59 protein-coding genes, 1 tRNA gene and 1 pseudogene (1 of these 61 running past the window's edge) are annotated in these 54,257 nt (G+C 71.1%); 32 read left to right on the forward strand and 29 right to left on the reverse strand.

Annotated elements, in window-relative coordinates:
• Window positions 1-199: 199 nt before the first annotated feature.
• The 3 genes from ABD236_RS32555 to tatA all read right to left on the reverse strand — a co-directional run bounded on the left by ABD236_RS32555 (window position 200) and on the right by tatA (window position 3,215).
• Window positions 200-964: an SURF1 family protein gene (locus ABD236_RS32555; protein WP_344080451.1), complete on the reverse strand. Its 765-nt coding sequence runs from the start codon at window positions 962-964 to the stop codon at window positions 200-202.
• Window positions 965-1,051: 87 nt separating this feature from the next.
• A complete protein-coding gene (locus tag ABD236_RS32560) occupies window positions 1,052-2,836 on the reverse strand; it encodes a S9 family peptidase (RefSeq protein WP_425544006.1) in 1,785 nt (594 codons plus the stop codon).
• Window positions 2,837-2,927: 91 nt separating this feature from the next.
• A complete protein-coding gene (gene tatA, locus ABD236_RS32565; protein ID WP_344080455.1) occupies window positions 2,928-3,215 on the reverse strand; it encodes a Sec-independent protein translocase subunit TatA in 288 nt (95 codons plus the stop codon).
• Window positions 3,216-3,306: 91 nt separating this feature from the next.
• Between tatA and ABD236_RS32570 the strand changes: the two genes are divergently transcribed.
• The 3 genes from ABD236_RS32570 to ABD236_RS32580 all read left to right on the forward strand — a co-directional run bounded on the left by ABD236_RS32570 (window position 3,307) and on the right by ABD236_RS32580 (window position 7,232).
• Window positions 3,307-4,824: an LCP family protein gene (locus ABD236_RS32570; RefSeq protein ID WP_344080458.1), complete on the forward strand. Its 1,518-nt coding sequence runs from the start codon at window positions 3,307-3,309 to the stop codon at window positions 4,822-4,824.
• Window positions 4,825-4,963: 139 nt separating this feature from the next.
• The gene (locus ABD236_RS32575; RefSeq protein WP_344080461.1) at window positions 4,964-6,502 is read left to right on the forward strand and encodes an alkaline phosphatase; all 1,539 of its coding nucleotides are present in this window, start codon (window positions 4,964-4,966) and stop codon (window positions 6,500-6,502) included.
• Between the two features lie 172 nt (window positions 6,503-6,674).
• Window positions 6,675-7,232, forward strand: a complete 558-nt coding sequence (locus tag ABD236_RS32580; protein ID WP_344080464.1) for a hypothetical protein — start codon at window positions 6,675-6,677, stop codon at window positions 7,230-7,232.
• 35 nt (window positions 7,233-7,267) lie between these two features.
• On the opposite strand, the gene ABD236_RS32585 is transcribed toward ABD236_RS32580, so the two are convergent.
• Both ABD236_RS32585 and ABD236_RS32590 read right to left on the reverse strand, forming a co-directional pair.
• Window positions 7,268-8,929: an FAD-binding dehydrogenase gene (locus ABD236_RS32585; RefSeq protein ID WP_344080467.1), complete on the reverse strand. Its 1,662-nt coding sequence runs from the start codon at window positions 8,927-8,929 to the stop codon at window positions 7,268-7,270.
• 37 nt (window positions 8,930-8,966) lie between these two features.
• Window positions 8,967-9,695, reverse strand: coding sequence for a TetR/AcrR family transcriptional regulator (locus ABD236_RS32590; RefSeq protein ID WP_344080471.1), 729 nt, complete (start codon window positions 9,693-9,695; stop codon window positions 8,967-8,969).
• Window positions 9,696-9,944: 249 nt separating this feature from the next.
• On the opposite strand from ABD236_RS32590, the gene ABD236_RS32595 reads away from it, so the two are divergent.
• On the forward strand, window positions 9,945-11,726 hold the full coding sequence (locus tag ABD236_RS32595; protein ID WP_344080474.1) for a S8 family serine peptidase: 1,782 nt from the start codon (window positions 9,945-9,947) through the stop codon (window positions 11,724-11,726).
• Between the two features lie 71 nt (window positions 11,727-11,797).
• Window positions 11,798-12,412 carry a hypothetical protein gene (locus tag ABD236_RS32600; RefSeq protein WP_344080478.1) on the forward strand — a complete coding sequence of 205 codons (615 nt, stop codon included), beginning with the start codon at window positions 11,798-11,800 and terminating at the stop codon, window positions 12,410-12,412.
• Between the two features lie 100 nt (window positions 12,413-12,512).
• On the opposite strand, the gene ABD236_RS32605 is transcribed toward ABD236_RS32600, so the two are convergent.
• The 3 genes and pseudogenes from ABD236_RS32605 to ABD236_RS32615 all read right to left on the reverse strand — a co-directional run.
• The gene (locus ABD236_RS32605; protein WP_344080481.1) at window positions 12,513-13,169 is read right to left on the reverse strand and encodes a disulfide bond formation protein B; all 657 of its coding nucleotides are present in this window, start codon (window positions 13,167-13,169) and stop codon (window positions 12,513-12,515) included.
• Between the two features lies 1 nt (window position 13,170).
• A complete protein-coding gene (locus ABD236_RS32610) occupies window positions 13,171-13,329 on the reverse strand; it encodes a DUF5993 family protein (RefSeq protein WP_344080485.1) in 159 nt (52 codons plus the stop codon).
• A gap of 94 nt (window positions 13,330-13,423) precedes the next feature.
• Window positions 13,424-13,603 (reverse strand): annotated as a pseudogene (locus ABD236_RS32615) (hypothetical protein); the annotation flags it as partial.
• Between the two features lie 460 nt (window positions 13,604-14,063).
• Between ABD236_RS32615 and ABD236_RS32620 the strand changes: the two are divergent.
• Entirely contained in the window at window positions 14,064-14,276 is a 213-nt protein-coding gene (locus ABD236_RS32620) for a hypothetical protein (protein ID WP_425544009.1), read from the forward strand.
• Here the strand turns inward: ABD236_RS32620 and ABD236_RS32625 are convergent.
• The 11 genes from ABD236_RS32625 to ABD236_RS32675 all read right to left on the reverse strand — a co-directional run bounded on the left by ABD236_RS32625 (window position 14,273) and on the right by ABD236_RS32675 (window position 23,364).
• Window positions 14,273-15,226: an aKG-HExxH-type peptide beta-hydroxylase gene (locus ABD236_RS32625; protein ID WP_344080488.1), complete on the reverse strand. Its 954-nt coding sequence runs from the start codon at window positions 15,224-15,226 to the stop codon at window positions 14,273-14,275. The genes ABD236_RS32620 and ABD236_RS32625 overlap by 4 nt on opposite strands.
• Window positions 15,227-15,283: 57 nt before the next feature.
• Window positions 15,284-15,445: a hypothetical protein gene (locus tag ABD236_RS32630; RefSeq protein WP_344080491.1), complete on the reverse strand. Its 162-nt coding sequence runs from the start codon at window positions 15,443-15,445 to the stop codon at window positions 15,284-15,286.
• 91 nt (window positions 15,446-15,536) lie between these two features.
• Window positions 15,537-16,256: a hypothetical protein gene (locus ABD236_RS32635; RefSeq protein ID WP_344080494.1), complete on the reverse strand. Its 720-nt coding sequence runs from the start codon at window positions 16,254-16,256 to the stop codon at window positions 15,537-15,539.
• Window positions 16,253-18,112: a radical SAM protein gene (locus ABD236_RS32640; protein WP_344080497.1), complete on the reverse strand. Its 1,860-nt coding sequence runs from the start codon at window positions 18,110-18,112 to the stop codon at window positions 16,253-16,255. The genes ABD236_RS32635 and ABD236_RS32640 overlap by 4 nt, the downstream gene beginning before the upstream one ends.
• A gap of 30 nt (window positions 18,113-18,142) precedes the next feature.
• Complete coding sequence (locus tag ABD236_RS32645; protein WP_344080500.1) at window positions 18,143-19,009, reverse strand: hypothetical protein; 867 nt, start codon at window positions 19,007-19,009, stop codon at window positions 18,143-18,145.
• Complete coding sequence (locus tag ABD236_RS32650; RefSeq protein WP_344080503.1) at window positions 19,006-19,929, reverse strand: NAD(P)-dependent oxidoreductase; 924 nt, start codon at window positions 19,927-19,929, stop codon at window positions 19,006-19,008. The genes ABD236_RS32645 and ABD236_RS32650 overlap by 4 nt, the downstream gene beginning before the upstream one ends.
• Complete coding sequence (locus tag ABD236_RS32655; protein ID WP_344080506.1) at window positions 19,926-20,591, reverse strand: TylF/MycF/NovP-related O-methyltransferase; 666 nt, start codon at window positions 20,589-20,591, stop codon at window positions 19,926-19,928. The genes ABD236_RS32650 and ABD236_RS32655 overlap by 4 nt, the downstream gene beginning before the upstream one ends.
• Window positions 20,592-20,596: 5 nt before the next feature.
• Window positions 20,597-21,067, reverse strand: a complete 471-nt coding sequence (locus ABD236_RS32660) for an NUDIX domain-containing protein (protein ID WP_344080509.1) — start codon at window positions 21,065-21,067, stop codon at window positions 20,597-20,599.
• On the reverse strand, window positions 21,058-21,927 hold the full coding sequence (locus tag ABD236_RS32665) for an isocitrate lyase/phosphoenolpyruvate mutase family protein (RefSeq protein WP_344080513.1): 870 nt from the start codon (window positions 21,925-21,927) through the stop codon (window positions 21,058-21,060). The genes ABD236_RS32660 and ABD236_RS32665 overlap by 10 nt, the downstream gene beginning before the upstream one ends.
• Entirely contained in the window at window positions 21,920-22,606 is a 687-nt protein-coding gene (locus ABD236_RS32670; protein ID WP_344080516.1) for a dTMP kinase, read from the reverse strand. The genes ABD236_RS32665 and ABD236_RS32670 overlap by 8 nt, the downstream gene beginning before the upstream one ends.
• On the reverse strand, window positions 22,603-23,364 hold the full coding sequence (locus tag ABD236_RS32675; protein ID WP_344080520.1) for a hypothetical protein: 762 nt from the start codon (window positions 23,362-23,364) through the stop codon (window positions 22,603-22,605). The genes ABD236_RS32670 and ABD236_RS32675 overlap by 4 nt, the downstream gene beginning before the upstream one ends.
• A gap of 306 nt (window positions 23,365-23,670) precedes the next feature.
• Between ABD236_RS32675 and ABD236_RS32680 the strand changes: the two genes are divergently transcribed.
• From ABD236_RS32680 to ABD236_RS32690, 3 genes are read left to right on the forward strand one after another with little or no spacing between them, the layout of a single operon-like run.
• A complete protein-coding gene (locus ABD236_RS32680; RefSeq protein WP_344080523.1) occupies window positions 23,671-25,083 on the forward strand; it encodes a helix-turn-helix domain-containing protein in 1,413 nt (470 codons plus the stop codon).
• A 57-nt stretch (window positions 25,084-25,140) separates the two neighbouring features.
• A complete protein-coding gene (locus tag ABD236_RS32685; RefSeq protein WP_344080526.1) occupies window positions 25,141-26,145 on the forward strand; it encodes an asparaginase in 1,005 nt (334 codons plus the stop codon).
• Window positions 26,146-26,172: 27 nt separating this feature from the next.
• Window positions 26,173-26,679, forward strand: a complete 507-nt coding sequence (locus tag ABD236_RS32690) for a PPC domain-containing DNA-binding protein (protein WP_344080529.1) — start codon at window positions 26,173-26,175, stop codon at window positions 26,677-26,679.
• Here the strand turns inward: ABD236_RS32690 and ABD236_RS32695 are convergent.
• The 3 genes from ABD236_RS32695 to ABD236_RS32705 form a co-directional block, all read right to left on the reverse strand.
• Window positions 26,618-27,193, reverse strand: a complete 576-nt coding sequence (locus ABD236_RS32695) for a nucleotidyltransferase domain-containing protein (protein ID WP_344080992.1) — start codon at window positions 27,191-27,193, stop codon at window positions 26,618-26,620. The genes ABD236_RS32690 and ABD236_RS32695 overlap by 62 nt on opposite strands.
• 478 nt (window positions 27,194-27,671) lie before the next feature.
• Window positions 27,672-27,745: transfer RNA gene (locus tag ABD236_RS32700), tRNA-Pro, on the reverse strand.
• A gap of 180 nt (window positions 27,746-27,925) precedes the next feature.
• Window positions 27,926-28,864, reverse strand: a complete 939-nt coding sequence (locus tag ABD236_RS32705; RefSeq protein WP_344080532.1) for a metallophosphoesterase — start codon at window positions 28,862-28,864, stop codon at window positions 27,926-27,928.
• A 156-nt stretch (window positions 28,865-29,020) separates the two neighbouring features.
• Between ABD236_RS32705 and ABD236_RS32710 the strand changes: the two genes are divergently transcribed.
• The gene (locus tag ABD236_RS32710) at window positions 29,021-29,485 is read left to right on the forward strand and encodes a GatB/YqeY domain-containing protein (protein ID WP_344080534.1); all 465 of its coding nucleotides are present in this window, start codon (window positions 29,021-29,023) and stop codon (window positions 29,483-29,485) included.
• Window positions 29,486-29,839: 354 nt separating this feature from the next.
• On the opposite strand, the gene ABD236_RS32715 is transcribed toward ABD236_RS32710, so the two are convergent.
• The gene (locus tag ABD236_RS32715) at window positions 29,840-32,119 is read right to left on the reverse strand and encodes a transglycosylase domain-containing protein (protein ID WP_344080536.1); all 2,280 of its coding nucleotides are present in this window, start codon (window positions 32,117-32,119) and stop codon (window positions 29,840-29,842) included.
• A 395-nt stretch (window positions 32,120-32,514) separates the two neighbouring features.
• Here ABD236_RS32715 and ABD236_RS32720 point away from each other — a divergent pair, with 395 nt between their 5' ends.
• A complete protein-coding gene (locus ABD236_RS32720) occupies window positions 32,515-32,880 on the forward strand; it encodes a WhiB family transcriptional regulator (protein WP_344080539.1) in 366 nt (121 codons plus the stop codon).
• A gap of 49 nt (window positions 32,881-32,929) precedes the next feature.
• On the opposite strand, the gene bagB is transcribed toward ABD236_RS32720, so the two are convergent.
• On the reverse strand, window positions 32,930-34,243 hold the full coding sequence (bagB, locus tag ABD236_RS32725; RefSeq protein ID WP_344080995.1) for an ATPase BagB: 1,314 nt from the start codon (window positions 34,241-34,243) through the stop codon (window positions 32,930-32,932).
• Window positions 34,244-34,245: 2 nt separating this feature from the next.
• Window positions 34,246-35,208 carry an ATPase BagA gene (bagA, locus tag ABD236_RS32730; protein WP_344080542.1) on the reverse strand — a complete coding sequence of 321 codons (963 nt, stop codon included), beginning with the start codon at window positions 35,206-35,208 and terminating at the stop codon, window positions 34,246-34,248.
• A 72-nt stretch (window positions 35,209-35,280) separates the two neighbouring features.
• Here bagA and sp36 point away from each other — a divergent pair, with 72 nt between their 5' ends.
• Together sp36 and ABD236_RS32740 are read left to right on the forward strand one after the other, a co-directional pair.
• Entirely contained in the window at window positions 35,281-35,442 is a 162-nt protein-coding gene (gene sp36 / locus ABD236_RS32735; RefSeq protein WP_003975360.1) for a Sp36 family protein, read from the forward strand.
• Complete coding sequence (locus ABD236_RS32740) at window positions 35,439-35,918, forward strand: RidA family protein (RefSeq protein ID WP_344080546.1); 480 nt, start codon at window positions 35,439-35,441, stop codon at window positions 35,916-35,918. Before sp36 ends, ABD236_RS32740 begins: the two co-directional genes overlap by 4 nt.
• Window positions 35,919-36,393: 475 nt before the next feature.
• On the opposite strand, the gene ABD236_RS32745 is transcribed toward ABD236_RS32740, so the two are convergent.
• Window positions 36,394-37,416 (reverse strand): LacI family DNA-binding transcriptional regulator, encoded by a 1,023-nt coding sequence (locus ABD236_RS32745; RefSeq protein ID WP_344080549.1) that lies wholly within the window; start codon window positions 37,414-37,416, stop codon window positions 36,394-36,396.
• A gap of 24 nt (window positions 37,417-37,440) precedes the next feature.
• Complete coding sequence (locus tag ABD236_RS32750) at window positions 37,441-38,253, reverse strand: response regulator transcription factor (RefSeq protein WP_344080552.1); 813 nt, start codon at window positions 38,251-38,253, stop codon at window positions 37,441-37,443.
• Between the two features lie 275 nt (window positions 38,254-38,528).
• Between ABD236_RS32750 and ABD236_RS32755 the strand changes: the two genes are divergently transcribed.
• The 8 genes from ABD236_RS32755 to ABD236_RS32785 all read left to right on the forward strand — a co-directional run bounded on the left by ABD236_RS32755 (window position 38,529) and on the right by ABD236_RS32785 (window position 43,837).
• Complete coding sequence (locus ABD236_RS32755; RefSeq protein ID WP_344080555.1) at window positions 38,529-39,332, forward strand: alpha/beta hydrolase family protein; 804 nt, start codon at window positions 38,529-38,531, stop codon at window positions 39,330-39,332.
• Window positions 39,333-39,365: 33 nt separating this feature from the next.
• Window positions 39,366-39,620: a MoaD/ThiS family protein gene (locus ABD236_RS32760; protein WP_190087954.1), complete on the forward strand. Its 255-nt coding sequence runs from the start codon at window positions 39,366-39,368 to the stop codon at window positions 39,618-39,620.
• Between the two features lie 10 nt (window positions 39,621-39,630).
• Window positions 39,631-40,911, forward strand: a complete 1,281-nt coding sequence (locus ABD236_RS32765; protein ID WP_344080561.1) for a hypothetical protein — start codon at window positions 39,631-39,633, stop codon at window positions 40,909-40,911.
• A 55-nt stretch (window positions 40,912-40,966) separates the two neighbouring features.
• Window positions 40,967-41,716, forward strand: a complete 750-nt coding sequence (locus tag ABD236_RS32770; protein WP_344080564.1) for an LmeA family phospholipid-binding protein — start codon at window positions 40,967-40,969, stop codon at window positions 41,714-41,716.
• A 329-nt stretch (window positions 41,717-42,045) separates the two neighbouring features.
• Window positions 42,046-42,126, forward strand: coding sequence for a putative leader peptide (locus ABD236_RS35130; protein ID WP_359104787.1), 81 nt, complete (start codon window positions 42,046-42,048; stop codon window positions 42,124-42,126).
• A 166-nt stretch (window positions 42,127-42,292) separates the two neighbouring features.
• The gene (locus ABD236_RS32775) at window positions 42,293-43,138 is read left to right on the forward strand and encodes a sulfurtransferase (protein WP_344080567.1); all 846 of its coding nucleotides are present in this window, start codon (window positions 42,293-42,295) and stop codon (window positions 43,136-43,138) included.
• Window positions 43,139-43,177: 39 nt separating this feature from the next.
• Window positions 43,178-43,465, forward strand: coding sequence for a DUF1416 domain-containing protein (locus tag ABD236_RS32780; RefSeq protein WP_010985465.1), 288 nt, complete (start codon window positions 43,178-43,180; stop codon window positions 43,463-43,465).
• A 114-nt stretch (window positions 43,466-43,579) separates the two neighbouring features.
• Entirely contained in the window at window positions 43,580-43,837 is a 258-nt protein-coding gene (locus ABD236_RS32785) for a DUF3099 domain-containing protein (RefSeq protein ID WP_344080574.1), read from the forward strand.
• Window positions 43,838-43,892: 55 nt separating this feature from the next.
• Here ABD236_RS32785 and ABD236_RS32790 read toward each other — a convergent pair whose 3' ends face one another.
• Entirely contained in the window at window positions 43,893-44,258 is a 366-nt protein-coding gene (locus ABD236_RS32790) for a DsrE family protein (RefSeq protein ID WP_344080577.1), read from the reverse strand.
• 104 nt (window positions 44,259-44,362) lie between these two features.
• Between ABD236_RS32790 and ABD236_RS32795 the strand changes: the two genes are divergently transcribed.
• The 6 genes from ABD236_RS32795 to ygfZ all read left to right on the forward strand — a co-directional run bounded on the left by ABD236_RS32795 (window position 44,363) and on the right by ygfZ (window position 49,078).
• Window positions 44,363-45,130 carry a hypothetical protein gene (locus ABD236_RS32795; RefSeq protein WP_344080580.1) on the forward strand — a complete coding sequence of 256 codons (768 nt, stop codon included), beginning with the start codon at window positions 44,363-44,365 and terminating at the stop codon, window positions 45,128-45,130.
• On the forward strand, window positions 45,127-45,897 hold the full coding sequence (locus tag ABD236_RS32800) for a hypothetical protein (protein ID WP_344080583.1): 771 nt from the start codon (window positions 45,127-45,129) through the stop codon (window positions 45,895-45,897). Before ABD236_RS32795 ends, ABD236_RS32800 begins: the two co-directional genes overlap by 4 nt.
• Entirely contained in the window at window positions 45,894-46,718 is an 825-nt protein-coding gene (locus ABD236_RS32805; protein ID WP_344080586.1) for a hypothetical protein, read from the forward strand. Before ABD236_RS32800 ends, ABD236_RS32805 begins: the two co-directional genes overlap by 4 nt.
• Before the next feature lie 272 nt (window positions 46,719-46,990).
• Complete coding sequence (locus ABD236_RS32810) at window positions 46,991-47,563, forward strand: heme-binding beta-barrel domain-containing protein (RefSeq protein WP_344080589.1); 573 nt, start codon at window positions 46,991-46,993, stop codon at window positions 47,561-47,563.
• Window positions 47,564-47,637: 74 nt separating this feature from the next.
• Window positions 47,638-48,087: a Fur family transcriptional regulator gene (locus ABD236_RS32815; RefSeq protein WP_344080592.1), complete on the forward strand. Its 450-nt coding sequence runs from the start codon at window positions 47,638-47,640 to the stop codon at window positions 48,085-48,087.
• Window positions 48,088-48,097: 10 nt separating this feature from the next.
• Entirely contained in the window at window positions 48,098-49,078 is a 981-nt protein-coding gene (ygfZ, locus tag ABD236_RS32820; RefSeq protein WP_344080595.1) for a CAF17-like 4Fe-4S cluster assembly/insertion protein YgfZ, read from the forward strand.
• 94 nt (window positions 49,079-49,172) lie between these two features.
• Here ygfZ and dtd read toward each other — a convergent pair whose 3' ends face one another.
• Window positions 49,173-49,598, reverse strand: a complete 426-nt coding sequence (dtd, locus tag ABD236_RS32825) for a D-aminoacyl-tRNA deacylase (RefSeq protein ID WP_344080598.1) — start codon at window positions 49,596-49,598, stop codon at window positions 49,173-49,175.
• Between the two features lie 143 nt (window positions 49,599-49,741).
• Between dtd and ABD236_RS32830 the strand changes: the two genes are divergently transcribed.
• From ABD236_RS32830 to ABD236_RS32850, 5 genes are all read left to right on the forward strand, one after another.
• Entirely contained in the window at window positions 49,742-50,350 is a 609-nt protein-coding gene (locus tag ABD236_RS32830; RefSeq protein WP_344080601.1) for an RsiG family protein, read from the forward strand.
• Window positions 50,351-50,398: 48 nt separating this feature from the next.
• Window positions 50,399-51,349, forward strand: coding sequence for an asparaginase (locus ABD236_RS32835; RefSeq protein WP_344080604.1), 951 nt, complete (start codon window positions 50,399-50,401; stop codon window positions 51,347-51,349).
• Between the two features lie 91 nt (window positions 51,350-51,440).
• Window positions 51,441-52,730 carry a GNAT family N-acetyltransferase gene (locus ABD236_RS32840; RefSeq protein WP_344080607.1) on the forward strand — a complete coding sequence of 430 codons (1,290 nt, stop codon included), beginning with the start codon at window positions 51,441-51,443 and terminating at the stop codon, window positions 52,728-52,730.
• An 88-nt stretch (window positions 52,731-52,818) separates the two neighbouring features.
• Window positions 52,819-53,130, forward strand: coding sequence for a hypothetical protein (locus tag ABD236_RS32845; protein ID WP_344080610.1), 312 nt, complete (start codon window positions 52,819-52,821; stop codon window positions 53,128-53,130).
• Window positions 53,131-53,392: 262 nt separating this feature from the next.
• Window positions 53,393-54,257: the 5' portion of a GntR family transcriptional regulator gene (locus tag ABD236_RS32850; RefSeq protein ID WP_344080613.1), read on the forward strand. The gene runs 53 nt beyond the window's last position; only the first 865 of its 918 coding nucleotides appear in the window; it begins with the start codon at window positions 53,393-53,395; the stop codon falls past the right edge of the window.

Raw genomic sequence — 54,257 nt, forward strand, 5'->3', positions numbered from 1 at the left:
CGAAGAACTCAGCTCAGCCGCAGGCTTTGAGGGGCGCGGGGAACTGCGCGAGCAACCGTCCACCGGCTCGCAGCCGACGAACGACCCAGGGGCGCGGGGAACTGCGCGAGAAGCGGCCACTTACCCGCAGACGAAGGCCGGGCGCAAGAAGGGGCGCGGGCAACCCACCACTCAGCCGCAGACAAAACCCGGGCCAAACTCAGCCCGTACCGGTGGGCTCGGGCGTCAGACCCAGCTCCGCGTCCTCCACCGCCTCCGCTTCACGCCGAAGCAACCGGAACCACATGAACACCACGAACCCGGCGAAGACGAACCACTCCCCGGTGTAACCGAGGTTCTGGAAGGCCTTCAGATCAAGGCCCGTGTTCTGCGGCTTGACGGCCGGCACAGCTGTCATCCCCGAATCCGCCACCGACAGCGTCACCCACGCGTCGTACACGTCATACGGCACCAGATTCACCAGCGACGCCGCACTGATCATCCCGAGCTGTCCCCGCGGCAGCCCGCCCGAGGCGTTCACCCCGTCCGTCCCGGGCGTCTCGGACGCCTGGAGCGCCCCGGCCACGGTGACCTCGCCGGCCGGCGGCGCGGGCGCCGGGCGCCCGGAGGGCAGCCAGCCGCGCACCACGGGCAGCGCCTTGCCCCCGTCGGTACGCAGCAGCGTCAGGACGTAACTGCCGCTGCGCCCGTCCACCCGGCGGTCCGGCACCAGGAACTGCTCCCCGTACCGCCCGGACGCGCTCGCCGTACGGCCCGAGGTCTTCTGGTCGACCGGCAGCAGCTCGCGCAGCGGCGCCGCCTTCTGCTCGGCCGGGTCGGGCCGCTCGTCGGCCGCATTGTGCGACTTCACGCGGTCCTCGAAGCGGCCGAGCTGCCAGGACCCCATGAACACACAGAAGGGGATGGCCAGCACGACGAAGACGTTGATCCCCCACCAGCGGGGCGTCAGCAGGAACCGGTACACACCACCACGGTACGGAATCCCTTCGGGGTCCCGGGGCGCGGGGTGCCCCGGTCGGCGGCCCGGCCCGCCGCCGCGCCCCGCACCGCGTCAGCCCCCCAGATGCCTCCCCGCGAACTCCAGCTCCAGCCGCACCTGCTTGATCCGCTCCTCCACCACCAGCGACCCGTGCCCCGCGTCGTACCGGTACACCTCGTGCACCGCGCCCCGCGCGGCCAGCCGGTCCACGTAGTTCTCGACCTGGTGGATCGGGCAGCGCGGGTCGTTGACGCCCGCCGAGATGTAGACCGGCGCCTTCACCGCGTCCACGTACGTCAGCGGCGACGACGCCTCGAAGCGCTCCGGCACCTCCTCCGGAGTGCCGCCGAGCAGCGTGCGGTCCATCGCCTTCAGGGCTTCCATCTCGTCGTGGTACGCCGTGACATAGTCCGCGACCGGCACCACCGCGAGCCCCAGCGACCAGGCCTCGGGCTGGGTGCCGAGGCCGAGCAGGGTCAGATAGCCGCCCCAGGACGCGCCCGCGAGGACGAGCCGGGACGGGTCGGCGAGGCCGGACGACACGGCCCACTCCCGGACCGCCGCCACGTCCTCCAGCTCGATGAGCCCGACCCGGTGCTTGAGCGCGTCCGTCCACTCCCGGCCGTATCCCGTGGAGCCCCGGTAGTTGACGCGCACCACCGCGTACCCGTGGTCGACCCAGGCCGCCGGGCCCGCCGCGAACGCGTCGCTGTCGTGCCAGGTCGGGCCGCCGTGCAGCTCGAAGACCGTCGGGAACGGGCCCGCCCCGGCCGGCTTCTGCACCAGCGCGTGGATCCGGCCGCCGGGCCCCTCCACCCACGCGTCCTCCACCGGGACCGAGCCCGGCGCCTTCATCCCGGGCGGGTCCAGGACGACCGCGCCGGTGGTGGAGCGCACCTCGGAGGGGCGCGCCGCCGACGACCACAGGTATTCCACGGTCCCGTCGGGCCGGGCCGTGGCGCCCGAGACGGAGCCCGCCGGGGTCTCCACCTCGACCAGCTCGGCCGCCGCCAGGTCGTAGCGGAACAGCTCGCTGCGGGCCTCGAAGCTGTGGACGACGAGCAGCGCCGAGCCGTCCGGGTACCACTCCGCCACCACGTCGCCGGGCAGTTCGAGCGCGAGGTCGGTCTCCTCGCCGGAGGCCACGTCCCACACCATGGGCTCCCAGCGGCCCCGGCGCTGGTGGGCGACGAGCAGCCGGGTGTCGCCGGGCAGCGGCGCGAAGCCGAGCACCTCCAGGCCGAGCTCCTCGGTGCCGCCCTCGCTGTCGTCGAGCTCGGCGACGGTGGACCCGTCGAGGCGCACCACGCGCAGCGCCGAGTGCATCGCGTCGCCGTGCTCGGTGTGCTCAAGGGCGATCAGCGTGCCGTCGTACGACAGGTCGCCGACGCCCGCCGACTCGCGGTGCCGGTAGATCTCCACGGGGGCGGATCCGGGCCGCACCACGTGGACGGTGGTGCCGTCCTCGTCGGTGGAGCGGCCGACCACCGCCGTGCCGTCCCGGCCGAGCGCGAGGCCCGCCGGGTAGGACGGCTCCAGACCGGGCACGGCGGGCTCGTCGTCGCCCCCGCCGAACGGCTGGCGCATCCACACGCCGAACTCGTCCCCGTCCGTGTCGCTGAACCACCAGATCCACTCGCCGTCCGGCGTCAGCACCCCGTCCGTCGTCCCGTTCGGCCGGTCCGTCGCCTGGCGCTGGGCGCCGGTGGCGCGGTCCCATGCGTACAGCTCGTACGTCCCTGTCGCGTTCGACACGAACAGCGAGCGGTCCGGGGCGTCCTCCGCCCAGTCGGGGAGCCCCACCCTGGGCGCCCTGAACCGCTTCTCCCACTCCGGCATCTCGTTCATGGACCCCATCATGCGCCGCCGCGCCGACAACCCGCCCCCGCCGTCCGCAGCCTGTGGACAACTCTGTGCATGAACATGCAGAGCGCCTCGGGCGGCGCGGCTACGGGCGCGGGGCGTCCGAGGAGTGCGGGGCGTCTGAGACGTGCGCGGCGTCCGAGGCGTGCGGGGCCGGGGCCCGGTCGACCGCCGTCGGCGTCGCGGCCGGACCGTCGCCCGCCCCGCCCGCCGCCGCGTCCTCCTTCATCGCCCGCGTCTCGCTCTTCAGGATCCGCAGCGACTTGCCCAGGGCCCGGGCCGTGTCGGGCAGTTTCTTGGAGCCGAACAGCAGGATCAGCACCACGGCGACGATCAGCAGATGCCAGGGCTCCAGCCCATTGCGCAGGAACATCCCGTCGTCCTTCCACTCCTGGCGGCTCTCTCAGCAAGACTTGCTACATTGCGCAACTGTACAACCAAACGGACACGGATGGGGCGTACGGATGGCAGGGAGCCACAAAGCGGGAAGCGCGCGCGGCGGGAGCCGGAAAGGCGCCGTCGGCGTGCCCCGGCGGCGCAGACGCGGCAAGGTGCGCCTGGTGCTGGCCCTGCTGGCGGCCCTGCTCGTGCTCGCCGTGGCCGGGGTCGGCTGGCTCTACTTCGAGCTCAACGGCGACATCCGCACCTTCGACGACGGCGGGGTCTCCGGCGACCGCCCGGCAGCCTCCGCCAAGGGCCAGAACGTGCTGGTCATCGGCTCGGACTCGCGCGCGGGCGACAACGTCCAGTACGGCCACGGCAGCGGTGACATCGGCCGCTCGGACACCGCCTTCCTGATGCATGTGCACGCCGACCACAAACACGCCACGGCCATCTCCATCCCCCGCGACACGCTGGTCGACGTGCCGCCCTGCAAGCTGCCCAGCGGCGAGTGGACCCGGACCCGGCACAACGTGATGTTCAACTCGGCGTTCTCCGTGGGCGACACCGCCAAGGGCAACCCGGCCTGCACCCAGAACACCGTCGAGAAGCTCACCGGGCTGCGCGTGGACCACACCGTCGTCGTGGACTTCGCGGGCTTCGCCAAGATGACCGAGGCCGTCGGCGGCGTCCGGGTCTGTGTGCCCAAGGACATCTACGAGGGCGACCTCAACCCCAACCGCCACGCGCGCGGGGAGCGGCTGTTCACCAAGGGCGTCCAGGACGTCTCGGGTCAGAAGGCGCTCGACTACGTACGCATCCGGCACGGCATAGGCGACGGCTCGGACATCGGCCGCATCCAGCGCCAACAGGCCTTCATCGCCAGCCTGATGAAGAAGGTCAAGGGCCAGGGCCTCAACCCGACCACCCTGTTCCCGCTCGCCAAGGCCGCGACCGGCTCCCTCACCGTCGACCCGGGCCTCGGCTCGGCCGACAAGCTGATCTCCTTCGCCATGTCGATGAAGAGCATCGACCTGCACAACACCAAGTTCGTCACCCTGCCCTGGCGGTACGAGGGCGCGCGCGTGGCCATCGTGCGCCCGCAGGCCGACGCGCTCTTCGCGGCCCTGCGCGCGGACCGCACGGTCGACGGCAAGGACGCGGGCGGCGAGCAGAAGTCCCCTTCCGTGAAGCCCGACCCGGCCCCGAGCGCCCCTGCCTCCGGCGCCGGGGTCTCTGTCGCCGTCCACAACGGCACCACCACCAAGGGTCTGGCCGCCCGCGCCGCCGACATGCTGAAGGCGGGCGGCTACACGGTGACCGGCACGGCGACCGCCGCCACCCAGGACTTCGTCCACACCGTCATCGAGTACGGGCCCGGCGACCGCGCCCACGCCGACGCACTCGCCCAGCGCTTCCCCGGCGCGCTGCTGCGCCCGGCGAAGGCACCGGGACTCACCGTCGTCCTCGGCTCGACGTACGCGGCCGACCCCGCACAGGCCGCCACTCCTGCCGCCACCCCCTCCGAGGTCCCCTCCGAGGTCGCGGACAAGGCCCGCTCGGCAGACGACGACATCTGCTCAGGACTCTCGTACGGATAGTGCTTGAAGGAAGCGCACACTGGTCAGAGATCACGGCCGGGCCCCGGCCCACGGCCTCACCACGGAAGCGCAAAGCCGTTCGTCCGCCGTACGCCCGCGCCTCACAACTCGTTCATTTTCGGCTCATAGCTTCGCCGCCATGAGATCCATGGGACACAAGCGCCGCAAGGCGCTGACGGTGGTGGCGCTGGCCTCCGCCGTCGCGGCGGGCAGTGCCGTCACGGCCAACTCCGCCCCGCAGCAGGACGCCCGCCCGTTCCGGGGCCACGGCCAGGAGATACACAACGTCATCTACCTGCTGGGCGACGGCATGGGCCGCACCCATGTCACCGCCGGCCGTGAGCGCTACTACGGCGCCCAGGGCAAGCTGAACATGGAGCGCCTGCCCTTCACCGGCGCGGTCGCCACGTACGCCGTGGAGAAGGGCACCGACCAGCCCGCGCTGGTCACCGACTCCGCGAGCTCCGCGACCGCCTGGTCCTCCGGTGTGAAGACGTACAACGCCGCGCTCGGCGTGGACGCGTACGAGAAGCGCCGTGCGACGCTGATGGAGCAGGCCAAGAAGGCCGGCTTCGCCACCGGCAACGTCTCCACCGCCGAGGTCACCGACGCCACCCCGGGCGCCCAGTTCAGCCATGTGCTGCTGCGTGGCTGCCAGGGCCCGGTCTACTCGGACGCGGCCTGCCTGCCGAAGAACGCCGACGGCTCGTACGAGAAGGCTCCCGAGGACAAGACCCTCATCACCCCGGTCGCCGAGCAGATCGCCCGCAACGGCACCGCCGACGTCGTCCTCGGCGGCGGCCTCGCCCGCTTCGAGCCGGACGACCAGAAGGCCCTCCAGGCCCAGGGTTACCAGGTGCTCGGCAGCTTCGGCGACCCGAGCCTGCCCGCCCAGACGGCCGCCAGCCAGAAGGTCGCCACCAAGTCCGACCTGGCCGGCTTCAAGGGCAAGAAGGTCGTCGGCCTCTTCAACCGAGGCAACCTGACCGTCGAGCAGGCCAAGGCCGGGCTCCCGGCGGACGCCCCGCAGAAGCAGGAGCCGACCCTCGCCGAGATGGCGAAGAAGTCGATCGACCTGCTCGACGGCCGCTCCAAGAAGGGCTTCTTCCTCCAGATCGAGGGCGCCCAGATCGACAAGCGCTCGCACGCCAACGACGCCGCCCAGACGCTGGCCGAGGTCAAGGCGTTCGACGACGCGGTCAAGGCCGCGTACGACTTCGCGCGCAAGGACGGGCACACGCTGGTCGTCGTCACCGCCGACCACGAGTGCGCGGGCTTCAACATCATCGAGAAGGGCACCTACACCAACGCCGAGTCGGTGGCGCCCCCCGCCAACACGGACGCGGGCAACCCGGCCAACAACTCGACGCCCTCGCGCGAGAAGTCGGGTGCCAAGGACCCGTTCCGCTCCTCCGGCATCCTCAACGGCGCCGGCTCCGGCGACGCCAAGAACTTCGCCCCGGCGACATTCCGTACGCCGGACGACCCGGCGGGCGTCAAGGACGGCAGCCCCGACGCGAGCCTGTGGCTGACCTACCTCTCCGGCAACCACACTGGCGCCGACGTCCCGATCTACGCCTACGGGCCGGGCGCCGAGCGCTTCGCGGCGAGCCAGATCAACACCGAGCTGTACGGCAAGATGTACCGCTCGCTGTTCGGCCGGGCGCCGCGCGGCTGACACGGCAGGGCCGCCGGGCGTGGATGTTTCACGTGAAACGGGACGCACTGTTTCACGTGAAACACCGCCCAACAGCCCGCATCCCACGGGCGGTTGACCTACCGCTGCCGCCCCGCCAGGGGCCGGGGGACCACCCTCTCCCGGCCCCGCCCCGCCGACCCAGGAGTACCCAGTGAACCGCTCGACCCGTCTGGCCGCCCTCGCCCTGACCGTCCTGGCCCTCACCACGGCCTGCGGGGGTTCCGGCGGCGACCAGGCCGACGCCGGGCAGCGGCCCGCCCGGGCCGAACAGGCGGCGGCCCCGGCCGTCACCTTCCCGGCGCCGAGCGGTGCCCCCGCCCCCGCAGCGACCCTCGCCAAGGTCCCGACCAAGGGCGAAGTGCGGGTCGAGCAGGGCCCGTTCACCGACCGGGTGCGGATCACCAAGCTCGCGCTCGCGACGCGGAAGCCCTCCGTCACCGGCCACTTCGCCATCACCTCCGACGTGAGCGACGTCCTCGCGCTGGAGCTGCGCGCCGCGTTCTACGACGAGCGCGGCCGGCTGGTCGGCACCGGCTCCTTCCAGTACGCGGAGGAGGGCGAGGCGGGCGAGGCCGCGCACGGCACCGCCGGACACGCCAAGCCCCGGGCGGAGGGCGCGGGCGTCGACTTCACCGCCGTACCGAAGGGCGCGCTCACCGGCACCCCCGCGAGCGCGGTCCTCTCCGTCCCGGTGCTCGTCAACGAGTAGCCGTCAGGGGCGAGTTCACGTGGCGGTCGCGCCGCTCACGCCAGCCTCCGCGCCAGCGCCCGCCCGGCCGCGCGCCCCGAGAAGACGCAGCCGCCGAGGAACGTCCCCTCCAGCGCGTTGTAGCCGTGCACCCCGCCGCCGCCGAACCCGGCGACCTCGCCGGCCGCGTACAGCCCGTCGAACGGGGTGCCGTCCGGCCGTACGACCTGGGACTCCAGCGTCGTCTCCAGACCGCCGAGCGTCTTGCGCGTGAGCACATGCAGCCGTACGGCGATGAGCGGCCCGTGCGCCGGGTCGAGCAGCCGGTGCGGTTTGGCCACCCGGGTGATGCGGTCCGGCCAGTACGCGCGCGCGTTGCGCATCGACATGACCTGGAAGTCCTTGCCGTAGCCGTTGTCGATCTCGCGGTCGCGCGCCAGGATCTCCCTCTCCACCTGGTCGAGTTCGAGCTTGGGGCCGGGGGAGATCGCGTTCATCCCGTCGACCAGCTCGCGCAGATTGCGGCGCACGACGAAGTCCTCGCCGTGGTCGAGGAAGGCCTGGACGGGGCCGGGCGCCCCCTTGCGTACGCGGGAGAGGACCAGCTTCAGGTCCTTGCCGGTGATGTCGGGGTTCTGCTCCGAGCCGGAGAGCGCGAACTCCTTCTCCACGATGGACCGCGTCAGCACGAACCAGGTGTGGTCGTGCCCGGTCGCCACGATGTGCTTCAGGGTGCCGAGGGTGTCGTGGCCGGGGAAGAGCGGCGCGGGCAGCCGCCGTCCGGTCGCGTCCAGCCAGAGCGAGGAGGGCCCGGGAATGATCCGGATGCCGTGGCCGGGCCAGATCGGGTCCCAGTTCTTGAGGCCCTCGGTGTAGTGCCACATCCGGTCGCGGTTGACGATCGAGCCGCCCGCCTCCTCGGTGATCCCCAGCATCCGCCCGTCGACGTACGCGGGCACCCCGGTCACCATCGAGCGCGGCGCGGGCCCCATCCGCTCGACCGGCCAGTTCTTGCGGACCAGGTCGTGGTCGCCGCCGATGCCACCGGAGGTGACCACGACGGCCTGGGCGCGCAGCTCGAACTCGCCGGACTCCTCCCGTGAGGAGGCGACGCCGCGCGGCTCGGCCGAGGGCACCAGGACGCTGCCACGCACCCCGACGGCCGCCCCGCCCTCGACGATCAGCCCGTCCACGCGGTGGCGGTACTTGAAGGTCACCAGGCCGCGCTCGGCGGCCGCGAGCACCGGTTCGCGGAAGACCCGGACGACCTCGGGCCCGGTCCCCCAGGTCAGATGGAAGCGCGGCACCGAGTTGCCGTGCCCGCCCGCCGTGCCCGAGCCGCGCTCGGCCCACCCGACGGTCGGCGTCACGCGCAGCCCCAGCCCGTACAGATAGCTCCGCTTCTCCCCGGCGGCGAAGTTGACGTACGCCTTCGCCCACTGGCGCGGCCAGTGGTCCTCGCGGTCGCGGTCGAAGGCGGCCGAGCCCATCCAGTCGGCGAGCGCCAGGTCGTAGCTGTCCTTGACGCCCATCCGGCGCTGCTCGGGGCTGTCGACGAGGAACAGCCCGCCCAGCGACCAGAAGGCCTGGCCGCCGAGGTTGGCCTCGTTCTCCTGGTCGACGACGAGCACCTTGCGGCCCGCGCGGACGAGTTCGTACGTGGCGACGAGCCCGGCGAGGCCGGCTCCCACGACGATGACATCGGCGTCGTCACTCACGGCGGTCTCCTGGGGGTAGACGGGGGCGCGGAGGGGGTTAGGAGGTGGCGGTGCTGGTGGTGCCTTCGGTGCCTTCGGTGCCTTCAGTGCCTGCGGTGCCTGCGGTGCCTTGAGTGCCTTCGGCGCTCGGGGTGCTGTACGCGTGGAGCACATGCAGGAAGAGCTGCTCGCGGCGGGCGCGGACGGCCTCGCTCCCGGGGTCGAGCAGGACCTGGACGGCGGTGCCGTCGTGGACCGCGACGAGCGCCTGCCCGAGCGCGTCCTCGTCGGCCACCCGGTGCCCGGTGCGCCCGAGCGCCGCCACGACCACCGGCAGCACGGCGTCATGGATCGCCCGCTCCCGCGCGGCCATCACCCGCCGCAGAGCCGGGTTGCGCAGGGCGTGGGCGGTGAACTCGGCGGTGACCCGGTACCAGGCGTCGTCCACCGGGATGGCCCGCAGCGCGGCCCGTACGGCGTCCTCGGGCGCCGCCGCCGACACCTCGGCGAGCGCGGCACGCACATCCGTGAGCAGCTGGTCCGAGCGCCCCTCCCACATGGCGAGGAACAGCTCGTCGAGCGAGGTGAAGTTCGAGTAGAAGGCGCCGCGGGTGTATCCGGCCCGCTCGCAGATCTGCTCGACGGTGGAGCGGCCGAAGCCCTCCTCGGCGAACACCTCGAGGGCCGAGTCGAGCAGCCGCCGCCGGGTGCGGGCGCGGCGCGTGGTGACGCGCCCGGGCGCGGGCGGGGGCGCGGACGGCTGGGTCCGCGCGGTCGGTGCGGCCATGGGTTCCTCCTCCTGGATACGCGAACGTATCGGATACGTGAACGTATCGACAAGGGGTCTGAGCAGGCACTCCCGGAACTTCCTGGTCGTGTGCCCCGTCGGCCGGGGTGTCTCATATCCGGCCCCCTCGATTCGGCCGCCCCGCCCTTTGTCGAGATTGCGTCCTGTACAGGTCCTGATCCCCGCAGCAGGGTTCTCCCCGGCGGCAGGGCCGCGGCGCCGGGGGACGCCCACCGAGGACGGCGACGGATGGGAGTGGCAACGATGGGCGACTCGCTCGGTTCGGCCGGCGCGGCCGGGGCGCAGGACCCCGGGCCCGAGGGCGCGGGCTTCGCGTACCACCCCGTCGAGCGCGAGCTCATCGTGGTCGTGCGCCCGGAGCTCGCCGCGAGCGGCTCGGCCGACGGCTCGCCGCTCGGCGAGGAGACCCCGGGCTCGTCCGCCCTGGACATGTTCCTGATGGACCAACAGCTGGCCCTGGAGCCGCTGTTCGGCAGTGAGGCCCGGGTGCGTGAGGCGCTGGCGCTGCTCCCCCGGCGCGGCGCCGGCGTACCCGACCTCACGCTCTTTCACCGTGTGCGCGGCGGCGAGGACCGCCTGGAGGAGCTCGCCTCCCGGCTCGCGGGACTGCCGGGGATCGACACGGCGTATGTGAAGCCGAGCGCGCTCCCGGCGACCGGCCCGTTCGGCGCCGAGGACGAGCGCCCCGACGAGGGGCGGCGCGAGAAGGAAGGAGCCGCCACTCCCGACTTCAGCGGCCGCCAGGGCTACTTGGGCCCCGCGCCCGAGGGCGTGGACGCGGCCTGGGCGTGGCTCCAGGCGGGCGGCTCCGGCGAGGGCGTGAGCATCGTCGACGTCGAGGCGGCGTGGCAGCTCGGCCACCGCGACCTCGGGCCCAAGCTCGCCGGGATCGTCGCGGGCACCCCGGTCGAGGACCTGGCCTGGCGCAACCACGGCACCGGGGTGCTCGGCGTGCTCGGCGGCAGCCGCTCCGGCAGCGGCACGCTCGGCATCGTCCCGGAGGCCGTCCTCGCGGTCGCCTCGATCCACGGCATCGGCACGGCCCGGGCCATCACCGGCGCCGCCGACCGCCTCACCCCCGGCGACATCCTGCTGGTCCCGCTGCACCGCCCCGGCCCGCGCTTCGGGTACGCGGCCGACGACGACCAGCGCGGTCACATCCCGCTGGAGTGGTGGCCCGACGACTACGCGGCCGTACGGTACGCGACGGCCCGCGGCGTGGTGGTCGTGGAGGCGGCCGGAAACGGCGCGGAGAGCCTGGACGACGCTCTGTACGAGTCGCGCCCGGACGGCTTCCCGGCCTGGTGGCGCAACCCGTTCGACCCGGCGGCCCCCTCCTCCGGCGCGATCCTGGTCGGCGCGGGCGCCCCGCCGCCGGGCACCCACGGCCGCGACCACGGCCCCGACCGCTCCCGCCTCGGCTTCTCCAACTTCGGCAGCCGGGTGGACGCCCAGGGCTGGGGCCACGAGGTCACCACGGCGGGCGGCTTCTGGAACCGGCCGGGCGAGCTCCAGGGCGGCCAGTCGGAGGAGACCTGGTACACCGACGCCTTCTCCGGCACGTCACCGGCGGCCGCGCAGGTCGCGGGCGTACTCGCCGCGCTCCAGGGGATGCTGCGCACGGCCGGCCTCGCGCCGCTGGCCCCCGAGCCCCTGCGCGAGCTGCTGCGCCGCACCGGCTCGCCCCAGCGGGAGGCGCCGGGCCGCCCGCCCTCGCAGCGCATCGGCACCCGCCCGGACCTGCGCGCGGCGGTGGCCCATCTGGTGCCCCGGCGGATCACCGAGGGCCTGGCGGAGCGCTTCTGGGACGACCTGCTGCCCGACCGGCCGCACGAGGGCCCCACGCGACTGCGTCTGTACGTGAACGGGGCCTGGCGTACGTTGACCGACCCCGGGCCGCACGTCCGTATGGCGGTCCACACGGCGTTCGCGGGCGGCCGCCACGCCGTACGCGTCCGGTACACCGACGACGACGAGATCGTGGGAGTCACGGTGACGGGAGAGAGGTGAACGAGGCCCACGGCAGCCCGATTTCCAGCGGAAGAGGGAAAAGGGAAAGGGAGAGGGAAAGGGGTACAGAGATGACGTCCTTCGCACCGATCGGAATGAGCGGGACGGGGAACGCGCCCCAGCAGTTCGACCAGGGGCAGGGGCAGGGGCAGGGGCAGGGGCAGGGGCAGGGGCAGGGCATGGGTCCCGGCCAGGGTATGGGCCAGGGTTTCGGCCAGACCCAGGGCCAGGGATACGGCCAGGGCGCCGGCCAGGGGCCTGGCCAGGGATTCGGCCAGGGCTTGGGCCAAGGCGTCCCGCCGCACCTCCAGCAGCAGCTGCACCAGCTCGGCCAGCAGCAGCCGTTCCAGTCGCTGCTCCAGCAGTTCGGCCAGCAGCCGGGCGCCCAGCCGAGCCAGCCTCCGTCGCACCTCCAGCCGCAGATGCAGCCCCAAAGCCAGCCCCAGGCCCAGTACTTCGTCGCGTACGCCACCGCCGTACAGGCCCCCATCGCCGCCTTCCCGGGCATCGAGGCGGTCATGACGCTGGTGGTCAACGGGCGCCAGGTGCGGCTGCCGCACCCGAGTCAGTTCGTGATCGAGCGGGTGCTGAGCGCGTTCCGCGACGGCCAGTTCGTCCGGGTCGCCTACGACGACCGGATGACGGTGAAGGGGATCGAGATCGAGGCGTCGAGGCAGATGCAGTAGCCACGACGGACGGCCACGCCGGCGGGAGAGAAGGAGGGGAGGGGGCCCGGGCCACGAAGAGGGTGGCCCGGGCCCGACGCCATGATGCGCCCGCGCGGCCTCAGGGCAACAGGTGGACGTCGTAGAAGAACTGATAGCGCGCCGGGTCGTCGGGCAGGAACCAGTGCAGTCCTTCGAGCAGGAAGACGGCCACCAGGTTCACCGCGACGACGAGGGCCACGAGGGCCAGCACGACCCGCCCGACCGCGCGGTGCGGCGACTCGGGCAGGACGCGGTCGGCGGTGACGGGCGCGAAGGCGAGGACCACGCCCACGGCGACGATCGACGCCACGAACAGGACCCAGGCCCAGACGTACAGATGCAGCCCGAGGACGGGGCTGCCGTACCCCTTGTCGCCGGGCAGGATGTGCAGCATGGTCTGCCGCCACGAGGTGAACCCGCCGCCCACGCAGGCGACGAGCGCGAGCCCCCAGCCGGTCATGTAGTCGCTGCCGGAGATCCTGCCGGTCATGCCGTGCCGTACGACGTACGCGGCCCCGAGCGTGGCCAGCAGCATGAACATCCGCTGCACCATGCACAGCGGGCAGGGGTACTCCCACTGCGCGAACTGCACGGCGAGCCCACCGCACACGACCCCGGTCCAGCCGACGGCGAAGAGGCAGGCGAACCAGTACTGCACCTGTCCGAGCAGCCCGCGCCGCTCGTCGATCGCGACGGGCACGGGGGAGGTGCTGGGCGTGACGCTGTCGTCGGCCATGTCAGTAACTCAGCCCCAGGCCGAGCCCGCTGGTGATGTGGTGCGCCAGCAGGAAGCAGGTGGCGACGAACACCACCCACCACACGGCGACCCCCACCACCCCGCGCCGCCAGATCCCCGCGACGACGACCAGCAGCCCCCCGAAGATGAGCGTGTCCATGGCCGGGACGCTAGCGGGCGGGCGGGGAGGCGAGGGGGCGGCGCGCGAGGAGGTGCCTCGGGCGGCTCAGTCGAGGTCGGTGTATCGGGCGGGCTCAGCCCAGGTCGGTGTCTCGGGCGGCTCGGTCGACGTCGGTGCCCTCCACACCCAGGTGGGGCAGCAGCCGCCCGAGCCACGCGGGCGTCCACCAGGCGTGCCGGCCGAGCAGGGTCATGACGGCGGGGACGAGGAGCAGCCGTACGACCGTGGCGTCCACCAGCACGCTCACCGCGAGAATCTCGACCACGGCCCGTGCGAGGTGGCTGTGGACGCCAGGGCTCGGACATCTCCATGAGAGGGGGGCGGCATGCCGGGCGGGGCATTCGCGGGAACGGCCCGCCGGTGCCGGAGCACGCGATACAGGTGGGCCGCCTACAGATTCCCGTAGACGGCCCACCTGGTGATTCAGCTGTCGGGGTGGCGGGATTTGAACCCACGACCTCTTCGTCCCGAATGAGGGTCGGTTGGCGAGCCTGCCAGCTTCGATGGCGTTTCCACAGGTCGGAAGGGTGGCATCGGTTGGTGCCACCTGGCTGAGAGGGAACTCGGGGAGCGGGTCGGCTCCCAGATGGCTCCCAGGGTGAGTCCCGTCGAGCCGAGTCGCCCGGGGTCTCACATCTGTCCTGGCAGACCCGATCGCCGCAGGGCAGATGTGTTGGGTGCACGCGTGCTCGATGCGGGCCGTCGAGTCGTCCGTGCGGAGGAAGAGGACGAATTCGCAGCCGCCCACCATTGCGTTCTCCTTCACCAGCACCCGCAGACTGGAGATCTGGGCCGCGCTCGTCGCCCGCTTGAGGACGATCGGTGTGGTCGGACTCCCGCTGTTCGAGTCCATGGAACTGCTTGGCCGGGACCGCGTGTTGGCCTGTCTGGACGCCGCCAGCAAGAAGCTGGCCGCGCAGGCTTAGCCGCTGGTCAGGCGACCTGCGCAAGAAGGTTGCCCCAGCCCCACCGAACTCAGGCTGCTGCTATGCGGGCCCAAGACCTCGCCGACTGCTCGGCCGATGCGTTCACGGATCTCGCTTGTCGGCATGTATGCGAGGGCCTGATCCAAGCACTCGGCCGTAGCAGCGAACTGGGCCGCCTGCTGGCGCAGGAAGGCGTCGAGGAAGGGTGCGACGGTGCCTGTGGCGCTGCGCCGTGCTTTCCGTACGTACATCACGGTGAGGGAGAAGGCCCAGCAGGCGTGAAGGAAGCCGTAGACGGGACGAGGAGTTCCCCGCCAGGGGGAGAAGAAGGTGACGTCGGCGGGGAGGCTCACGTCGTGCGCGGCCAGGGCGTCGTTGAGCCAGTTGTGGGCGGCCTCGTGGATGAGGTCGCGGGCCAGCACCTCGGGGTGCGCGGTGTAGTCCGTGAAGACTGTGCTTGGGAGGCGAGTGAGGGCCCAGCTGTGGAGGGTCTCGTCGAGTCGGCGATGGTTGAGCAGGCAGATGACGGGGGCGTGCTGGGTGAGCAGGGCCCCGAAGCCGTGCTCGGTTGCGGAGGCGATCGCGGCACCAACGAGGCCGAGGGCCTCGGGTGCGGCAGGGTTGGTGTCGGGGCCGATGAGGTAGTACGCGGTTTCGGAGATCTCTGAGCGGAGCAGGTCCGCAGGACACGGGCTGAGCACGAGGTGTGGGCCGGCCGACAGGTGGGTCAGGTCTCGTACCGTCGTACGGCGGTACCAGGCGAGGCGGTCCGCGTGCCGGGCGCGCGCCGCGTGTTCGGCGCCTTCGAGCAGGTGGTGGGCCACGGCGTAGTCGAGGGCGGATGTGCCGAGGCGGTTGCCGAGTACGGAGGCGATACGGCTGGTCTGTAGGCGCTGGTGGTTGGCGATGCCGCCGAGGGCGACCGGGGCTTCCGGGGAGAGAGCGCTCATCTGGGGCTCCGGGGGTGGAACGGGGCCGGGCCGGGATGGACCCGGCCCCGTGGCGGGTCAGGACTCGGCGCTGGGCTCAGCGGCGTCGTGCTGCACCGTGGTGGCCAGCCAGGTTTCGGTGGCCGCGTTGGAGGTGTGCGCGGTGGTGCGCACGGGGTCGCTGTCGTGCAGCGAGGCGACTGCTTCCAGGAACTCGTCGAACGTCTTGTCTTCTGCCACTGCTCGCTCTCTCCTCTGGTCGGGGCCGTGGGTTGGGTGGAAGGGCGGCTGCGGGGCGGGCCGCGGGGGGCGGTCATGGCCGCGAAGCCTCCTACTCGGAGACGAGGAGCGTGAGGAACTTGCGAACGCGGCCGGCGCGGACAGGTTCGGTGCCGTGGACGAGCTGGCTGCCGAAGACCACGAGCGTGCCAGGAGCGGCTGCGACGCTCCATCGAGTGCAGGGCATGGTGCGGAACCAGGGGGAGGACATGTCTGTCCCGTCGTGTGCGAAGCGCATCCCCGGGGCGTAACCCGATCCGGCTGGTGCCTCGTCGGCGGACCAGACAGCGTCGTTGCCCGTGGTCTCCACGTAGAACGCCCCACCGGTGTCCTGGATGTCCGTGATCGTGACCGTCGCGGCGGCGATCTGGCGGGGACGGGCAAGGGGATCGGGGGCGATACCGTCGGCATGTGGGGTGATGTACTGGCCGGCCCCGTATTCGAGGTAGATCCACGGCCGGTGGCCCGTGACCGACGGCAGCGTGCGCGTGATCGCGACCATGTGGAGCTTCAGGGCCTGGTCCAGGAGGACGCACGCCTCGTGCGGGACGTCGGTCATCTCGATCCGGCCGGCTGGCTCGAAGACGTCCTGCGCCTCGGCGGGGGAGTGACCGGGGATCTCGTGAATGGTGGTGCGGCGGGCCGTGCCGTACCGGTCGCGCCCGAGGGAGCCGAGCGTGTCGTCCATGACGAGGTTAAGTCGCTCGATCTCATCCGGCTTGAGGAAGCTCTCCACAGTGCGGATGGCCAGAGTCTCGGCTATGTGGATCATTGCCCGCCTCCGCACGAGCAGAAGGGGGAGGGCGGGGCAGAAGCGGCTTCTGCCAGGGCCACCGTGAGTACGTGCACCGCTTGGGCGAGGTCCTCGAAATACTCGGCAAACGTGGTGCCGGCAGCGGGTACGAGATGGAGGTCGAGCGTCGGATAGATCCGGCCGGTCGTGCGGCACGTGAGTTCGCTGCGACCGAGGACCAGCGAACACGCCCCTGGCAGGGAGGACTCGGCTCGGCTGGCGGCACGGCACAGGCGCGCCGCTGTACGCGCGTACTCGGCGCGGTCGCGCGGCAGGATGCCGACCGAGAGGGACCGGGGCTCGGCTCCGGGGAGGTCAGCGTAGGCGTGGCCCTGGCAGCTGTCATAGGTGACGGTGTTCCAGCCTGAGGTGAGCACCTCGACGACCGGGCGGATGCCGGGCTCGATGCCCTCGTACCACTGGGGGTGGTAGGGGTCGAGATCGTCTGCCTCGTGCACGCCGGGGAGGCCGACAGTGTTGATGTTCCCGTTGGCGCTGACCTGGAGGCGTGCGGGCGAGCGGAGAGCGGTGGGGTCGTCCCAACGGGCCAGGAAGGCGGAGACGTGGTGCATGGTGTTGGGGCGGACGGGACGCCGGCGCAACCGGGAACATGAGCTACCCGGCGGGAGGTCTGGCTGGGCGAGGAGGGCGGCGACGCCGTCGATCAGGCGTATGCGGTGGTCGCAGTACGCGTCTTCGTCGCCCGCGGCGGCGAAGCGGAGGCGGACCGCCGGGCAGCCTGCGCCGCAGGTGTCGCGGTAGTCGCAGGTCGTGCACTTCGTGACCAGGGAGCGTGCCTGCTGAAGCAGGGGAGAGCCGCCCTGAGCGCCGACCACGTCCGCCTCGGCGTGTATGTCGCCGAGCGCGGCCAGGCCGGCCTGCGGCCATGGCAGCTCGTCACAGCTTCCCAGGCGGTCATCGGGATAGAGGGTGAGGACGTGGTCGCACTTCAAGTCGGAGAAGTGACAGGAACGGGTCTGCAGGCCTTTCAGACGGCGGATGACGGAGACGACGGGCTCCAGTTTGACGCGGCGGAACAGGCCGTCGGCGACCCAGGGGTGGGCGGCCTCCAACACGAAGTCGGCGTATTGACGAGGCGTAACGGCCCAGGCCGGGCCGGTGGGGCCGATGGCCCTTCGCTGGAGTGCCCGACTGGTCGGCGCACGAGATCCGATAACTGCGGTCGACCGGGTGACCGTCGCGTCGAAGCACGGCACAAGGCTGACCGTCGTCACGGCGGGAAAGGATGCGAGGTGCTCCATGACCTCGGAGGCCCGGCCGAGGACGTACGGGGTGACGGCGCAGATGACGCCGACGCGGCGTTCCCGACGGCCGAGGAGCTTCATGGCTTCGACCACTCGCGGGTAGGTGGGGCGGCCGTCGTAGCCCACTCGCCACGAGTTCCCCAGCGCGTCCCCGTCGAGGGAAATGCCGATCTCCAGTTCCGGGTAGTGCCGCTCGAACAGGTCCAGCCAGGAGCCGTCGAGTTGGAGGCCGTTGGTCTGGAGGCTCACGCGGATGACGTTCGGCTGTGTGGCGAGCGCGTCCAGGATCTCCGCGATCCGTTCCCGGCCGGCGGTCAGGGGCTCCCCGCCGTGGAGTTCGACGCTGAGCGGACGCCCGGAGAAGATCGAACCGAGGCGGTGGACCTGTGCCGCGCTGATCCTCCCGCCGCCCGGTGACTCCTTGCGCTTCTCGAAGCAGTACAGGCAGTCGATGTCGCAGGTCTCCCCGCGGAGCTTGAGGATGACGGAGACGGCCGTTTCCGGCCCGGTGCTCGACAGCGGGGCGTAAAGACTCTCCAGTTCGATGGGCACGGTGCGGGTGACGGGCATCAGAGGACTCCTGGGGAGGAAAGGCGCGGTCTATGCGCCATCGGTGGAGACTGTGGACAGCCACCCGAGAAGCTGTCCGCCGGTGATGGGGATGTGGACGTCGCCGCGGCGAAGGAACCACCCGTCGGCGTATCGCTGCGGTAGCCAGCCGGAGTCAGGCGCGACCAGGTTGGGAGGTTTCTGCAGCGGGTCGTCGACGGGCCAGCAGCCCAGGAGCGCTCTGGCCACGTGTCGTTGAACGGGGCGGAACCACTCCCACTTCTCTGTGTGGGCCGGCTCGATCGGCGGACCGGACGGAGCGCCGGCAAGCAGCGGCAGCCACTTGTCGCCCAGGACCGGATGACCAGCCGCCGCGCACTCGAGCGCGGTGAGGCAGGTCTCCAGCTTCCGGCACACAACGCGGGCGGGTTCGGCCAGGCCGTCCTCGACGAGGCCCGTCAGGTCCTCGGCGAGACTCGCCGCGACCTCCGCCTGGTCGGCGACCGCCCAGCGGCGGTACCCCTGGCGCTCCCTGGGATCGAGCACCGGGTCCCAGCGTCCGGACCCGTACGAGAGAGCGGTGCGCAGACACATGAGGTCGTGCATCGAGGCGCGTACTCGGCGGAACGATCCGAGGTTGTCGCGGCAGACGTCGAAGGAGCGGAGCAGATGACGGAGTTCCTCCGCTTGCTGCGGCGCCACCGCCTGGAGGTCGACACGGACGCCGTCCACGATGCGCGACTCCCACGCCGAAAGGTCGCCGTCCACAATGCCGCGCAGGTCGATATCACTGGCCGCGTGGGCGAAGCCGCAGGCGAGCGCGCCCTCCAGCCAGACCTCACGAGCCACGCCGGAGACGAGCAGCTCCCGGGCGACTCCGTCAGCGATCTCCCGGCGCAGCTGTGCTGATGAGTTCACCTCTGGCCTCCTTCGATGAGGATCTCGTCGTCGGCGGTGATCTCCCTGAGGAGATCGACGGCCCATCGGTCGAGCGCGCCGCGCACGTCGGACCGCTGAGCGCCGATGTGGGGCGATGCCAAGAGGTTGAGCGGCACCGTGGAGCGGGTGAGGAGCGGCAGGTGCTTCCGCTCGACCGGGTCGAGTGCGAGGCCCGAGAGTCCGCCGTCCGCCAAGGCCCGCAGACAGGCGGCGATATCGAGGGTCTCCAGCCGCCCGGCGCAGATCAGTAGGGGCTGCCGCGGAGCGACGCGTGCCAGGAATTCCTCGCCGATGAACTGCCGGGTCGTGGCACGCAGCGGCAGGGCGACCACGTGCACCTGCGACTGCTCCATGAGCGCCGCCTGCGACACCTCCCGCAGGCCGGGGGGATTCGACGGCCATGCCGCGTAGGCCGTGCGTGCTACATGTGAAGCGAGGGCCCGGCCGGCGGCCAGCCCCACCGGACCCGCGCCCCAGACACCCGCGGCCAGGGTGCCGAGTGAGACACCCATGCACTCCTCTTTCTCGTGGCGGCCGAGCATGAGTGCGTGCTGCCCCAGGGGGATCCGCCGGGCCAGGGCGAGAGCAGCGGCGAGGACCCACTCGCCCACGGCGGCCGCCCCGGCCTCGGCGTTGCGGTGCAGCGTGATCGCACGGCGTTGGAGTGCGCTCACGTCGATGTGGTCGATGCCGGAGCCGGTCCGTACGACGTGCCGCAGGCCAGGAAGTGCGTCGAGCTCCCGCTCGCCGAGTCGGACACCGGAGCGCAGCACGACCACGACCGTGTCGGCTGGCAGAGGCCAGTTCAGGTCCAGTAGATCGTGTACGAGGACGTCCGGCAGCGCGCGGCGGATCGCACCCGCATCCGCCGCCCCGCGCACCACGAGGACTGCGCTCATCCGAGGGACCTCGGCTTCTCGTACCGGCCGAAGGCCAGATCACCCTCGCCCGCGACGACGGTCACGGGCGACGGCGCGCCGAAGTACGCGTCGCAGGCGCGCTTCACCCCGGGCAGCCCGTCCCAGGCTCGTGGATTGACCGCCGTGTCCGCGTAGTCGTCGACGAGCAACACACCCGTCGGCACCAGGTGGGTGACGCAGTGCGTGAGTCCCGTGAGGGTCGAGTCGTAGAAGTCGCCGTCCAGGTAGGCGAACGCGATCTCGTCGGGCAGCTCCTTGGGGAGGGTCTCGTCGAACCACCCCGGATGGATAGCTGGCGCCGGTCTGCCCCAGACCGCGTGGGTGGCGCGCACGTCGTCCGGGGACGACCGGAGCTCGCCCGCCGCCAGGTGGTCCGAGTCCTCGGCGCCGGGCGCGGGCATGCCCTGGAAGGAGTCGTAGACGTGGATCTCGCGGTCGTGGTCGCCCAGCGAGTCGAGCACGCTACGGATCCAGAGGGCCATCGCACCTCTGTAGCAGCCGAGTTCCACCACGGCTCCCGGCAGACCGCGTGCGGTCATGTCGGCGAGCTCGCCGACGATCACGCTGAGTCGGTCGGCACAGACCGTCCCGGAGTGCTCCCGCAGCAGCCACTCCCGCAGATCCTTCAACGTCGGATCCATGAGGGTCACCACCTGTCCACGAAAGGGTCGGCGAGCCTCCCGCTCAACGCCGCCGACAGCGGGCGGTTGATCCGGGGCAGCAGGTACACGTCGTCCAGACGTTCCAGCGGAACCCACTCGAAACCCACCTGGATGGGGTCCGGCGGTTCCGGCATGCGCGGCTCGGCGTCGTCCACCTGCTCGGCGAGGAAGTTGAACTGGACCTTCTGTACGTCCCCGAACTCGCCCTGCCACGCTTCGGGGACGTACTCGACGACGCACAGCAGACGCCGGGCCACGACCTGCAGGCCGGTCTCCTGCGCGACCTTGCGGTTCACGGCCTGGCGCAGGTCCTCGCCGACCTGCGCCTTGCCGCCGGGGAGGTTGTAGTGGAACCCAGCCTCGTCGTCGTACGGCAGGAGCAGGACGGCACCCTCACGCACGATCGCCGCCTTCACGGAGACGCTGATCCGAGGCAGTTCGGGCGTCAGAGGCACGACAGCGCCTCCGGTTCGCCGACGCGCATCAGGTCGCCGACCTCCGCGAGGGACCCCGCGACGGTGGAGCGGAAGCTCCCTCCGCGCTGGAACTGACGAGCGGCGGTGCGCATACCCGCGAGGGCGGCACGGCTGAGCTGGTTCGCGTAGATGCAGAGGCGGAAGCCGGCCTCGCCGAGCTCGGCGGCGCTCAGGTCGGGGAACGCCGTGGGCACGCTGACCGGCGGTACGCCGTGGTTCCACGCGCGTCCGATGGCCCGCGCCTGATCACCTGTCGCGTCCTTGGAGTGGATGAGGATCGCATCCGCTCCGGCGTCGGCGTACGCCTCGGCGCGGGCGATCGCCGTGGTCATGTCCTCGCCGGCGATCAGGGCCTCGGTGCGGGCCACGACCACGAGGCCGTCACCGGCGGTCTTCCGTATGCGCCCCACCTGCTCGCACAGCAGGTCCCGGTCGGCGAGGCTCTGGGCACGGTGGGCCGCGAAGCTGTTGCACTTGGGGTACGCGCTGTCCTCGACACACACTGCCGCGGCTCCGGCGCGCAGCAGGTCGTACGCGAACCGCTCCGCCGTGCGCCCCGAGCCGCCCGCGTTGTCGATGTCCACGATGACAGGCAGCTCGGTGACGCGGCCGAGCGAGGCGACCACGTCGGACAGGTCCCGGGGGCCCAGAACGTTGGCGTCCGGTAGCCCGGAGGCAGCGGACACCTCCAGACCGCTCACCCACAGGGCGTCGAAGCCGGCCTCCGCCGCGACGTGCGCGGCGAGCGCGTTCACCGCACCGATCGCCAGGAGAGGGTGCTTCCGCTCGCTGTCGTCGAGGGCCTCGCGCAGACGCCTCGCCTTCGGGCCGTCAGTCATGGGTCTCTCCTCCTGCCGCTTGGGCGGCGATGGGCGGTACCAGCTGTCGATCGCGCAGTACGTCCCAGGCGGCGAGCAGCACCTCGGACCGGGGGCGGCTTGCATCCAGGCGGACCACGTCGCCGAGAAGCGGGAACTGGTCGGGCTTCGTGACCACGGCCTCGTAGGTCTCGCGAACCCTGCTCTGGACGTCGTGCACGTCCCAGTCGGCTCGGACGGCGTCTCCCTGTCGGGCCTGCGCCCGGCTCATCGAGGCGTCGGTCTCCAGGTCCAGGACGAGCGTGAGATCGGGGGCCACGGTGAGGTGCGCGGCCAGCGTCTCGTACGTCTCCGACGCCCTCATGCCGTGCTTCACGGCGAAGAAGGCCAGCTCGCTGAGCAGCCAGCGATCCGCGATCACGGGCCGGGACAGTCGCTGGGGGAGCACGAGGCGATCCAGCGTGGCCCTCTTGTCCGACGCGATTGCGGACAGGTAGGCGTCACGGTTCCTGGCGTTCGGCTGGTACTTGCCGGTGACGATGGCGGCGGCCTGGTCGGCGGCGAGGAAGTTGGTGGTGAGCAGGCACAGCGGGGTGACGTCGTAGAGCCCCTCCCAGAGCCGGAACAGGCCCTTGCGCAGCGTCGTCTTGCCGGTGCCGTCGAGCCCCTCGATGACGATGAACGGATAGCGGTGGTTCATTCGACCTGCCCCGCCCCTGTGCCGCCGACGTACTTGGTGAAGCGGCCCCGCCAGCGGGCGGTGGTGGATACCAGGTCCACCAGCCGCAGCTCCGCCAACTCGTCGATGAGGCGGGGCAGCTCGGGCTCGCCGCAGATGCCGGCCTCGATGGCCCGGCAGTACGCGGCGCGGAGGGCCGGGTCGACGGCGGAGTCGCGCAGCGCCGTCTCCAGCACCCGCGTGGCCATGCCGTGGGCCACGACCCTCACGGCGGTGCCCAGGGCCTGCTCATGGACCGGGCTTGGGTGCGGCTCCAGCGTGAGGTGGTGCACACCGCGGTGGCGGATGACCGCGAAGAAGCCCACCCACCACGCGGCGGCGCCACTGACGGCGATCACAGCGTCGGACCAGGACGCCCCGGACTCCTCGACGAGGAGATTCTGGGCAGCGGTGTCGGCGGCGCGGTGAAGTTCCCCGCGCTGGTCCCGCGGCTCCGCTCCGTGCCGCTGGGGCAGCTCCCACCAGAAGCCGAGCCCGGCGTCCCCCAGCAGCGCCATCGCGGACTCGTCGCTTGCCGGCAGCGGCGACGGGCGTCGGGCCAGCACGGAGACATCGGCGCCCGGCACGTCCGGCAGCGCCTTCTCCTCGGCGACAGCAGCCCGCCATTCGTCGAGATGAAGATGGAGCCGCTGGGTCAGCAGCCCGTCCGCCAGCGCCTGCCAGGCATGGGTGAGCGGCGGCGAACCTGGGGGCCGGGGTGGCAGGGTCAAGGAGGTCACAGGTCGGATCCTCACGTCCGGGGAGTCGCGGCGCGCGGCTCCGGTCGGCGGTGCTCCACCACGATGGCCGCCACGAAGGCCCACGCCTATGAGTGTTTATGAGCCCCATCAGCGGAACGTGCCCGAGTGATCACGGAGCGAGGGAGAATGCCGGCCATGGTCGACAGCGGACAGCGGCGATGTACGCGTTGCGGTGCCCTTCTCAGTCGCTTCAATGCCGGTACACGATGCGCCTCGTGCCAGGACGGGCCAGCCGCCCGACGGGCTGACCCGGCCTTCTGGTGGGATCCGACGGTTCGGCGAGCCGTGGCCGCATGGGAACTCGGCCCTGTCGTCAAGCTGTTCAGGAAGCACACGGGCCTTTCCCAAGCCGGCGTGGCGCGGATGGTCAACATCGATCAGGCCGAGGTCAGCAGACTGGAACGCGGGCTCAAACAGATCCGCGACCGACGCCAGTTCGTCCAGTGGACCGATGCGCTGGGAGTCCCGGAGGAACTGCTCGGGCTCCTGCCCACGGCCGATCCGCACATCCCGGACCCCACGGGCCGACCAGGAACGGCGGACACTAGAGCCCTTGGCTACGCGGCACTGCCCGAAGGGCCGGGCCAGCTTCTGTTGCCCGTCGGCCGGGCCGTCCCGACGACGGCGCTTCCTGTGTTGTCCCTTCCCGCGGCCTCCTTCCTCGGGGACGGCCTGAGGCTCGACCCCCGTCCGGAGCTGGATGCCTGGCGCGCCATGCCGATGCGCGCGCTCGTCGTCGCGAACCGCACGGTGGACGGGGCGGTCCGGCAGTTCGTCACCGACGCCCGGTCGAGCGGCGTCCGCGCTATCGCCTCCACCCCGGTTGACATCCCCGCCGCGTACGAACTGGACGATCTGACCTACGGCATCCTCTGGGCCGTGTCCGGCTTCGAGGCGGCACTTCTCGGCGACGACCAAGCCCTGCACACATCGCTGGCGTCGCTCACCATTTCCCCAGGCTCATCAGCCGCCTCCGACCAGGACCTGACCGAAGTCTCCCGGATGCTGATCGGCTCGGAGACCGCAGCCCGGTACATCCTGGGCCACCGAGACCACCTGGGTGACGCGCCCGTCTTCTGGACCAGGGAACAGTGCGGGGAAGAGGCTGCCACGTGGCTGTTCTTCCGGCACAAATACCGCTACCTGGAACGAATGGCACCCGGGAGTCCAGGCAGCACCAGCGGCCGGGGGTTCTGCGTCCCCGAGACTGCTGTCGCCTCCTCGCCCGCGTACGAGCGCGTCCTGCTCTTCCTCGCCATCGCGCTCATGGAATCCTTCGGCATCTGCACCTGGGTGACCGACGACGGAGGCTTCGCTCACACCGACGGCTTCGCGCTGTCCCACGGGCGCCGGGCCGTTATCGCCTCATGGGTACGGACCGAGGGGGCGTCTCGCCTCGCGGTCACCGCGCGGCCGGAAGCCCTGCGGACGTTCGCCGATGTGACGGGCCACGTCAGCCAGCACTCGGCCACGGCTGCCGGGCAGGCAGGGCAGCGCCTGGCGGCAACGGCGGAGTACCTCGGCCTCGACGCCTCTTGGCTTGGTCGCCGGTGCGCACAGTTGTCGGCGGCCCGTACGGATCGACTTGCCAGGCCCCGCAGCCGGTTGCTCGGTCTCGAGGGGCTGGAGGCCGCCTGCCGGTTCGTGGCCGAGCAGATGGTGATCATTCCGCGTACCCGGACGGCGCCGACCCGATAGCCTGCTTGAACCACTCGTGAGCCAGCGCTCGTCGGCGTCCGGACAGGGAGCAGGAGAATGACGGAGTCGGTCAGGAACGTGGCGGTCTTCTCCCTCGGCGGCACGATCGCCATGACCACGGATCCCATCACCGGAGGCGTCGTACCGGCGCTTTCGGCCCACGAACTCCTCGCTGCGGTACCCGCGTTGGCCACGAGTGGCATCGGTCTCAAGGTGCGGAACTTCCGACGTCTGCCCGGCGCTTCCCTGACCTTCGAAGACCTCACCGCACTGTCGGCCGAGATCGCGGCGGAGCTGGAGACCGGAGAGGTCAACGGCGTCGTCATCACGCAGGGCACCGACACCATCGAGGAGACCGCCTTCCTCCTCGACCTCTGCAACGGTCACGAACAGCCGGTCGTCGTCACCGGCGCGATGCGCAACCCCACCCTGCCCGGCGCCGACGGCCCGGCCAACCTTTACGCCGCCGTGCTGGCCGCCGCCGACCCTGGACTCAGCGGAGTCGGCTGCCTCGTCGTACTCGGCGACGAGGTCCACTCCGCCCGGACCGTCCGCAAGTCCCACACCACCAGCCCCGCCGCCTTCACCTCACCAGCAAGCGGCCCGATCGCGCGGATCGCGGAGAACCGGGTGTTGATGGTGGGCGGCGGCTTGCCGTCCCGCGGACCGCTTGTCGGCGCCCCAGACCGTGAGGCGCGCGTCGGTCTCTACACCGTCACCCTCGGCGACGACGGCACCCTGCTCGACCTGTGGGACGGCAACTGCGACGGACTCGTGGTCGCGGCCTTTGGTGTCGGCCACGTCCCGGAGCGTCTTGTCGAAGGGCTTACCAAGCTCGCGTCCCGTATCCCCGTGGTCCTCGCCTCCCGCATCGGCAACGGCCCCGTCCTGTCCGACACGTACGGCTTTCCCGGCTCTGAGAAGGACCTCCTCGGCCGTGGGCTCATCAGCGCCGGAGACCTCGGCCCGTACCAGGCGCGGCTCCTCCTGCACGCTTTGCTCGCCCAGGGCGCCGACGGAGCGACGGTTCGCGAGACCTTCACCACCGCCTCCGCCCGTTGATCCCACCTCATTCAGGAGACACCGCACATGCGTGCTCACGAGCTGACCGTAGGCCGTACCTTCGGCGTCACCTTCGACCACGGGGAGGACTTTTTCGAGGCGCTGTCCGCCTTCTGCCGGGGCAACGGCGTCCGGCAGGGCTATATCCCCTCGTTCATCGGAGCCTTCGCGGAGGCTGAGATCGTGGGTGCTTGCGAGAAGCTCGCGGACCCGGACGCACCGGTCTGGGCGAAGACGTACGTCACCAACGTCGAGGCGTTCGGCGCCGGCACCCTCGCCCATGACCCCGCCACCGGCGGAATACTCCCGCACATCCACGTTTCCGCCGGTCTGAAGGCCCAGTCGGCCGACGGCAGGACCAGCCACCTCCTCAGCGCCAAGGTCCAGTTCCTCAGCGAACTGCTGATCGTGGAGGTCACGTCGCCCACGATGACCCGGCCCCGGGACCCTGACCTCTACGACGTACCGCTTCTCACGTTCGGCGGACTGCAAGAAGCCGCCGTCGCCAGGGGTGGTCCGGCGCGATCACTTTGATTGCCTCCGCCAACCAGACGCGTTGTCCCTCCTCCAGCAGTGGCAGAGCCGCCTCGAAGTCGGTCTCGTCCTTTTCCCGCGTCGCCTTCGCCTTATAGAAGAGCTGCACCTCAGGTGCGAGATAGGGAATGCCGCTTGCGCTCGTGTGCCCCACCCGCTCGATGGGAAGCCGGATCTGCGGGGTGCGCCGCGAGACCCACTCGGAGCCCTCAGACTCGTCCAGCATGAGCTGCACCGACCAGGGTGCCTCCGGTGTACGCCGACACCAGATGTCGTGGAGGGGCGGCTGAAGAACTTCCCCGGAATGCCACGGACGCAATCGCCCCAGACCAGGCGGATCAGCTACGAACAGATCCCAGCCAGCCAGCAGATCACGTAGGAGGGCTTGGTCGCGGCGGAGGATCAGGACGTCGAGGTCGCCGTGCGGGCGCAGCTCACGACCGACCGCGAGTTCGATCGCGTACCCGCCGGCGATCCACCATGGGAAGACCGCCTTGGCGAAAAGGTCAGCCATGTCTTTTGGGCGCTCAGGTGCCCAGCGCCCCAATTCGTCGGCATTCACCCGTCCATCCTCGCAGTTACGAGGTTCTGGAACCCGTAGCTGAAAGCGGGCCGACGGCGGCGGGTCACCCCCGGGCGCACGCGCTCGTAAACACGCAGGAACGTCCGGGGAGCACGCGGCCATGGTTGAGCTGTGACTTGAGGCGGTCGATGCCCGGCGGCCCGAGCCACAGCTTCCCGGTTCGAGCGCGCTTGCAATGAAAACACGACACTGGGCGCTCGTACCGCCTTCGACGGTAGCTGCCGTGCTGCCGTGACCAAGCCAGGTCCCGGGGGAAGCCACCCACACGTCGTCATCCCAGTCGAGGACCTCTCTGGCGCTCATCCCTTCATGCCCCCGTCCACGCTCGACTGGACACAAAATGGGGTGACGAAGCAAAGCAGGCCCGGTTCTGATCTCTCAGAACCGGGCCTGACCTGGTACTTCACTGTCGGGGTGGCGGGATTTGAACCCACGACCTCTTCGTCCCGAACGAAGCGCGCTGCCAAGCTGCGCTACACCCCGATGTCGCCCGCTGTCTCGGCGACGTCGTTTACTTTAGCCCACCGGCGGCCGGAGACGAAATCCGGTTTCGGGGTGGGGGGAGTGGGGTGCTCCCGCATGCTCGGAGGCCACGGTCCTGGCGCGGTCAAGGGCGGGAGAGCGGCGTCCTCCGGCCCGGCACGGCCACCCGTCCCGGCCCCGTCAGGCCCGGGGCGTAAGGGTCAGGAGCGTCGCCTCCGGGGGGCAGGCGAAGCGGACCGGGGTGTAGCGGTTCGTGCCGCAGCCCGCTGAGACGTGCAGGTAGGAGCGGTGGCCGCCGGACTCGTGGGTGGACAGGCCCTTCACCCGGTCCGTGTCCAGGTCGCAGTTGGTGACCAGGGCCCCGTAGAAGGGGACGCACAGCTGGCCGCCGTGCGTGTGGCCGGCCAGGACCAGGGGGTAGCCGTCGGCCGTGAAGGCGTCCAGGGCGCGCAGGTAAGGGGCGTGGACCACCGCGATCGAGAGGTCCGCGTCCGCCTCCGGGCCGCCCTCCACCATCGCGTACCGGTCCCGCTTGATGTGCGGGTCGTCCAGGCCCGTGAACGCCAGCTCCATGCCGTCCAGCTTCAGCCGGCCCCGGGTGTTGCTGAGCCCGACCCAGCCCGCCGCGTCGAACGCGTCGCGCAGCTCCTCCCACGGGTTGTGGACGACGCCGACCGCCGGCGGGTTGCCGTTCAGGCCGTGCTTGCCCTGGACCTTCTCCAGGAGGTAGCGGGCCGGGTTGCGCAGCCTCGGGCCGTAGTAGTCGTTCGAGCCGAAGACGTACACACCCGGGAACTCCATCAGCGGGCCCAGCGCGTCCAGCACCTCCGGCACGCCCTCCGTGTCCGACAGGTTGTCGCCCGTGTTCACCACGAAGTCCGGGCGCAGGCCCGCCAGCGACTGGAGCCACGCCCGCTTCTTGCGCTGGCCGCTCACCATGTGGATGTCCGAGACCTGGAGGACGCGCAGGGGCCGCGCCCCGCTCGGCAGCACCGGTACGGTCACCCGTCGAAGGCGGAAGGAACGGGCTTCGATGCCCGCCGCGTACGCGACGCCGGCCGCGCCGATCGCCGTCAGAGCCGCCGTTGTCTTCAAGGGAATCCCGTATCGCGCGCGCATCCGCCCATCGTCGCAGACGTACGGACGCCTACGGTCTTCGCGGGTTGCTCGCGGGCTCGCCGTACGCCCCGGGCCGCGCCCCGCGTACGCCCGGCTCCGCGCTCCCGGCGCGAAACTGGCACGCGCCCCGGGGGCGCCACCTGCCACACTGGGCGCATGACCACGCTCAAGGCCACGCTCAAGGACGACCTCACCACCGCCATGAAGGCGCGCGACGAGCTCCGCTCGTCCACGCTGCGACTCACCCTCACCGCCATCGCCAAGGAGGAGGTCGCGGGCAAGAGCGCGCGCGAGCTCTCCGACGAGGAGGTGCTGACGGTGATCGCCAAGGAGGCGAAGAAGCGGCGTGAGGCGGCCGAGGCGTTCGACCAGGGCGGTCGGACCGAGTCGGCGGCCAAGGAGCGCGCCGAGGGCGAGATCCTCGACGCGTACCTCCCCAAGCAGCTCACCGACGACGAGCTCAATGTGATCGTCGCGGAGGCCGTGGCGGAGGCGAAGGCCGCGGGCGCCGAGGGGCCGAAGGCCATGGGCGCGGTGATGAAGATCGTGAAGCCGAAGGTGGCCGGCCTTGCCGACGGCGGCCGGGTGTCGGCGGCCGTGAAGAGCCAGCTGGCGGGCTGAGTCACAGTAGACCGGCGTAGCCGGCTGAGCCCATGCCCCGCCGAGTCGGCTGAGCTCACGACCAGCCCGGTGAGCTGGGTACACGGCCCGCCAGTCGGCTGGGCCCACGACCAGCCCGGTGAGCTGGGTCCACGACCAGCCCAGGGAGCTGGGCCCACGGCCCGCCCAGTCGGCTGAGCCCACGAGCTGCGCCGCTCAGCCAGCCGATCCCTGATCCTCACGCGACCGGCTCGGCGCCGCGGCCCCCCGGGCCCCATGAGGACGCGCCCTCCGAGTCCCAGCTGTACGTACGTCGAAGGGGCGCCCGGATTACCGGGCGCCCCTTCGGCGCGTATCCCCTGGGGTCCGGGGTCCCTACGGCCAGATCCCCCCGATCGTGTCCCCGCCCCCGCCCCCACCGATCGCCCCCGGCGGGATGGAGATGCCGGGGTTCGGCGGCACCGTGATGCCGCCGCCCGGCTTGTTGTCGCCGCCGGGGCGGTGCTTCTTGCCGCCCTTGCCCTTGCCCTTCCCCTTGGCGTTGTCGCCCCCGTCACCCGCGTCGCCCGCCGGCGGCTCCTTCGGCTGCTGGGGGTCGGGGATGTCGACCGTGGTGAAGCCGGGGGCCGGCAGGCCGGCGAGGGCGCCGGTCATGGCGTCCTTCCAGATCGGTCCGGGGACCTGGCCGCCGTACACCTTGTCCCGGTACTCGCCGCCGATCGTGATGTTCTCCATCTCGACGTTCTGCGCCGGGCTGCCGACCCACACCGCGCCCGACATGTTCGGCGTGTAGCCGACGAACCAGGCGTTCTTGCGCTGGTCGGTGGTACCGGTCTTGCCCGCGTTGTCGCGGTCCGACAGGCCCGCCTGGGCGCCCGTACCGGAGTCGATCACACCGCGCAGCAGTGTGTTGACGCTGTCCGCGGTGTTCTGCGACATCGCCTGCGAGCACTTGGTCTGCGGGACCGGCAGCGACTTGCCGTCCGCCTTCTTGATGGACTCGATCGCGACCGGCGTGCAGTAGGTGCCGCGGTTGGCGAAGGCCGCGTAGGCGCTGGCCATCGTCAGCGGCGAGATGCCGGTGGAGCCGAGGGTGAGCGCCGAGGGCACCATCGGCAGCTTGGCGCCGTTGCCCTGGAGCACGTTCAGCTTGTCCGTCATCTGCGACACCGGGCAGAGGCCGATGTCACCGATCATCTGCACGAAGTACGTGTTGACGGACTTGGCCATCGCCTCCTTCAGCGCGTACGGCCCGTGCTCCGACTCGTTCTCGTTCTCCAGGCTCTCGTTCCCGAGGTTCTGCCACGGCTTGCCGGAGCAGGTCGGGATGGACGCCGGGTAGGGCATCTCGTACGGCGAGGAGTACTGCTGCGTCGGCGGCTTGCCCCCCTCGATCGCCGAGGCGGCCAGGAACGGCTTGAAGGTCGAGCCGACCGGGAAGCCGTAGTTCGAGCCGCCCATCTGCTTGTTGACCGAGAAGTTGATCTGCGTCTCGTGGTTGCCGAAGCCGTACGGCCGTGACTGGCCCATCGCCATGATCTTGCCGGTGCCGGGCTGGACCAGGGTGACGGCGGTGGCGACCTTGTCCGACTGGTAGACGTGCTCCTTGATGGAGGCCTGGGTGGACTGCTGGGACTGCGGGTCCAGGGTCGTACGGACCGTCAGACCGCCCTGGTTCCAGAGCTTGGCCCGCTCCTCCTTGGTCTTGCCGAAGACCGGGTCGGAGAGGAAGACCTCGCGTACGTAGTCGCAGAAGAAGCCCGCGCCGCTGACGGCCGTGATGCAGCCGTTCTTCGGCTTGGAGACCTTCAGCTTGATGGGCGCGGCCTTGGCGCGGTCCGCCTCGGCCTGCGAGACGTCCTTCTTGTCGGCCATCCGCTGGAGCACCACGTCACGGCGCTTCTTCGCCTCGGTGGCGTCGTTGACCGGGTCGTACCGGCTCGGCGACTGGACGATGCCCGCCAGCATGGCGGCCTCCTCCAGCTTCAGGTCCTTGGCGGGCTTGGAGAAGTAGCGCTTGGCGGCGGCCTCGACGCCGTACGCCTGCTGCCCGAAGAACGTGATGTTGAGGTAGTTCTCCAGGATCTTCTTCTTGCCGAGCTCCTCCTCGACCTGGATCGCGTACTTCAGCTCCTTGACCTTGCGGCCGAGGGTCTGCTGGGTGGCCTCGGCGACCTTGTCGGGGTCGTCGCCGGCCTCCTCCACGAAGACGTTCTTCACGTACTGCTGGGTGAGGGTCGAAGCGCCCTGGGCGACCCCGCCCGAGGTGGCGTTCTTGTTGAGCGCGCGCAGCACGCCCTTGAGGTCGATCGCGCCGTGCTCGTAGAACCGCGCGTCCTCGATCGCGACGATCGCCTTCTGCATGTACGGCGAGATGTTCGCCAGCGGGACCACCGTGCGGTCGCGCGAGTACACCGTGGCGATCTGGCCGCCCTTGGAGTCCAGGATCGTGGTGCGCTGACTCAGCGGTGGCGTCTTCAGATTGGCGGGGATCTCGTCGAACCCCTCGACCGTGCCCTTCGCCGCGAGCCCCAGCGCGCCGAACGCCGGCAGCGCGATGCCCGCGAGCACCGCTCCGCAGAGCACACTCACCCCGACGAACTTGGCGGCCTGCTGGGTCCCGGTCAGACCACCGCCCGAGCGCTTCTTTGCCATGGGGGCAGCCTACGTTCTGATTCGCCGGACACGGGTCAATGCTCTGGCCTAAGCTGCTCTCAACTGTCACAGCAGTGCGGTTGTGCATCAAGTTCATGTTTGGCGCTCGCAAGAGGGCGGCTGTCCGGATTCGCCGTCCGTTTACGCCTCATGCGTCATCAGGCGTCCGTTGTGGCTCAACTGGAACGTCCCGATTGGTCGGGTTTCTGACGTTTGTCCCCGGCTCACTCCGTTGGGTGATCTGCCGCGTACGCATAGTCCGTTCGGGCCATTCAAGATTGGGCCCGAAGGGGGTGTTGCGCTGTGCCCACCTTCCGTAACGTCCTCAACTGGCAGCGGTGAATATGCCTCTGCCGCCGTGGGGGAGCCTCGATTCGGGAGAGGACGGCGCCGGCATGGGCTGGGTAACCGACTGGAGTGCGCAGGCAGCCTGCCGCACTACCGATCCGGACGAACTGTTCGTACAGGGTGCGGCTCAGAACAGGGCGAAGGCGGTGTGCACCGGATGTCCGGTGCGGACCGAGTGCCTCGCGGACGCACTGGACAACCGCGTCGAATTCGGCGTGTGGGGCGGAATGACGGAACGGGAGCGCCGCGCACTGCTGCGCCGCCGGCCCACCGTCACGTCCTGGCGCCGACTGCTGGAGACGGCGCGTACGGAGTACGAGCGCAGCACGGGCATCCTGCCCGTGGGCGTGGACGACGAGGAGGCGTACGTCTACCGGCACGCCGTGGACGAGAGCTACGCGGCCGTGGGGTAGGCCGTACGCGTACGACGCGCGGGCCCAGAGGCCGACGCGTCCGACGACATCAGAGAGCTCCGGCCGACTCTTCCTGGGCCGCGAGCCGTTCCCCGATGGCCCGGAGCCCGGCGAGATCGTGTACGTCGCCGGGCAGGGCGGCCACTTCGGCCACCGGGACTTCGGGGTGGAGCGCGGTGAAGCGGTCACGGGTGCGCTGTTCGCGGGCGAGCACCTGCATCCGCTCGGCGTGCAGACGCAGCAGACCGGCGGTCAGCCGGTCGACCGACACGCCGTCCTCGGGACTGCCGTCCCCGGGACCGGTGGGAGAGGGAGCTTCGGGAGAGGAACCACCGGTGCCACGATCCTCAGCCTTCCCGTACCTCTGATCGACAATGCCGCCGTCGACAAGATTTTCCCCGGGTCCCTCTTCCGGGGGCTGTTCTTCCTGGTGGCCCTCCTCCAGGTGCTCCGCCGCCGCGAGCGACCGCTCGGCCGACAGCCGGGCCGCGCCGCTGCCGTGCACCCGGTTCAGTACGAGACCGGCGAGCGGCATGGAGTCCGCCGCGAGGCGCTCCACGAAGTACGCGGCCTCGCGCAGCGCGTCCCGCTCGGGCACGGCGACCACGAGGAAGGCGGTGCCGGGGGCCTGGAGGAGCCGGTAGGTGGCGTCGGCGCGGGTGCGGAAGCCGCCGAACATGGTGTCCATCGCGGCCACGAAGGTCTGCACATCCCGCAGCAGCTGGCCGCCGAGGAGCTTGCCGAGCGTGCCCGTCATCATCGACATGCCGACGTTGAGGAACTTCATCCCGGCCCGGCCGCCCATCTTCGCGGGCGCCATCAGCATCCGGATGAACTTGCCGTCCAGGAACGAGCCCAGCCGCTTGGGCGCGTCCAGGAAGTCCAGCGCCGAGCGCGACGGCGGGGTGTCCACGACGATCAGGTCCCACTCGTCGCGGGCCCGCAGCTGGCCCAGCTTCTCCATCGCCATGTACTCCTGCGTGCCCGCGAAGCCGGCCGACAGGGACTGGTAGAAGGGGTTCGAGAGGATCGCCCGGGAGCGCTCGGGGTCCGCGTGCGCCTCGACGATCTCGTCGAAGGTCCGTTTCATGTCGAGCATCATGGCGTGCAGCTCGCCGTCGCCCTCGACGTCCTTGACCCGGCGCGGGGTGTTGTCCAGCGAGTCGATGCCCATCGACTGGGCGAGTCGGCGGGCCGGGTCGATGGTCAGCACGACCACCTTGCGGCCGCGCTCGGCGGCCCGCAGCCCCAGCGCCGCGGCCGTCGTGGTCTTGCCCACCCCGCCGGAGCCGCAGCACACCACGATCCGCGTCTTCGGGTCGTCCAGCAGGGGGTCGATGTCGAGCGCCGCCGCCGCGTCCATGGTCACTGCCCCACCCCGAGCCCTCGCAGCCGTACGGCCAGGCGGTAGAGCCCGGCCAGGTCCATTCCCTCACCGATCAGCGGCAGTTCGTACGCCGGGACCCCCAAACCGGCCACCACCGCCCGCTGTTCGCGCTCCAGCTCCACCCGCTCGGCGTGCTCGGCGGCCTCCTGGAGCAGCGGGGTGACCAGCTTCGCGGAGCCGGTGACGCCGGCGCGGGTGAGCGCCTTGGCGACCTCCTTGCGCCGGTCGCCGGTGATCCCCCGGACCGCCTCCTCGTCCAGCAGGTGCGGCCGGACCATGTTCACGATGACGGCGCCGGTCGGCAGTTCGGCGGCGCGCAGCTCGGCGATCCCGTCGGCGGTCTCCTGGACCGGCATCTCCTCCAGGAGCGTCACCAGGTGCACGGCCGTCTCCGGGGACTTGAGCACCCGCATCACGGCCTGCGCCTGGTTGTGTATCGGGCCGATCTTGGCGAGCCCGGCGACCTCGTCGTTGACGTTGAGGAAGCGGGTGATCCGCCCGGTGGGCGGGGCGTCCATGACCACATGGTCGTACGCGTACCGCCCCTGCTTGTCCTTACGCCTCACCGCCTCGCACGCCTTGCCGGTCAGCAGGACGTCGCGGACGCCGGGGGCGATCGTGGTGGCGAAGTCGATGGCGCCGAGCTTCTTGAGCGCACGGCCCGCCGAGCCGAGCTTGTAGAACATCTGGAGGTAGTCGAGCAGGGCGCGCTCGGCGTCGATCGCCAGCGCGTGCACCTCCCCGCCGCCGGGCGCCACGGCGATCTTCCGCTCCTCGTACGGAAAGGCCTCCGTCTCGAAGAGCTGCGCGATGCCCTGTCTGCCCTCGACCTCGACGAGGAGCGTGCGCTTGCCCTCCGTCGCTAGGGCGAGCGCGAGTGCTGCGGCGACCGTGGTCTTGCCGGTACCGCCCTTGCCGCTGACGACCTGGAGCCTGCTCACGTCGTCGAGCCTAACCAGTCCCCGGGCGGCCTACGCATGAGGCTGCCCCCGCCAGCGGCTACAGTCGGCCCCATGACCAAGTGGGAATACGCGACCGTGCCCCTTCTCGTGCACGCGACCAAGCAGATTCTGGACACCTGGGGCGAGGACGGCTGGGAGCTGGTCCAGGTCGTTCCCGGGCCGAACAACCCCGAGCAGCTCGTGGCGTACCTGAAGCGGGAGAAGCAGGCGTGAGCGGGGCGGGTGCGGGTGTCGTCGAGGCGAAGCTGGCCGAGCTCGGCCTGACGCTGCCGGAGGTCGTGCCGCCGCTGGCCGCGTACCAGCCGGCCGTGCGGTCGGGTGTGTACGTGTACACCGCCGGGCAGCTGCCGATGGTCGAGGGCAAGCTGACGCTGACGGGGAAGGTCGGGGCGGAGGTCACGGCCGAGGAGGCGAAGGACGCGGCGCGGATCTGCGCGCTGAACGCGCTGGCTGCGGTGAAGTCCGTCGCGGGTGATCTCGATCGGATCGCGCGTGTGGTGAAGGTCGTCGGGTTTGTCGCGTCGGCGAGTGACTTTACGGGGCAGCCGGGTGTGATCAATGGGGCCAGTGAGTTGCTCGGGGCGGTGCTGGGTGACAAGGGTGTGCATGCCCGTAGCGCTGTGGGCGTCGCTGTCCTTCCGCTGGACGCGCCGGTCGAGGTGGAGATCCAGGTGGAGTTGGTGGGGTAGCGGTTCGTCTGCGGGTGGGTGGGGTGCCGACGGAGGCCCCCCACCCCACCCCTTCCCGAAGGTCCTCTGGCGGACGGCCGATTTTCGCCTGCGGCCCGGCGGGCCCCTGAAACCCGCTTTCGTCTGCGGGCCGTGGCCTCTTCTCGCGCAGTTCCCCGCGCCCCTAAAAGCCTGGTGGCTGAGCTGGGTTCGCCGGGCCTGTGGCTGAGCTGGGTTCTCCGGCTGCGGCCGACTACCTAGGGGCGCGGGGAACTGCGCGAGAAGCGGCCACCGGCCCGCAGCCGACGAACGACCCAGGGGCGCGGGGAACTGCGCGAGCAACCCACCACTCAGCCGCAGACGAAGGCCGGGCGCAAAAGGGGCGCGGGGAACTGCGCGAGCAACCCGCCACTCAGCCGCAGACAAAGGCCGGGCGCAAAAGGGGCGCGGGGAACTGCGCGGCCAGCCCACCACCTAGCCGCAGACGAAGGCCGGGCTACAAGCAGCCGCAGGACTTGCGGATTACCAGGCGGGACGGGAACTGCTTCAGGCGTTCGCGGCGGGAGCCGGCCACCCGGAGGGCGTCGTCCAGGACCAGGTCCACCGCCGCGCGGGCCATCGCGGGGCGGTCGGAGGCGACCGTCGTGAGGGGCGGGTCCGTCAGACCGGCCTCCTTCACGTCGTCGAAGCCCGCCACCGCCAGCTCCCCCGGCACATCGATCCGCAGCTCGCGCGCGGCCCGCAGCACCCCGATCGCCTGGTCGTCGGTGGAGCAGAAGATCGCGGGGGGACGGTCCGGCCCGGCCAGGATGTCCAGCGCGACCTGGTACGCGTCGTACCGGTTGTACGGGGCCTGGAAGAGGCGCCCCTCCGTCGGCCGCCCGGACTCCAGCATCGCCCGGCGCCAGCCCTCCACGTGGTCGGCCACCGGGTCGCCGACCGCCGGGGTCGACTCGACCCCGCCGAGGCACGCCACGTACGCGTGGCCGTGTTCGAGCAGATGGCGGGTGGCCAGCTGGGCGCCGCCGATGTCGTCGGTGACGACGGCCACGTCGTCGATCGCCTCCGGGCGTTCGTGGAGGAGCACCACACGCGCGTCCCAGGCGTCGATCTCGGCCGCCGCGCGCTCGCTGGGACCCTGGCTGACCAGGATCAGACCGGCGACGCGCATCCCGAGGAACGCCCGCAGATAGTGGACCTCGCGGTCGTCCAGATAGTCGGAGTTGCCGACCAGGACCATCTTCCCGCGCTCGGCCGCCGCCTGCTCCACCGCGTGCGCCATCTCCGCGAAGAACGGCTGGCGCGCGTCCGGGACGATCATGCCTATGAGGTCCGTGCGCCGGGAGGCCATCGCCTGGGCAACCCGGTCGGGCCGGTAGCCCAGCTCCTTGATCGCGGCGAGTACCCGCTCGCGCGTGGCCGGGGCGACCGGCCTCGGTCCGTTGTTGATGACATAGCTGACGACCGCGGTCGACGTACCCGCCAGTCTCGCCACATCATCCCGCGTCACCTTGGCCACGAGCGGGAGTCTACGCGGGGTGACCTACCTCTGGGCAGGGCGTACGGAGGCTTCCTCCGCCTCCGCCGCGGCCGGGACCGGTGTGGAGGCCACGGATCCGCCGGACGCCTTGGCCTTGGCCTCCGCGGCCGACTTCGCCTTGGCCTCCTCGGCCGCCCGCTCCACCTTCTCGGGGGTGACGAACCGGTACCCGACATTCCGGACGGTGCCGATCAGCGACTCGTGCTCGGGGCCGAGCTTGGCCCGCAGCCGCCGTACGTGGACGTCGACCGTCCGCGTACCGCCGAAGTAGTCATAGCCCCAGACCTCCTGGAGCAGCTGCGCGCGCGTGAAGACCCGGCCGGGGTGCTGCGCGAGGTACTTCAGGAGCTCGAACTCCTTGAAGGTGAGATCCAGCACCCGGCCCTTGAGCTTCGCGCTGTACGTCGCCTCGTCCACGGAGAGGTCGCCGTTGCGGATCTCCATGGGGGAGTCGTCGGAGGTGATCTGCTGGCGGCCCATGGCGAGCCGCAGCCGCGCCTCGACCTCGGCGGGGCCCGCGGTGTCCAGGAGCACGTCGTCGATGCCCCAGTCGGCGGTGACCGCGGCGAGGCCGCCCTCGGTGACCACCAGGATCAGCGGACAGCCGGGACCGGTGGAGCGCAGCAGCTGGCACAGCGAGCGGACCTGCGGCAGGTCGCGGCGGCCGTCGACGAGGATCACGTCGGCACCGGGGGTGTCCACCAGGGCCGGGCCCTCGGCGGGGGCCACCCGCACGTTGTGCAGCAGCAGACCGAGCGCGGGGAGCACCTCCGTCGACGGCTGGAGGGCGTTGGTGAGGAGCAGCAGAGAGCTCATCGCGACCCTTCCCCAAGCTCTCGGCCTCGCTCGAACAGGGGGGACCCCCACGCCAGGGTCGTCGTCTGTTTCGGTTTCTTCGGTTCGTGCACGGTCTGCTCGCCCATAACGTCGGTTCCTCCTCGGTCCCTGCGAGGACGTTTACGGCACTGCTTTCGCTAACCGGCTCCCGCGCCCTGAGAGCCTTTGTTCACCTGCTCGTAACAACGACCAGGAAACGCAAAAGGACCCGGGGGCTGCGCTGCCCGGATCCTCTGCCCAGCAGAATAGCCCACATGAGTTCCGGGGCAGAGGGCCGATTTCACACTGTGGATGTTTCCTCGATCACCAGGGGACCGCGGCGCGCCACTCTGCGCACCTCGGACGGTGTGCCGATCGAGGCCCTCCACGACCCCTGTACGCGTCCGGCCAAGACCGCGATCGTGGTCGCGCACGGCTTCACGGGGTCGGCGGCCCGGCCCGCGGTGCGGCGGGCGGCGGAGGTGTTCGCCCAGTACGCGGGCGTGATCACCTTCTCGTTCCGGGGCCACGGCGGCTCCGGCGGGCGCTCCACGGTCGGCGACCGCGAGGTGCTCGACCTGGCGGCGGCCGTGGAGTGGGCGAGATCACTCGGCTACGCGCGCGTGGTCACCGTCGGCTTCTCGATGGGCGGCTCGGTGGTCCTGCGGCACGCGGCGATGCACAAGGGGCTCACGGAGGCGCGGACGGACGCGGTCGTGTCGGTCAGTGCGCCGGCCCGTTGGTACTACCGGGGGACCGCCCCCATGCGGCGGCTGCACTGGCTGGTGACCCGGCCCGCGGGCCGTCTGGTCGGCCGGTTCGGCCTCGCCACCAGGATCGATTCCCAGGAGTGGTGCCCGGTGCCGCTCTCGCCGGTCGAGGCGGTCCCGCTGATCGCGCCGACCCCGCTCCTGATCGTCCACGGCGACCGCGACCCGTACTTCCCCGTCGACCACCCCCGGATGCTGGCGGCCGCCGGCCCCGCGGAGCTGTGGCTGGAGGAGGGCATGGGGCACGCGGAGAACGCGGCCGGCGAGGAGCTGCTGCGCCGGATCGCGCACTGGCTGTCCGTGGCGTAGCCCATCATGGGTGACGACGAAAGGAGGGTCGCCATGGCAGCGGGAACCATCCGCTTCTGGGCCGCGGCCAAGTCCGCCGCGGGGGTGGCGGAGGAGCCGTATGCGGCGGCCACGCTGGCCGAGGCGCTGGACGCGGTGCGTGAGCGCCACCCCGGAGAGCTGACCCGGGTGCTGCTGAGGTGTTCGTTCCTCGTCGACGGCGACCCCGTCGGAACCCGTGGGCATGAGACCGTACGGCTTGCCGAGGGCGGCACGGTCGAGGTGCTCCCGCCGTTCGCAGGAGGGTGACCCCCACGTCATGAGCGATCAGCAGTACCCGCATCCGTACGAAGAGCCGTATCCGCGCTTCGACCAGTACGGGCAGCCGGTCCAGCAGTACCAGCAGCCGCAGCCGCAGCAGTACGACGCGTACCCGCAGTACGACCAGTACGACCAGTACGGGCAGCCCCTTCAGCAGCAGCCGGTCCAGCACCAGCAGGACCAGCACCAGCAGCCCGCGCCGCAGCAGTTCCCGCACGACCCCTCGTACCAGGAGCAGCAGCAGTACACGCAGACGTGGGAGGGCCAGACCTGGGACACCCAGTACCAGCCCACGGTCCAGCCGCAGCCGCTCCCCGCCCAGCCGGTCCACCCGCAGCAGGTGCGGCAGCAGTACGCGCAGGCGTACGCGCAGCCCGCCTCCGGCACCGCCTCTCCGCCGCAGACCGGGTCCGTGCCGCTGCCGCCGGAGACCACGGCGTACGAGCCTGAGCCGCCCGCCGCCCCCGCGCGCGACGAGGACGGCCCCGCCTACAGCCCGCCCACCACCGCCGGCAACACCCGGATCACCGACGCCCAGCGGGCCCGCGCCGAGGGCCGCTCGCCGGTCATCGCGCCCGGGATGCAGCCCGCCGCGCTCACCGCCGTCCTCGGCGCGCTGCTCGCGGCCGCCTCCGGCATCGGGCAGTACGCGCTGGTGGTGCCGCTGGTGCTGCTCCAGGCCGTCACGGCGGCCGGCTGGTTCCGGCTGAACGGGATGTGGCCGGCCCGGCAGGGCATCGCGCTCGCCTTCCTGGGCGGACTGGTCGCGGACGCGGCGCTGCTCTCGGTCGGCGACGAGCACGCGCCCGCCGCGATCCTGGGCACGCTCGGGGTGTGGGTGCTGCTCACCCTGGTGCTCCAGCTGCGCAGCCACGCGGACCCGGACGAGCGGATGTACGGCCTGATGGCGACCGTGGCCTCGGCGGCGCTCGCGATCCTGGCCGCCGGGTATCTCGCGGCGATCCCGCACGCGGTGGCGGTCGGCGCGGCGGCGGTGGCCGTGGCCGTCCCGGCCCGCGCCCTGCCCCTGCCCGGACCGGTCTCCGTGGTGGTCGCGCTGCTCGCGGCCGCGGGCGCGGGGATCGTGGTCGGCCGGCTGACCGACGTGGGCTCCCAGGGCGCCCTGCTCGGGCTCGCGGCCGGGGTGTGCGCGCTGATCGGGCTGCGGGTGGCCAGCTACGACTACCCGTCGCGGTTCGTCCATATGACGGCCGGAGTGGCGCTGCCGCTGACCGCGGCTGTTCCCGCTTTGTATCTGATCGGTCGAGTGATCGGGTAATTCCGGGGGTTAGGCTCGCAAGCGTCAACGACCAGTGTGGGGGGACTCGTACGCAATGCGCGCACTCCGGATATGGCTCATCGTCGCGGTGGTCCTCGGCGGCCTCTTCGTCGCCGCGGACCGCATCGCGGTGAACGTCGTCGAGTCCAAGGTGGCCGACAAGATCAAGGCCAGCCAGGGGCTGCGGGAGACCCCCGACGTGTCCATCTCCGGCTTCCCCTTCCTCACCCAGGCGCTGGGCAAGGAGTTCGACGAGGTCGACGTGAAGCTGGGCGGGGTCACCGCGACGGCGGACGGCCACTCGGTCAATGTCACCGAGGTCCACGCCAAGCTGCACGACGTGAAGGTCAACAGCAGCTACTCGTCCGCCACGGCGGTACGGGCCGACGGTTCGGCCCGTATCTCCTACGCCGATCTGACCAAGTCCGCGCCCAAGGGCGCCACGGTCGGCTACGCCGGGCCCGAGCGGGCGGCGAAGGGGCAGGTCCAGGTGAGCGGGCAGCTCGCGGACCTGCTGGAGGGCGCGGGCGTCCAGGTCCCCACGAGCCTGAAGGTGCTGCTGGCGGGGCGGACGGTCAGTGCGTACAGCACGGTCACGACGGACGGGAGCGCCACGGTGCGGGTCCGCTCCTCGGAGCTGCCGAAGCTGCCGGTGCCGGGGTTCGACGAGAAGCTGCGCAAGGCCGTCGACTACGACCTGAAGATCCAGGGGCTGCCGAGGGGGATCACCTTGGACAAGGTGACGGCGACGCCGGACGGACTGCGGTTCTCGGGGACGGGGTCGAACGTCTCCCTGGCGGGTTGATTCCGCCCGGTCTTCGGCTGCGGGCCGGTGGTGGGTTGCTCGCGCCCACGCGGCGGAGCCGCACAATGACACAGCCCCGCGCCCCTAGGTAGTTAGGGGCGCGGGGAACTGCGCGATCAGCCCCCACCGGCCCGCAGGGGAAAATCACCGGCCAGTAGCCGGATGCTGAGACGGCAGTGTCCGCTGGGCAGATAGTCCCCGGGCCGGGGCGGTCCCGGCGCGGGCGAAAGCCGCCCGCTGGGCCTCCTCATCCCACCATTCGGATGATCGTGTCTCAAAATACGACACGCCGGTGACATGGCCGCCCGTCCGTCCCTACGATCGGACGCATGAAGCGACAGGCGGACCTCACGAAGCGGCGGGCAGTCGACCTGTGCCGCGTCGCCGCCATGCTCTGTCGCCACGTCTGAGCGGGACCCGCCCCTCTCTGTGAAGAGACGGCAACTCCCGTGTTCCCCGGGCCCGTTGAGCTTTCTCAGGGCCACCCCCGTGCCGAAGCGACGCCGCGCCCGCTCGCGTGGCGCACGCACCCGCACCCCGCACCACCCGCCGCACCTGCCCCGGAGGAGAACCCGCATGAGCCGCAGCGACGTCCTGGTAGACGCCGACTGGGTCGAGGCCCACATCGACGACCCGAAGGTCGCCATCGTCGAGGTCGACGAGGACACCTCGGCGTACGACAAGAACCACATCAAGAACGCGATCCGGATCGACTGGACCAAGGACCTCCAGGACCCGGTCCGCCGTGACTTCGTCGACCAGGAGGGCTTCGAGAAGCTCCTGTCGGCGAAGGGCATCGCGAACGACACCACCGTCGTCCTCTACGGCGGCAACAACAACTGGTTCGCCTCGTACGCCTACTGGTACTTCAAGCTCTACGGCCACGACAGCGTCAAGCTGCTCGACGGCGGCCGCAAGAAGTGGGAGCTCGACTCGCGCGACCTGGTCGACGGCTCGCAGGTGCCGGCCCGCCCGGCCACGCAGTACAAGGCCAAGCCGCAGAACACCGCGATCCGTGCCTTCCGCGACGACGTGGTGGCGGCCATCGGCGCGCAGAACCTGGTCGACGTGCGCTCCCCCGACGAGTTCAGCGGCAAGCTGCTCGCCCCGGCCCACCTCCCACAGGAGCAGTCGCAGCGCCCGGGCCACGTGCCCAGCGCCCGCAACATCCCGTGGTCGAAGAACGCCAACGACGACGGCACCTTCAAGTCGGACGACGACCTCAAGGAGCTGTACGCGGCGGAGCAGGTCGATCTGGCCAAGGACACCATCGCGTACTGCCGCATCGGCGAGCGCTCGGCCCTGACCTGGTTCGTGCTGCACGAGCTGCTCGGCGTCGAGAACGTCAAGAACTACGACGGCTCGTGGACCGAGTACGGCTCCCTCGTGGGCGTGCCGATCGAGCTCGGCGCCAACAAGTAACCCCGCACAGCCCCAGACCGTAGACCGTAAGGAAGAACCATGTGTGGAGCGAAGGCAGGCGGCCCCGACGCCTCGACGATCAAGCCCGGTGAGACCACCATCCAGGGTCAGGTGACGAAGGACGGCGAGCCCGTGGTCGGCTACGTCCGCCTGCTCGACTCGACCGGCGAGTTCACCGCCGAGGTCCCGACCTCGGCGACCGGCCAGTTCCGCTTCTACGCGGCCGAGGGCACGTGGACCGTGCGGGCCCTGGTGCCCGGCGCGACCGCGGACCGCACGGTCGTGGCGCAGACCGGCGGACTCGCCGAGGTCGCCATCGCCGTCTGACGGCGGGCACCTACCGGCCGGAGGGCCGCACCCCAGGGGGTTGGACGCTTACCTGGACCGGGTGCGGCCCTCCGTGCCGTTCTCGGGCGGCGGATACGGTCGTACGCTGGACTCATGCTGGCCCGTCGGCGCCGCGAGTACTTCTGGATGATGGGCGGATGCCTGGTCCTGTTCGTGTCCGCCTGGGGCTTCGTGCGCCTGTGGTCGGTCCCGGCCGCGGTCGCCATGTGCGTGGTCGCCATGGTGATCCCGCCGGTCGCGGCGATGGTGGCGAACCGGCGCGGCCCCGACGACCGCTGGTGGGACGACCCGTCCGGGGACCCGAAGTCCGACGAGTGGTGGGACGAGCTGGACGGGAAGAAGAAGTACTGAGCGCGTCGTGCAGGGGTGCCGGGCCTCGGGCCGTGGCACCGGGCTAGGACACGCCCTAGTACACGAGCGCCTGCGTCTCCTCGGCCATCGCCTCCCGTACGAACACCTGCGCCCCCGCGATCCGCGCGCCCTCGATCAGGTCCGTCTCGGCGATGTCCCGGCGGGCCGCGCACTGCGTGCACACGGTGATCGTCCCGCCGCCCGCCAGGATCCCGTCGATCAGATCCGGCAGCGGCGCCGCGTGCGGCAGCTCGAACTCGGCGGCCCGTCCCGGCAGCGCGAACCAGGACGACTCGCCGGTCAGCCACAGCGAGACCTCGATCCCGCTGGCGACGGCGACCGCCGCCACGGTGAACGCCTGTGAACACCGCTCGGGGGCGTCGGCCCCGGCGGTCACCTTCAGTACGAGCTTCTTGGCCATATGCCGAACTGTAATGCGCCCCCGCACAACCCCTCCCACAGGCGGCGAGTCAGCTCTGTGCACGGGTGATCGGGCCCGTGCCGAGGTCTCGTGGGGGGACCCTTTTGGATACGGACACGACTGCCACCACTACGGATACGACCGCTACGACGGCTACGACCGCTACGACCGGGGAAACCGCGCGGCGCCCGCGCGGCCGTACGGCGGCGCTGATCGCGGGCGGCGCGGTGCTCGGCGTGGTGGCGGGGCTCTGCACCGGCTACCTCGTCCAGGCGGACCGGGCGCCGACCCCGTTGCCGCCGCTCTCGCAGCCGGCGCTCGCCCAGGCGAAGGGCAAGGCGCCCGCGCCTCTCTCCGCGACCCGGGACCACAAGGCCGTCTCCGACGGCGACCTGCGCACCCTGCTGCTCAAGCGGCCCGCCGGGGCCTCGGAGGCGGAACAGCCGGCGGGGCACGACGGCTGGATGTCCATGTCCGAGTACGCGGAGGGCTTCACCCAGCCCGGCGCGGCCTTCTCCGCCCTGGTGAGCAAGGAGTTCCGGCGCGCGGCCGTGACCGACTGGCGCGACGGGAGCCTCGGCGTGGAGATCCGGCTCATCCAGTTCCGTGACGAGCGCGCGGTCGCCTCGCAGGGCGCTCTGGACGACGCCCAGAAGTGGGCGAACCAGGAGAGCGGCCACACGGCGGCGATCCCGGGCTCGGGCAACGGCCGCGTCTACACCGGCGGCGACCTCGACTCCGGCGGCCACCACCGGGCGGAGGCCTTCGCGCGGCGCGGAAGCGTCCTGATGGAGATGTGGCTCGACAGCGACGAGCCGATCGCGCCGCAGAAGGCGCTGGATCTGGCACAGCGGCAGTGGGAGCGGATGTGAGCGGGAGCGGCGGCAGAAGGAAGGGCGTCGCCCTCGCGCTGGGCGGGGCGCTGTTCGCGGTGGTCGCGGGCGGGGTGGGCACCACGGCCGTGGTGGTGGACCGGGCCGACCGGGCGCCGGGCACCCCGGACTGGACCTTCCCGGCGTCCGCCGACAAGGCCGACGCCGACGACAGGGACGGGTCCGCCGGCTCCGGGCGGACCGGCTCGGAGCTCTCGCGGATGCTGGTGCCGCTGGGCGCCGACGGATACCGCCGGGGCCCCGACATCGACGGCTTCGGCGCCGAAGCCGATCTGACCGGCGCCCAGGCGGTGGCCCTGCGCAAGGAGTCGCTGCGCACGCTGCCGTCCGCCCAGCGGCGGAAGCTGGCGCAGCAGATCGACAAGCAGCACGTCAGAGGCATGGCGATGCGCAGTTACGCCAGCACCGACGACGCCCCCGAAGCCGCGTTCACGGTCGAGATCGTGCTCTCGCGGATGGAGAACACCCGGGCGGTCCGGGGGATCGCCGAGTTCCAGACGGCGCTCTTCGACTCCGTGGACTTCCTGCGCAAGGGCCCGGAGGTCAAGGGGCACAAGGAGGCCCGGTGCCATCTGGGGCCCGACGAGAAGGAGGAGAAGCTCGACATGATGGTCTGCTCGGCCTACCGGGGCGAGGTCCTGGTGGGCGTCGTCGCGGAGGGCCGCAAGCCCCTCGACGCCAAGGCCGTCGCCCTGCTGCTGAGCCACCAGCTGGACCGGCTCGCGAACACCGGGGAGTCGGTGTGAGCGAGGACGAGGCCGAGAAGCAGCCGGCCCCCGTGCCCGAGGAGCGGCAGGAGCCCGCCCCCCGGGCCCGCCGCACCCGTGCCGTCCTCCGCTGGGCCGCCGCCGTGCTCGCCTTCCTCTGTGTGGGGGCGGGCACCGCGTACGCCGTCGTGGAGCGGGACCGTACCGACGTTCCGGGGCTGGCCACCGAGTCGGACGGGCGGTGGCGGTACCCCGAGATCGCGTTGCCGCCGCTGCCGCCCGGCAAGCCCCGGCCGCTCGCGGGGCCGAACACCGCGCAGGTCCACTACGCCGACCTGCGCGCGCTCCTCCTGCCCGCCCCCGAGGGCGCGAAGCCCGATCCCGCGCTCAAGGGCGACGACGGCTGGCTGGCGACCTCGGTGTTCCTCGCGCAGTACGAGAAGGACGACCGGGCGGCGTTCGGCCAGTCGCTGCTCGACAACGGGCTGCGGCACATCGCCGCCCGGGGCTGGACCATGCCCGACGGCACCCGGAGCCGGATCTTCCTGCTCCAGTTCGACACCCACGCCCTGGCCAACCGGGTGCTGTCCAAGGACGTCGCCCGCTACAGCACGCCGTACCACCCGCTCGTCGGCGGCCACTACGCCGAGCTGGACGAGTCCTTCCCGATGGAGGCCTTCGTCGAGGGGACCTCGCGCTACCCGTACGACGAGGTGAAGCCGTACGGGCCGGAGCAGCTGCGGCAGGCGTACATCCTGGCCGGTGACGTCCTCGCCGTCGTCGTCCAGTCCCGCCCCGGCACCGCGAGGGCCGTCCCCTTCCAGCAGACCGTGGTCCTCCAGAACCAGCTGCTCGGCTGACCTGCGGGGCCGGTGGGGTGCGCCGCGTGGCCGTGGCGGGGCACCTCACAGAGAAGGCCGTGGCTCAACCCATTAGGCTGGGGTACGGCCCTTTACTGCCCACACGCTCATCCGAGGAGCACCCCGTGCTTGAGGCTTTCTTCGAAACCCTGCTGGTCCTGGTCTGCGTCGGTGTCCTCGCCTTCGCCGGTCTGGCCGTGAAGAAGCTGTACCAGGGCCAGCGCTGAACCGCGCCCCAGCCGCAGACGTAACGAAAGACTGATCGAAGCCTCATGATCGAGATCCCGTCCGACCTGAACCCGGACCTCGTCCCCCTCGCCTTCCTCCTCGGTACCTGGGAGGGCGCGGGTGTCACCGACTTCCCGGGCGCCGAGAAGGCCAATTTCGGCCAGTCCGTCACCTTCAGCCACGACGGCCGGGACTTCCTGGAGTACGTGTCGCACTCCTGGATCCTCGACGCCGAGGGCAACAAGGTGAAGCCGCTGGAGACCGAGTCCGGCTTCTGGCGCATCGACAAGGACCGCAAGGTCGAGGTCGTCATGGTCCGCGACCAGGGCGTCGTGGAGATCTGGTACGGCGAGCTCGCCGACCAGAAGCCGCAGATCGACCTGGTCACCGACGCCGTGGCACGCACCGCCGCCTCCGGTCCGTACACCGGCGGCAAGCGCCTGTACGGATACGTGAAGAGCGACCTCATGTGGGTCGGCGAGAAGGCGACCCCCGAGGTCGAGCTGCGCCCCTACATGTCCGCGCACCTCAAGAAGGTCGTCACGCCCGAGGAGGTCGCGGCGATGGCCCGGGGCCTGGGCGACCTGCCGGACGACGGCATCGCCTTCTTCAAGTAGATCCGTCCGGTAGATCCTCCGAGGAGATCCGTTCTTCGCGGAGGTAAATCCGCGGTGGCTCCTACACTGGGCGTGTGGTGACCACCGACTGGCAGAGCGACCTCCGCAAGCGCGGGTACCGGCTGACCCCCCAGCGCCAGCTCGTGCTGGAGGCCGTCGACGTACTGGAACACGCGACGCCCGACGACATCCTCACCGAGGTGAGGAAGACGGCGGGCGGCGTGAACATCTCCACCGTGTACCGGACCCTGGAGCTCCTGGAGGAGCTGGGTCTGGTCTCGCACGCCCATCTGGGCCACGGCGCCCCGACGTACCACCTGGCGGACCGCCATCACCACATCCACCTCGTCTGCCGGGACTGTACGTCGGTGATCGAGGCGGACGTGGACGTGGCGGCCGAGTTCACGGCCAAGCTGTGCTCCACGTTCGGCTTCACCACGGACATGAAGCACTTCGCGATCTTCGGCCAGTGCCAGGACTGCGCCAAGAACGCCTCGAGCGAGGGTCCGGACCCCGCGTCGTAGGCTTGCTGCCATGCAGCGACATTCCACGATCAGCCCTCTGCTGGCCCTGCCCGGCGCCGTCCCCGCCGAGGGGCCCGACGAAGGTGTCGCCGCGCACTACGGCGACCTGTTCCGCGAGCAGCGCGCCCTCGCCGACGGCGCCGGGTTCGTCGACCTCTCGCACCGGGGTGTCGTCACCGTCACCGGCGACGACCGGCTGAGCTGGCTGCACCTGCTGCTGACCCAGCACGTCAGCGATCTGCGGCCGGGAGTGGCCACCGAGGCGCTGATCCTCTCCGCCAACGGGCACATCGAGCACGCGCTGTACCTCGTCGACGACGGGACGACGGTGTGGGCGCACGTCGAGCCCGGTACGCAGGACGAGCTCCTCGCGTACCTGGAGTCGATGAAGTTCTTCTACCGCGTGGAGGTCGCCGACCGCACGGCGGACTTCGCGGTGGTGCACCTGCCCGCCGGGTCGATCGCCGAGGTGCCCTCGGACACGGCCGTACGGGAGACCTCGCACGGGCGGGACCTGTTCCTGCCGCGCGCGGAGCTGGAGGCCTTCGCCGCCGCGCACGGGCCCGCGATCGGCATCCTGGCGTACGAGGCGCTGCGGGTCGAGGCGCACCGGCCCCGGCTCGGCCTGGAGACCGACCACCGCACCATCCCGCACGAGCTGGGCTGGATCGGCACCGCCGTGCACCTCCAGAAGGGCTGCTACCGGGGCCAGGAGACGGTCGCGCGCGTCCACAACCTGGGCAAGCCCCCGCGCCGGCTCGTCTTCCTGCACCTGGACGGCAGCGAGGTGCTGCTGCCGGCCCACGGGACGCCGCTGCGGGTCGCCGCGGACGGCGAGGAGGGCCGCCAGATCGGCTTCATCACGACTTCGGCCCGCCACCACGAGCTGGGGCCGATCGCGCTGGCGCTGGTGAAGCGGAATGTCGCGGTGGACGCGGAGCTGCTGGCTGGGGGGACGGCCGCAGCCCAGGAGGTCGTGGTCGAGCCGTAGCCTTCGGCTGCTTTTGCGCGGTTGTTCGGCTGCGGCCCGGTGGGGGCTGGTCGCGCAGTTCCCCGCGCCCCTAGGGGGGCGGCGCAGCCGGGGGTCAGACCTCCACCAGGATCGTGAACGGGCCGTCGTTCGTCAGGGACACCCTCATGTCCGCGCCGAAGCGGCCCGTCTGAACCGTCGCGCCCAGGGCCCGCAGCTGCGCCACCACCTCGTCGACCAAGGGCTCGGCCACCTCGCCGGGCGCCGCCGCGTTCCAGGTGGGGCGGCGGCCCTTGCGGGCGTCGCCGTAGAGGGTGAACTGGGAGATCACGAGGAGCGGCGCGTTCACGTCGGAGCAGGACTTCTCGCCCTGGAGGATCCGCACCGACCACAGCTTCCGGGCCAGCTGCGCGGCCTTCTCAGGGGTGTCCCCATGGGTCACCCCGACCAGGACGCACAGGCCCTCGCCGGTGATCTCGCCGACCGTCTCGCCCGCCACCACGACGCTCGCGCCGTCCACCCGCTGTACCACCGCTCGCATGGGACCCAACCTATTCCACGCACCAATCCAGTCCGACGGGGGCCGAACGGGTGGTGTGGGTCTGCATATGCACCACGGGGAGTGGCACGATGCTGACAGGCGGTGCGCTCCCAGGCGCACCGGTCGAGGGGACGGTAAGACACATGAGCACTCCTGGCGCCGGGCAGCACTCGCCCGGCCCCGTTTCGCTGACCCGGACGAGCCCGTCGGCCGGGCGGGCGGCCGTCTCGCGACCGCCCGTACAGCGTGCCGGTGACCATCTGCCCGTACCGAGAGAGCACGATCTGACCGCCCTGCGGCTGCCGGAGCTGCGGACCCTGCGGCGCCAGTCGCAGAGCGACGAGGCCGACCTCAGCTATGTGCGGCGGCTGCTGCACGGCCGCATCGACATCCTGCGGGCCGAGCTCGCCCGGCGCAGCGGGCCGCACACACCCGTCGTGGAGCGGCTCTCCGAGATCCTGGCGGACGCGCCCTCCCCGCACCGGGCCTCCGCGCGCCACGTCACGCTCTCCACGCCCCGCAGCGCGGAGTACCGGCGTCTGGCGGCCGAGATGGACGCGGAGGTCCAGCTGTCGGACCTGGACGCCCGTACGGACGACGAGCTGCACACCGCGATGGGCCGGCTGATCCGCTACGAGCAGCAGGTCTCGCGGCGCCGCCAGCACCTCCAGCGGACCGCCGACGATTGCAGCGCGGAGATCGCCCGCAGGTACCGTGAAGGGGAAGCGCAAGTAGACGACCTGCTCATCTGACCGACGAATCAAAGGTCACCGGGCGGTCCAGCCCGGAAGGCCCCAGCCATGACCCCCTCCATACCCCCGGTCCTCGCCGAAGTCGTTCGTTCCGGTTTCGTCGAGGGCCACCATCGGGGCTCGCTGGTGGTGCTGGCGGCCGACGGCAGCGTGGAGCTCGCGCTCGGCGACCCGGCGGCGCCCGTCTTCCCGCGCTCCAGCAACAAGCCCATGCAGGCGGCCGCCGTGCTGCGGGCCGGGCTCGACCTCTCCGGGGAGCGGCTCGCGCTCGCCGCCGCCAGCCACTCGGGCGAGGGCTTCCACCTCGACCTGGTCCGCAAGATGCTCGCCGAGCACGGGCTGACCCCGGACGACCTCCAGACCCCGCCCGACCTGCCCCTCGACGCGGCCGAGGCGGAGACGTACCTGGCGGCGGGCCACGTCCGCGACCGCGTCACCATGAACTGCTCCGGCAAGCACGCGGCGATGCTCGCCGCCTGCCGCCTCAACGGCTGGGACGAGCGGTCCTATCTGGACCCGGCCCACCCGCTCCAGCGCCTGGTCCACGACGGCGTGGAGGCGGCGGCGGGCGAGCCGGTGGCGTCGGTCGGCACCGACGGCTGCGGCGCGCCCCTGATGGCGATCAGCCTCACGGGCCTGGCCCGCGCCTTCCGTACGTTCGTGCTCGCCGAGCCCGGGACGCCCGAGCGCCGGGTGGCGGACGCGATGCGCGCGCACCCCGAGTACGTGGCGGGCACCCGCCGCCCCGACACCTGGCTGATGCGCGAGGTGCCCGGGGTGCTGTCCAAGATGGGCGCCGAGGCCGTACAGGCGGTGGCGCTGCCGGACGGCCGGGCGCTCGCCTTCAAGGTCGACGACGGCGCCGCCCGCGCGCTGGGCCCGGTCCTGGCCCGCGCCCTGCGGCTGCTGGGTGTGACCGGCCCGGTGGTCGACCGCATCGGCAGCGCGCCGCTGCTGGGCGGGGCGGAGCGGGTGGGGGAGATCCGGGCGGCGTTCTGAGTTCCTCGACGCGGGTCGGGGAGCCGGGGGGCCTCGGGGGCGCCGGAAATTCGGGCGACAGGCGCGCCGGCGCGTGCCTAGCGTGGCGGCCATGAGCCCGAGCCCCCGCGACGCCGCCGAAGCCGGCGCCCTCGACAGTGCCCTCGACGTCCGCAACGTCACCGAAGCCGAGTTCGCCGACTGGCTGCGGGCGGTCAGCACCGGCTTCCTGCGGCCGCCCGTGGTGAGCGAGAACGACCGGGCGGGCCGGCTGGCCAACAGCGATCTGTCGCGTACGCAGGGGGTGTTCGACCGCGGCCGCTGTGTGGCGACCTTCCGCTCGTTCGCCCAGGAGCTGACCGTGGTGGGCGGCGCGGCCGTCCCCACCAGCGCGGTCACCAACGTCACCGTCTCGCCGACACACCGCAGGCGCGGTCTGCTCAGCCGGATGATGGCGGTCGACCTGGCGGCGGCCAAGGAGCGCGGCGAGGTGGCGGCGACGCTGATCGCCGCCGAGTACCCGATCTACGGGCGGTACGGCTTCGGCCCCGCCACCTGGACCGCCGAGTGGGAGGTCGACACCGGCCGCACGGGCCTGGACCCGCGCTGGTCGGGCCCCGAGGACGGCGGCCGTATCGACCTGGTCGCCTCCGAGGACGTACGCAAGCTGGGCCCCGAACTCTTCGAGCGCTTCCGGCCGCTGGCACCCGGCGCGGTGGACCGCGGCACGCGCTGGTGGGAGCTGGCCACGGGCGCGGCGACCCGGGACGACCACCCGTGGAGCGAGCCGTTCTGGGCGGTGTACCGCTCGGCGGCGGGCGAGGTGGAGGGCCTGGCGGCCTATCACGCGGACGAGCGGTGGACCGACGCCAAGCAGCCGCTGAACACGGCGACGGTCCGGCAGCTGATCGGGCTGAACCCGGCCGCCGAGCGCGCCCTGTGGCACTTCGTCTGCTCGGTCGACTGGATAGCCAGGGTCCGCACCGGCTACCGCGCCCCCGACGACCTGCTCCCGCTGCTCCTGCCGGACCCGCGTGCGGCCCGGATGGTGACGCACGCGGACTTCCTGTGGGTGCGACTGCTCGACGTCGTACGGGCCCTCGAAGCACGTACGTACGCGGCGACGGGCACCCTGGTCCTGGAGGTGACGGACGCGTCCGGCCTGGCCTCTGGCCGCTACCGCCTGGACGCGGACCCGTCGGGCGCGTCCTGCGCCCTCACTACCGCCTCGCCGGATCTGACCCTGGACGTACGGGAGTTGGGGACGCTGTACCTGGGCGACGAGTCGGCAGTACGGCTGGCGGCGCTGGGCCTGGTCGCCGAGGAGACGGCGGGGGCAGCGTCCAGGGCGGACGCCCTCTTGCGGACGGGGCGGCGGGCGTGGTGCCCGGACATGTTCTGAGGCGCATCTAACTTCTCCCTGTTGGTGGACAGGTCAGAGGGGCTGTCAGCTCACTGCAGGTGGTTCCCTCAACATGGCGCCAACTCCCGTGGCCGAGGCGTTCCGCGCGAAAGGGGTGCGGATCGACGCGGTGTGCCTGACGACGGAGACGCTCAACCTGGCGCTGGGGGAGCCGCTGGGCGCCAGCCACGCACGCCGCTTCCGCCCGGACTCGGTCCACGTCCGCATCCTGCTGCCGGACCGGGGGATCAATCTCGCTCGAACTCACCCTAGTCCCACCTGCATCATCGATACCGTCAGTATCAGGGCGCCGCAGGTGACCCACCTCTGGTTTCTCGCGCGGGATCCGATGCTCAGAACGAGGAACCCCACGAGCCCGATCACGCCGAGCATCCACTGAACGGCCTGTTCGCAACCGATGGCGAGAACGGTGATCGTCAAGGGAACGAAGGGAGTCGGTGCTTCAGGTCGGTCCGGTTCACGAGGCAAGATGCCACCCCCTAGTGTCAATGACCGTACAGATTGGTCTAGTTGACTCGTTACTTGTATGCCCGGGAGGAGACCGCCGCAAAGCTTGCCTGCTAGTTTTTCCGCAAATATGAAGGGTCGTTCATTTTGGCTGCTCGGCTGTGCGCAACTGTCGGGAGTTGTACGGTTGATGCATGACGGACCCGGAGTCGCCTAGGCGCGGTCGCTACCTCTATCGGCAGATCGCGGATGAGCTTCGGAAGGAGATCAACGAAGGCAAGTACAGCCAAGGACAGGCACTGCCCGGCGAGATCCAACTGACCGAGCGGTTCGGGGTCTCGCGGGCATCCGTTGCCAAGGCCATGGACGTACTCAAACGCGAGGGCCTGATCGAGAGGCGTCAAGGCAGTGGGACTTTTGCTGTCGGCGCCCCCCGTGCGGGTGGGGGCAGTGATCAGGGCGTGGAGGCGGTGGTATCCGACAAGGTGCCTGCCGTATTCCTCCAGCCCTACCTCGCCGAGGCGTTCGGTGCCGCCGAAGTGAGCATAGATGTCTGGTCGTTCACCACCGAAGCGCTGGTGCAGCGGATCGCGGACCAGGCGAAGGACATTCTGGACGGGAAGACCGCGGCCCCCGCGAGCATCGCCGTCCGCGTGCTGCTCCCCGATACCACGGTTGAGCTGCCGCTTCCGCACAGGGCAGGGCATCCCGAGGACCCCCGGCCCCGAGAGCGCTTGCGCAGCATCCAGGACGCCTGTTTCAGAGTCGTGCGTCACTCGTTGTACGACCTGAAGGCGGCAGGACGGGTCGCTGAGGTGACGGTGGAGCGCCGATATATGCCCAAGCTTCCCGACTTCAAGCTGTACATCTTGAATCAACAAGTAGTGCTCCAAGCCTTCTATGAAGTCGAAGAGCACGATGTGGCTCTTGAGACCGGCGAGGTCATCACCATCCGGGACTTGATCGGCCTGGGGCGCTCGGCAGAACTGCATCCCTTCCGCGCTTCCGTCGACTCGGAGACGTCCGGCGCCGACTTCGTGAGACGGGCATGCGCGTACT

The organism is Streptomyces crystallinus, assembly GCF_039521265.1.
Classification (GTDB): domain Bacteria; phylum Actinomycetota; class Actinomycetes; order Streptomycetales; family Streptomycetaceae; genus Streptomyces; species Streptomyces crystallinus.

Coding starts and splice junctions, on each gene's coding strand:
- ABD236_RS32760 (WP_190087954.1), top strand. CDS start 39,366: ATGGCAGCGGGAACCATCCGCTTCTGGGCCGCGGCCAAGTCCGCCGCG.
- ABD236_RS32765 (WP_344080561.1), top strand. CDS start 39,631: ATGAGCGATCAGCAGTACCCGCATCCGTACGAAGAGCCGTATCCGCGC.
- ABD236_RS35130 (WP_359104787.1), top strand. CDS start 42,046: ATGAAGCGACAGGCGGACCTCACGAAGCGGCGGGCAGTCGACCTGTGC.
- ABD236_RS32685 (WP_344080526.1), top strand. CDS start 25,141: ATGACGGAGTCGGTCAGGAACGTGGCGGTCTTCTCCCTCGGCGGCACG.
- ABD236_RS32695 (WP_344080992.1), bottom strand. CDS start 27,193: ATGGCTGACCTTTTCGCCAAGGCGGTCTTCCCATGGTGGATCGCCGGC.
- ABD236_RS32750 (WP_344080552.1), bottom strand. CDS start 38,253: ATGAGCTCTCTGCTGCTCCTCACCAACGCCCTCCAGCCGTCGACGGAG.
- ABD236_RS32650 (WP_344080503.1), bottom strand. CDS start 19,929: ATGAGCGCAGTCCTCGTGGTGCGCGGGGCGGCGGATGCGGGTGCGATC.
- ABD236_RS32600 (WP_344080478.1), top strand. CDS start 11,798: ATGACGTCCTTCGCACCGATCGGAATGAGCGGGACGGGGAACGCGCCC.
- ABD236_RS32840 (WP_344080607.1), top strand. CDS start 51,441: ATGAGCCCGAGCCCCCGCGACGCCGCCGAAGCCGGCGCCCTCGACAGT.
- ABD236_RS32710 (WP_344080534.1), top strand. CDS start 29,021: ATGACCACGCTCAAGGCCACGCTCAAGGACGACCTCACCACCGCCATG.
- ABD236_RS32595 (WP_344080474.1), top strand. CDS start 9,945: ATGGGAGTGGCAACGATGGGCGACTCGCTCGGTTCGGCCGGCGCGGCC.
- ABD236_RS32690 (WP_344080529.1), top strand. CDS start 26,173: ATGCGTGCTCACGAGCTGACCGTAGGCCGTACCTTCGGCGTCACCTTC.
- ABD236_RS32625 (WP_344080488.1), bottom strand. CDS start 15,226: ATGAGCGCTCTCTCCCCGGAAGCCCCGGTCGCCCTCGGCGGCATCGCC.
- ABD236_RS32810 (WP_344080589.1), top strand. CDS start 46,991: ATGATCGAGATCCCGTCCGACCTGAACCCGGACCTCGTCCCCCTCGCC.
- dtd (WP_344080598.1), bottom strand. CDS start 49,598: ATGCGAGCGGTGGTACAGCGGGTGGACGGCGCGAGCGTCGTGGTGGCG.
- ygfZ (WP_344080595.1), top strand. CDS start 48,098: ATGCAGCGACATTCCACGATCAGCCCTCTGCTGGCCCTGCCCGGCGCC.
- ABD236_RS32720 (WP_344080539.1), top strand. CDS start 32,515: ATGGGCTGGGTAACCGACTGGAGTGCGCAGGCAGCCTGCCGCACTACC.
- tatA (WP_344080455.1), bottom strand. CDS start 3,215: ATGTTCCTGCGCAATGGGCTGGAGCCCTGGCATCTGCTGATCGTCGCC.
- ABD236_RS32665 (WP_344080513.1), bottom strand. CDS start 21,927: ATGACTGACGGCCCGAAGGCGAGGCGTCTGCGCGAGGCCCTCGACGAC.
- ABD236_RS32560 (WP_425544006.1), bottom strand. CDS start 2,836: ATGGGGTCCATGAACGAGATGCCGGAGTGGGAGAAGCGGTTCAGGGCG.
- ABD236_RS32640 (WP_344080497.1), bottom strand. CDS start 18,112: ATGCCCGTCACCCGCACCGTGCCCATCGAACTGGAGAGTCTTTACGCC.
- ABD236_RS32715 (WP_344080536.1), bottom strand. CDS start 32,119: ATGGCAAAGAAGCGCTCGGGCGGTGGTCTGACCGGGACCCAGCAGGCC.
- ABD236_RS32635 (WP_344080494.1), bottom strand. CDS start 16,256: ATGATCCACATAGCCGAGACTCTGGCCATCCGCACTGTGGAGAGCTTC.
- ABD236_RS32755 (WP_344080555.1), top strand. CDS start 38,529: ATGAGTTCCGGGGCAGAGGGCCGATTTCACACTGTGGATGTTTCCTCG.
- ABD236_RS32705 (WP_344080532.1), bottom strand. CDS start 28,864: ATGCGCGCGCGATACGGGATTCCCTTGAAGACAACGGCGGCTCTGACG.
- ABD236_RS32610 (WP_344080485.1), bottom strand. CDS start 13,329: ATGGACACGCTCATCTTCGGGGGGCTGCTGGTCGTCGTCGCGGGGATC.
- ABD236_RS32590 (WP_344080471.1), bottom strand. CDS start 9,695: ATGGCCGCACCGACCGCGCGGACCCAGCCGTCCGCGCCCCCGCCCGCG.
- ABD236_RS32770 (WP_344080564.1), top strand. CDS start 40,967: ATGCGCGCACTCCGGATATGGCTCATCGTCGCGGTGGTCCTCGGCGGC.
- ABD236_RS32785 (WP_344080574.1), top strand. CDS start 43,580: ATGCTGGCCCGTCGGCGCCGCGAGTACTTCTGGATGATGGGCGGATGC.
- ABD236_RS32575 (WP_344080461.1), top strand. CDS start 4,964: ATGAGATCCATGGGACACAAGCGCCGCAAGGCGCTGACGGTGGTGGCG.
- ABD236_RS32790 (WP_344080577.1), bottom strand. CDS start 44,258: ATGGCCAAGAAGCTCGTACTGAAGGTGACCGCCGGGGCCGACGCCCCC.
- ABD236_RS32655 (WP_344080506.1), bottom strand. CDS start 20,591: ATGGATCCGACGTTGAAGGATCTGCGGGAGTGGCTGCTGCGGGAGCAC.
- ABD236_RS32605 (WP_344080481.1), bottom strand. CDS start 13,169: ATGGCCGACGACAGCGTCACGCCCAGCACCTCCCCCGTGCCCGTCGCG.
- ABD236_RS32570 (WP_344080458.1), top strand. CDS start 3,307: ATGGCAGGGAGCCACAAAGCGGGAAGCGCGCGCGGCGGGAGCCGGAAA.
- ABD236_RS32835 (WP_344080604.1), top strand. CDS start 50,399: ATGACCCCCTCCATACCCCCGGTCCTCGCCGAAGTCGTTCGTTCCGGT.
- ABD236_RS32830 (WP_344080601.1), top strand. CDS start 49,742: ATGAGCACTCCTGGCGCCGGGCAGCACTCGCCCGGCCCCGTTTCGCTG.
- ABD236_RS32775 (WP_344080567.1), top strand. CDS start 42,293: ATGAGCCGCAGCGACGTCCTGGTAGACGCCGACTGGGTCGAGGCCCAC.
- ABD236_RS32670 (WP_344080516.1), bottom strand. CDS start 22,606: ATGAACCACCGCTATCCGTTCATCGTCATCGAGGGGCTCGACGGCACC.
- ABD236_RS32780 (WP_010985465.1), top strand. CDS start 43,178: ATGTGTGGAGCGAAGGCAGGCGGCCCCGACGCCTCGACGATCAAGCCC.
- bagB (WP_344080995.1), bottom strand. CDS start 34,243: ATGGACGCGGCGGCGGCGCTCGACATCGACCCCCTGCTGGACGACCCG.
- sp36 (WP_003975360.1), top strand. CDS start 35,281: ATGACCAAGTGGGAATACGCGACCGTGCCCCTTCTCGTGCACGCGACC.